Origin of the sequence: Pseudomonas sp. KSR10 (assembly GCF_022355455.1) — a bacterium.
In the GTDB taxonomy this organism is placed as follows: Bacteria; Pseudomonadota; Gammaproteobacteria; order Pseudomonadales; family Pseudomonadaceae; genus Stutzerimonas; species Stutzerimonas stutzeri_E.
In genome coordinates, this window is the sequence record NZ_JAKOEN010000024.1 from 1 (window position 1) to 54,090 (window position 54,090).

Genomic DNA, 54,090 nt, shown 5'->3' on the forward strand with positions numbered 1-54,090 from the left:
CATGGAAGATGGTCTGCGCTTCGCGATTCGCGAAGGTGGCCGTACCGTTGGTGCCGGCGTGGTTGCCAAGATCATCGAATAATCGATTGATCTGATCAATTCGGGCCGGCATAATAGTCGGCCTGACTCTTGTTAGGCCAGTAGCTCAATTGGCAGAGCGGCGGTCTCCAAAACCGCAGGTTGGGGGTTCGATTCCCTCCTGGCCTGCCAATTTCAATATCGAATTTGGCAGTTTTTACAGGGTTCTAGCAGATGAATATCAAAGCAGAAGCCAAAGACACGCGCTTCGATCTGGTGAAGTGGCTTGTTGTGGCTGCTTTGGTTGTTGTGGCGGTGGTTGGTAATCAGTATTACTCCGCAGAGCCGATTCTGTATAGAGTTCTCGCGTTACTCGCTTTCGCTGTAGTCGCTGCTTTTGTAGCGTTGCAGACGTCAAAAGGTCGCTCCTTTTTCGTTTTGTTGAAAGAGGCGCGCGTCGAGATTCGCAAGGTCGTTTGGCCGACTCGTCAAGAAACCACTCAGACCACGCTGATAGTTGTGGCTGTTGTGCTTGTTATGGCGCTGCTGTTGTGGGGGCTCGATTCCCTGCTCGGTTGGCTGGTTTCCATGGTTGTAGGTTAAGGGTGTCCCGTGGCTAAGCGCTGGTATGTGGTTCATGCTTACTCGGGTTACGAGAAGCACGTCATGCGCTCGCTGATTGAGCGTATCAAGCTTGCTGGGATGGAAGATCATTTCGGCGAAATCCTTGTTCCCACTGAAGAAGTGGTCGAGATGCGTAATGGGCAGAAGCGCAAGAGTGAGCGCAAGTTCTTCCCCGGTTACGTGCTCGTCCAGATGGATATGGCTGAAGGTGCCTGGCACTTGGTGAAAGACACGCCTCGTGTGATGGGGTTTATCGGTGGTACCGCAGATAAGCCTGCGCCGATCACTGATAAAGAGGCTGAGGCAATTCTCCGGCGTGTTGCGGATGGTAGTGACAAGCCGAAGCCCAAGACCTTGTTTGAGCCGGGTGAGGTTGTCCGTGTTGCGGATGGGCCTTTTGCTGATTTCAATGGCGTGGTTGAAGAGGTCAACTACGAGAAGAGCCGCATTCAGGTGGCTGTCCTCATATTTGGTCGTTCAACGCCGGTAGAGTTGGAGTTCAGTCAGGTCGAGAAGGTCTAGCTGAAGAAAGCATCCCACACCCCGCAGCTGCTGGCTGCGGGGTTTTGTCGTCACTGGGATATTCAAGTAGATAGGGGAGCCGTAAGGCGTTAGCACCCGGAACGGAGTAGTTATGGCTAAGAAAATTCAAGCTTATATCAAGCTTCAGGTAAAGGCCGGTCAGGCCAACCCGTCGCCGCCCGTAGGTCCCGCGCTGGGCCAGCATGGCGTCAATATCATGGAATTCTGTAAGGCATTCAATGCCCGCACTCAAGGCCAGGAGCCTGGTCTGCCTACGCCGGTGATTATCACCGTTTACAGCGACCGTAGCTTCACCTTCGAGACCAAAAGCACCCCTGCTGCAGTTTTGTTGAAGAAAGCTGCAGGCATCACCAGTGGTTCTGCTCGTCCGAACACCCAGAAGGTCGGCACTGTTACCCGTGCTCAGCTGGAAGAGATCGCAAAGACCAAGAACGCTGATCTTACCGCCGCTGATCTTGAGGCGGCCGTGCGCACTATCGCCGGCTCCGCTCGCAGCATGGGCCTGAACGTGGAGGGTGTGTAATGGCTAAGTTGACCAAGCGCCAGAAGGCTTTCGCCGAGAAAGTCGAAGCTGGCAAGCAGTACTCGTTCGAAGACGCCGCGACCCTGCTGACTCAGCTGTCGGCTGTGAAGTTCACTGAGTCTTTCGACATCGCGATCAATCTGGGAGTGGATCCGCGTAAATCCGACCAAGTCGTGCGCGGCGCTACCGTTCTACCGAACGGCACCGGCAAGACCGTTCGTGTTGCTGTATTTACTCAGGGTCCTGCTGCTGAGGCGGCACTGGCTGCCGGCGCCGACCGTGTCGGCATGGACGAGTTGGCTGCTGAAATGAAAGGCGGCGATCTGAACTATGACGTGGTTATCGCTTCCCCGGATGCTATGCGCGTAGTCGGCCAGCTGGGGCAGATTCTCGGTCCTCGCGGCCTGATGCCGAACCCGAAGGTTGGTACCGTGACGCCGGACGTTGCGACCGCAGTCAAGAATGCCAAGGCTGGTCAGGTGCGCTTCCGTACCGACAAGAACGGCATCATTCATAGCTCTGTGGGCAAGGTCGGTTTCGAAGCTGGTCAGCTCAAGCAGAACGTTGAAGCGCTGCTTTCGGACCTCAAGCGTCTGAAGCCTTCCACTTCCAAAGGTATTTATGTCAAGCGCGTGACCCTGAGCACCACCATGGGGCCGGGACTGATCATCGATCAGGCTTCTCTCGACGCGTAACACTAGCCGCTCCGGTTGCCGGAGCGGTGCAAAATTGGGGTCCCTGCCTGGCGGGGGCTATCCAAGACCGTAGGCGGCGCAAGCCTTAAACCGCTGGAGTTCGCTTCTTCAAGCCTACGCAGAGGTGCTCCCGATTCGTACCGAATCAGACACCAAAACCCGTCCGGTTTCGACCGGATGAACCGGTAACATCCAGGAGTAAAACCCGTGGCAATCAAACTCGAAGACAAGAAAGCCATCGTCGCTGAAGTCAACGAGGCTGCCCAAGCTGCCCTGTCCGCTGTCGTGGCTGATGCCCGTGGCGTGACCGTGGGGGCCATGACCGGACTCCGTAAAGAGGCCCGCGAAGCTGGCGTGTACGTACGTGTCGTACGTAACACTCTGCTGCGCCGCGCCGTTGAAGGCACTCAGTTCGATGTGCTCAACGACGTGTTCAAAGGCCCAACCCTGATCGCTTTCTCCAATGCACATCCGGGCGCTGCTGCCCGTATTTTCAAGGAGTTTGCCAAGGGGCAGGACAAGTTCGAGATCAAGGCCGCTGCGTTCGAGGGTCAGTTCCTCGCAGCCAATCAGATCGACGTGCTGGCAACCTTGCCGACCTATGACGAAGCCATTTCGCAGCTGATGAGCGTGATTCAAGGCGCTACTAGCAAGCTGGCTCGTACTCTGGCGGCCGTTCGTGATCAGAAAGAAGCTGCAGCCGCCTAAGCGCACAGCAACTTTCGAATCTCTTTTGAATTAGACGACCCCAGGTCGTCACCTATATATACAGGAACTAGAGTCATGGCTCTGACCAACGAAGATATCATCAACGCCGTTTCCGAAATGTCCGTGATGCAGGTTGTTGAACTGATCAAGGCAATGGAAGAAAAGTTCGGCGTTACTGCTGCCGCCGCAACTGTTGCGGCCGCTGGCCCGGCCGCTGCCGCTGCTGAAGAGCAGACCGAATTCACTGTCGTGCTGACCGAGGCTGGTGACAAGAAGGTTAACGTCATCAAGGCCGTTCGTGAGCTGACTGGTCTGGGCCTGAAAGAAGCCAAGGCGGTTGTTGACGGCGCCCCGGGCGTGGTCAAGGAAAGCGTTTCCAAGGACGAGGCTGAAGCGGCGAAGAAGGCTCTGGAAGAAGCAGGCGCCAAGGTCGAGCTCAAGTAAGCACGACCTTGCGTCTACAGCCGAAGCGACTCGCGTAAGGCTGATGGCTGGTGGCTTTTGCCACCGGCCTTTTTCCGTTATAGCTGCCTGATGCTCGTTGGCCGCTAGTACGGAAAGAACCGCTCCGGTGGGCGGTGCGAATCAAGGGATTCGCAAGATTTTCTGGCTGCTCCCGTCGGGAGGAGCCAAACAAGCAGGTGACCAAGCTGGGGAACGCTGATGGCTTACTCATACACTGAGAAAAAACGAATCCGCAAGGACTTTAGCAAGTTACCGCACGTTATGGACGTGCCGTATCTTTTGGCCATCCAGCTGGATTCGTACCGCGAATTCCTGCAGGCGGGAGCGACCAAGGATCAGTTCCGCGATATTGGCTTGCATGCAGCCTTCAAATCCGTTTTTCCGATAATCAGCTATTCCGGCAATGCAGCGCTGGAATACGTCGGCTATCGCTTGGGCGACCCGGCTTTCGATGTCAAGGAATGTGTCCTGCGCGGCGTGACCTTCGCGGTTCCGCTGCGGGTAAAAGTTCGCCTGATCATTTTCGATAAGGAATCGTCGAGCAAGGCGATCAAGGACATTAAAGAGCAGGAAGTTTACATGGGGGAAATCCCCCTGATGACGGACAACGGTACCTTCATCATCAACGGTACCGAGCGCGTCATCGTATCTCAGTTGCACCGCTCGCCAGGCGTCTTCTTCGATCACGACCGAGGCAAGACCCATAGCTCGGGCAAGCTCCTGTATTCCGCCCGTATTATTCCGTACCGTGGCTCCTGGCTGGACTTCGAGTTCGATCCGAAGGATGCCGTCTTCGTGCGTATCGACCGTCGCCGCAAGCTGCCTGCCTCGGTGCTTCTGCGCGCCCTGAACTACAGCACTGAAGAAATTCTCGATGCGTTCTACGACACCAACGTATTCCACGTTAAGGGTGATGCGTTGAGCCTTGAGCTTGTGCCGCACCGCCTGCGCGGCGAGATCGCGTCGTTCGACATTAAGGATGAGAACGGCAAAGTCATTGTCGAGCAAGGTCGTCGCATTACCGCGCGCCACATTAATCAGCTCGACAAGTCCGGCATCAAGGCGCTCGATATGCCGATGGACTATGTGCTGGGCCGCACCACGGCCAAGGCCATCGTGCACCCTGCCACTGGGGAGATCATTGCTGAGTGCAATACCGAACTCACCGTTGAGGTTCTGGCCAAGCTGGTCAAGGCCCAGGTTGTGCGTTTCGAGACTTTGTATACTAACGACATCGATTGCGGTCCGTTCATTTCCGACACGCTGAAGATCGATTCGACGACTAACCAGCTCGAAGCACTGGTGGAAATCTACCGCATGATGCGTCCTGGCGAGCCGCCAACCAAGGACGCCGCCGAGACGCTGTTTAACAACCTGTTCTTTGCCTCTGAGCGGTACGACCTGTCCGCTGTGGGTCGGATGAAGTTCAACCGCCGTATCGGTCGTACCGAGATCGAAGGTTCCGGCGTGCTCAGCCGTGAAGACATCGTTGCGGTACTGAAGACTCTGGTCGACATTCGTAACGGCAAAGGCGTCGTCGACGACATCGACCACTTGGGGAACCGTCGCGTACGTTGCGTGGGTGAAATGGCCGAAAACCAGTTCCGTGTAGGTCTGGTTCGTGTTGAGCGCGCGGTCAAGGAACGTCTTTCAATGGCCGAAAGCGAAGGCCTGATGCCGCAGGACCTGATCAACGCCAAGCCGGTCGCGGCGGCGGTGAAGGAGTTCTTCGGTTCAAGCCAGCTCTCGCAGTTCATGGACCAGAACAACCCGCTCTCGGAAATCACCCATAAGCGTCGCGTCTCCGCACTCGGCCCGGGCGGCCTGACTCGTGAACGCGCCGGCTTCGAAGTGCGCGACGTACACCCGACCCACTATGGTCGTGTGTGCCCGATCGAGACTCCTGAAGGTCCTAACATCGGTCTGATCAACTCGCTGGCTGCCTATGCCCGTACCAACCAGTACGGTTTTCTGGAAAGCCCGTACCGCGTTGTGAAGGAAGGCGAAGTTACCGACGAGATCGTGTTCCTCTCGGCAATTGAAGAGGCGGACCATGTCATCGCCCAGGCGAGCGCCAAGCTGGACGGCCGTAAGCTGGTCGACGAGCTGGTCGCCGTACGTCATCAGAACGAATTCACGGTCAAAGCTCCGGAAGACGTGACACTGATGGATGTATCGCCAAAGCAGGTCGTCTCCGTAGCGGCATCGCTGATCCCGTTCCTCGAGCACGACGACGCTAACCGTGCTCTGATGGGCTCGAACATGCAGCGTCAGGCCGTTCCGACCTTGCGCTCGGATAAGCCGCTGGTAGGCACCGGTATGGAACGCAACGTGGCGCGAGACTCCGGCGTCTGCGTCGTTGCCCGTCGTGGTGGCGTAATCGATTCGGTCGATGCCAGTCGTGTCGTTGTGCGTGTGCATGATGCGGAAGTCGAGACCGGTGAGGCCGGCGTCGATATCTACAACCTGACCAAGTACACCCGTTCCAACCAGAACACCTGCATCAACCAGCGTCCGCTGGTCAGCAAAGGTGACGTGGTCGAGCGCGGTGACATCATGGCTGACGGTCCCTCCACCGATATGGGTGAGCTGGCGCTCGGTCAGAACATGCGCGTCGCGTTCATGCCGTGGAACGGCTATAACTTCGAAGACTCCATCCTCCTGTCGGAACGTGTGGTTCAGGAAGATCGTTTCACCACCATCCATATTCAGGAACTGACCTGCGTGTCGCGCGACACCAAGCTTGGCCCAGAAGAGATCACGGCGGACATTCCGAACGTGGGCGAAGCTGCGCTGAACAAGCTGGACGAGGCGGGCATCGTCTACGTTGGTGCCGAAGTCGGCGCGGGCGACATTCTGGTCGGCAAGGTCACGCCGAAGGGCGAAACCCAGCTGACGCCGGAAGAGAAGCTGCTGCGCGCGATCTTCGGTGAAAAGGCATCGGATGTTAAGGACACGTCCCTGCGCGTGCCGACGGGCACCAAGGGCACCGTCATCGACGTTCAGGTGTTCATTCGTGACGGCGTCGAGCGTGACTCCCGTGCGTTGGCCATCGAGAAGATGCAGCTCGACGAGATTCGCAAGGACCTCAACGAAGAGTTCCGCATCGTCGAGGGCGCCACCTTCGAACGCCTGCGTTCCGCTCTGGTCGGGGCGTCCGCCGAGGGCGGTGCCGGCCTGAAGAAGGGTACCGTCATCACCGACGAGATCCTCGACGGGCTCGAGCATGGCCAGTGGTTCAAGCTGCGCATGGCCGAAGATGCGCTGAACGAGCAGTTGGAGAAGGCCCAGGCCTATATCTCCGACCGCCGTCAGCTGCTCGACGACAAGTTCGAGGATAAGAAGCGCAAGCTGCAGCAGGGCGACGACCTGGCGCCGGGCGTGCTGAAGATCGTCAAGGTCTACCTGGCGATCAAGCGTCGCATCCAGCCGGGCGACAAGATGGCCGGTCGTCACGGTAACAAGGGTGTGGTCTCGGTGATCATGCCGGTCGAAGACATGCCGCACGATGCTAATGGCACGCCGGTCGACATCGTCCTGAACCCGCTGGGTGTACCGTCGCGGATGAACGTCGGGCAGATCCTCGAGACCCACCTGGGCCTCGCAGCCAAGGGCCTGGGTGAGAAGATCAACCGCATGCTCGACGAGCAGCGCAAGGTGGCCGAGCTGCGCAAGTTCCTCACCGAGATCTACAACGAGATCGGTGGCCGCCAGGAAAACCTGGACGAGTTCAGCGATCAGGAAGTGCTGGATCTGGCCAAGAACCTGCGTGGCGGCGTACCGATGGCGACGCCGGTCTTCGACGGTGCCAAGGAGCGCGAGATCAAGGCCATGCTGAAGCTGGCGGATCTGCCGGAAAGTGGCCAGATGCAGCTGTTCGATGGCCGCACGGGGAACAAGTTCGAGCGCACGACCACGGTCGGTTACATGTACATGCTCAAGCTCAACCACCTGGTCGACGACAAGATGCATGCGCGTTCCACCGGTTCCTACAGCCTGGTCACCCAGCAGCCGCTGGGTGGTAAGGCGCAGTTCGGTGGCCAGCGTTTCGGGGAGATGGAGGTCTGGGCCCTGGAGGCTTACGGTGCCGCCTACACCCTGCAGGAAATGCTCACGGTCAAGTCGGACGACGTGAACGGGCGGACCAAGATGTACAAGAACATCGTGGACGGCGATCACCGTATGGAGCCCGGCATGCCGGAATCCTTCAACGTGCTGATCAAAGAGATCCGCTCGCTCGGTATCGACATCGATCTGGAAACCGAATAACCACGCACCGCCTAAGCGGCGTCCGGCATCAGCCGGTCGTCGCCGGTCCGTGAGGAGGAAAGGCCTTGAAAGACTTGCTGAATCTGTTGAAAAACCAGGGTCAAATCGAAGAGTTCGATGCCATCAAGATTGCATTGGCTTCGCCCGAGATGATCCGTTCCTGGTCCTTTGGTGAGGTCAAGAAGCCAGAGACCATCAACTACCGTACGTTCAAGCCCGAGCGTGATGGCCTGTTCTGCGCCAAGATCTTTGGCCCGGTCAAGGATTACGAGTGCCTGTGCGGCAAGTACAAGCGCCTCAAGCATCGTGGCGTGATCTGCGAGAAGTGCGGTGTCGAGGTTGCACTGGCCAAGGTCCGTCGCGAGCGCATGGCGCATATCGAGCTGGCGTCGCCAGTCGCCCACATCTGGTTCCTGAAGTCGCTGCCGAGCCGTATCGGCCTGCTGCTGGACATGACCCTGCGTGACATCGAGCGCGTGCTCTACTTCGAGAGCTATGTGGTGATCGATCCAGGCATGACCACGCTCGAGAAGGGTCAGCTGCTCAATGACGAGCAGTACTTCGAGGCGCTGGAAGAGTTCGGTGACGATTTCGACGCTCGCATGGGTGCCGAGGCCGTGCGCGAGCTGCTGCACGAAATCGACCTGGAACACGAGATCGGTCGCCTACGCGAAGAGATTCCGCAGACCAACTCGGAAACCAAGATCAAGAAGCTGTCCAAGCGCCTGAAGCTGATGGAAGCCTTCCATGGCTCGGGCAACTTGCCGGAATGGATGGTGCTGACCGTTCTGCCGGTATTGCCGCCGGATCTGCGTCCGCTGGTTCCGCTGGATGGTGGCCGCTTCGCGACCTCGGATCTCAACGATCTGTATCGCCGGGTGATCAACCGTAACAACCGTCTTAAGCGCCTGCTCGATCTGTCGGCGCCGGACATCATCGTGCGCAACGAAAAGCGCATGCTGCAGGAAGCCGTCGACGCGCTGCTCGACAACGGCCGTCGTGGTCGCGCCATCACCGGTTCGAACAAGCGCCCGCTCAAGTCCCTGGCCGACATGATCAAGGGCAAGCAGGGTCGTTTCCGTCAGAACCTGCTCGGCAAGCGCGTGGACTATTCCGGTCGTTCGGTCATCACCGTCGGCCCGACCCTGCGCCTGCATCAGTGCGGCCTGCCGAAGAAGATGGCTCTCGAGCTGTTCAAACCGTTCATTTTCGGCAAGCTGGAAATGCGTGGCATGGCGACCACCATCAAGGCCGCCAAGAAGATGGTCGAGCGCGAGTTGCCTGAGGTCTGGGACGTCCTGGCCGAGGTCATTCGCGAACATCCCGTGTTGCTCAACCGGGCACCGACGCTGCACCGTCTGGGTATCCAGGCGTTCGAGCCGGTCCTGATCGAAGGCAAGGCGATCCAGCTGCACCCGCTGGTCTGCGCCGCGTACAACGCCGACTTCGACGGTGACCAGATGGCCGTTCACGTGCCGCTGACACTGGAAGCCCAGCTCGAAGCGCGCGCGCTGATGATGTCGACCAATAACATCCTGTCGCCGGCCAACGGCGAGCCGATCATCGTGCCGTCGCAGGACGTGGTCCTGGGTCTGTACTACATGACCCGTGAAGCCATCAATGCCAAGGGCGAAGGCCGCGTGTTCGCTGACCTGCAGGAAGTCGACCGCGTGTTCCGCGCCGGCGAAGCGTCGCTGCACGCCCGCGTCAAAGTGCGCATCAACGAGACCATCAAGGATCGCGACGGCTCGATCACCAAGAACACCCGTATCGTCGACACCACTGTCGGTCGTGCGTTGCTGTTCCAGGTGGTTCCGGCCGGCCTGCCGTTCGACGTGGTCAACCAGCCGATGAAGAAGAAGGCGATCTCCAAGCTGATCAACCTGTGCTACCGCACCGTTGGCCTGAAGGATACCGTCATCTTCGCTGACCAGCTGATGTACACCGGTTTTGCCTACTCGACCATTTCCGGCGTGTCGATCGGTGTGAACGATTTCGTCATCCCGGACGAAAAGGCGCGCATCATCGATGCCGCTACCGAGGAAGTGAAGGAAATCGAGTCGCAGTACGCCTCCGGCCTGGTGACACAGGGTGAGAAGTACAACAAGGTCATCGACCTCTGGTCGAAGGCCAACGACGAAGTATCCAAGGCGATGATGGCCAACCTCTCGAAAGAGAAGGTCATCGACCGCGACGGCAACGAAGCCGAGCAGGATTCGTTCAACTCGATGTACATGATGGCCGACTCCGGGGCGCGGGGTTCCGCTGCCCAGATTCGCCAGCTGGCCGGTATGCGTGGCCTGATGGCCAAGCCGGACGGCTCGATTATCGAGACGCCAATCACCGCCAACTTCCGTGAAGGCCTGAACGTACTGCAGTACTTCATCTCCACCCACGGTGCTCGTAAGGGTCTGGCGGATACCGCGCTGAAAACCGCGAACTCCGGTTACCTGACCCGTCGCCTGGTCGACGTGGCGCAGGATCTGGTGGTAACCGAGATCGATTGCGGCACCGAGCAGGGCCTGCACATGACGCCGCACATCGAAGGCGGCGACGTGGTCGAGCCGCTGGGTGAGCGTGTTCTGGGTCGTGTGATCGCGCGTGACGTACTCAAGCCCGGCACCGACGACGTACTGGTTCCTGCCGGTACCTTGATCGACGAGCAGTGGGTCGACTTCATCGAGCTGAACAGCATCGACGAAGTGATCGTGCGTTCGCCGATCAGCTGCGAAACCCGCTATGGCATCTGTGCCAAGTGCTACGGTCGCGATCTGGCCCGCGGTCACCAGGTGAACATCGGTGAGGCTGTCGGTGTCATCGCCGCGCAGTCCATCGGTGAGCCGGGTACCCAGCTGACCATGCGTACGTTCCACATTGGTGGTGCAGCGAGCCGGACTTCGGCGGTCGACAACGTGATGGTCAAGAACGGCGGTACCATTCGCCTGCATAACCTCAAATACGTCGAGCGTGCTGACGGAGCCCTGGTCGCGGTTTCGCGTTCCGGTGAACTGGCGGTAGCGGACGACTACGGCCGCGAGCGCGAGCGCTACAAGCTGCCGTACGGTGCGGTGATTTCGATCAAGGAAGGCGACAAGGTCGATGCCGGCACCGTCGTTGCGAAATGGGATCCGCACACGCACCCGATCGTGACCGAGATGAAGGGTGTCGTGACCTTCGCGGGCATGGAAGAGAACATCACCATCAAGCGTCAGACCGACGAACTCACCGGTCTGACCAACATTGAGGTGATGGATCCGAAAGATCGTCCGGCGTCCGGCAAGGATATCCGTCCGGCGATCAAGATGGTCGATACCAACGGTAAGGAATTGCTGTTGCCGGGTACCGACGTACCTGCCCAGTACTTCCTGCCGGCGAACGCGCTGGTTGGCGTGGCCGATGGTGCCGAGATCAACGTCGGTGACGTTATCGCGCGTATCCCGCAGGAAACGTCCAAGACCCGCGACATCACTGGTGGTTTGCCGCGCGTTGCCGACCTGTTCGAGGCGCGTCGTCCGAAAGAGCCGTCGATCCTCGCGGAAATCAGCGGCACGATCTCCTTCGGCAAGGAAACCAAGGGCAAGCGCCGTCTGGTCATCACGCCTACCGATGGAACCGATCCTTACGAGGAGCTGATTCCCAAGTGGCGCCACCTCAACGTCTTCGAAGGCGAACAGGTGAACAAGGGCGAAGTGATCTCCGACGGGCCGAGCAACCCGCACGACATCCTGCGCCTGCTGGGTGTCAGTGCGCTGGCCAAGTACATCGTCAATGAGATCCAGGACGTCTACCGCCTGCAGGGCGTGAAGATCAACGACAAGCACATCGAGACCATCCTGCGGCAGATGCTGCGTAAGGTCGAAGTGGCCGAGTCGGGCGATTCCAGCTTCATCAAGGGTGACCAGATGGAGCTGACCCAGGTGCTGGAAGAGAACGAGCGTCTGTCCGTGGACGACAAGTTCGGCTCCAAGTACGTGCGTGTGCTGCTGGGTATCACCAAGGCCTCGTTGTCCACCGAGTCGTTCATTTCGGCGGCGTCGTTCCAGGAAACCACTCGCGTCCTTACCGAGGCGGCGGTTACCGGCAAGCGCGACTACCTGCGCGGCCTGAAGGAGAACGTCGTGGTCGGTCGTCTGATTCCGGCCGGTACCGGTCTGCAGTATCACAGCGAGCGCAAGCGCAAGCGTGATGCCGAAAAACCGGTTCGTGTGAGTGCCGATGAGGTCGAAGCGGCGCTGACCGAGGCGCTGAATTCCAGCGGCAACTGATTGGAGGCAGCCCTGGCTCGAGCCGGGGCGCGCCTTGACGGTGTGCAAGAAGCTCTTTAGACTCTTGTACCCCTAATTTGGCGGGGCTTTGCGCCCTGCCATTTTTCGTTTGTGTCGAAAGACAACAGTGGAGCTAGTAGATGGCAACGATCAACCAGCTGGTACGCCAGCCGCGCAAGCGCGTCGTCGAGAAAAGCGACGTCCCTGCGCTGCAGAACTGCCCGCAACGCCGTGGCGTGTGCACCCGCGTGTACACCACCACGCCAAAGAAACCGAACTCTGCACTGCGTAAAGTATGCCGTGTTCGCCTGACCAACGGTTTTGAAGTCGCCTCCTACATCGGTGGTGAAGGTCACAACCTGCAGGAGCACAGTGTCGTGCTGATCCGTGGCGGTCGTGTAAAAGACCTTCCGGGTGTGCGCTATCACACCGTGCGCGGTTCGCTGGACACCTCCGGTGTCAAGGATCGTAAGCAGGGCCGTTCCAAGTACGGCGCCAAGCGTCCGAAGTAATCGTATTTTTATTTATCTGAGTCGATAAGAGTAAGGTCGGGCGTAACCTCGTCGTTATAGTCCCGAGCTAACCTGAAGACCGTTTGAGGGCTTATCAATGCCAAGACGTCGTGTAGCAGCCAAGCGCGAGATCCTTGACGATCCGAAGTACGGAAGTCTGATCCTTGCCAAGTTCATGAACCACGTGATGGAGAGCGGCAAGAAGGCCGTTGCCGAGCGTATCGTTTATGGTGCTCTGGACAAGGTCAAAGAGCGCAAGAACAGCGATCCCCTGGAAATCTTCGAAAAAGCACTCGACGCCATCGCTCCGCTGGTCGAAGTGAAGTCCCGCCGCGTAGGTGGTGCGACTTACCAGGTTCCGGTCGAAGTTCGTCCTTCCCGTCGTAACGCGCTGGCTATGCGCTGGCTGGTAGATGCTGCGCGCAAGCGTGGCGAGAAATCCATGGCCCTGCGTTTGGCGGGTGAGCTGTCGGATGCATTTGAAGGTAAAGGCGCCGCTGTGAAGAAGCGTGAAGACGTGCATCGCATGGCTGAGGCCAACAAGGCGTTCTCGCACTACCGTTTCTAATTTTGGCTCCATTCAACTTGCGAGGGCTTTATGGCTCGTAACACAGCAATTAACCGCTACCGCAACATTGGTATTTGTGCGCACGTTGACGCGGGCAAGACCACTACGACCGAGCGGATCCTGTTCTACACAGGCCTTAGCCACAAGATGGGTGAGGTGCACGACGGTGCGGCTACTACTGACTGGATGGTGCAGGAGCAGGAGCGTGGTATCACAATTACCTCCGCTGCTGTTACGACCTTTTGGAAGGGCTCCGTAGGTCAGTACGACAACTACCGCGTAAACGTTATCGACACCCCCGGTCACGTTGACTTCACCATTGAAGTAGAGCGTTCGTTGCGCGTGCTGGATGGCGCTGTCGTTGTATTCTGCGGTACTTCCGGTGTTGAGCCGCAGTCCGAGACCGTTTGGCGTCAGGCCAATAAGTACGGCGTTCCACGTGTCGTCTACGTGAACAAGATGGACCGTGCTGGTGCTAACTTCCTGCGCGTCGTTAGTCAGATCAAGAATCGCTTGGGTCATACCCCGGTACCGATTCAGCTCGCTATTGGTTCAGAGGATAACTTTCAGGGTCAGGTTGATCTGATCAAGATGAAGGCTATCTACTGGAACGACGATGACAAAGGCACAACCTATCGCGAGGAAGAGATTCCTGCCGATATGCTGGAGCTGGCTGAAGAATGGCGCTCCAACATGGTCGAGGCTGCCGCTGAGTCCAGTGAAGAACTGATGAACAAGTACTTGGAAGGCGAAGAGCTGACCAACGAAGAGATCAAGGCTGGCCTGCGCGCGCGTACTCTGGCTAACGAGATCGTTCCAGCTGTCTGCGGTTCTTCGTTCAAGAACAAGGGTGTTCCCCTGGTTCTCGACGCCGTTATCGAGTACCTGCCTGCTCCGACTGAAATTCCTGCTATCAAGGGAATTCATCCTGACATCATCGACAAGCCGAAAGAAGAGCTCGTTGATGCTGACTATGATGAGCGTCATGCTGACGACGCCGAACCGTTCTCGGCTCTGGCGTTCAAGATTGCCACCGACCCATTCGTTGGCACCCTGACGTTCGTGCGTGTCTACTCGGGCTTCCTCAGTTCGGGTGACTCGGTGATCAACTCGGTCAAGGGCAAGAAAGAGCGCGTTGGTCGTATGGTGCAGATGCATGCCAACCAGCGTGAAGAGATTAAAGAAGTGCGCGCTGGTGATATCGCTGCTCTGATTGGTATGAAAGACGTCACCACCGGTGACACTCTGTGCGACGCAGACAATCCAATCATTCTTGAGCGTATGGATTTCCCTGAGCCAGTCATCTCGGTAGCGGTAGAGCCTAAGACCAAGGCCGACCAGGAGAAGATGGGTATCGCACTGGGCAAGCTTGCCCAAGAAGATCCGTCATTCCGCGTCAAGACTGACGAGGAAACCGGGCAGACCATCATCTCCGGTATGGGTGAGTTGCACCTGGACATTCTCGTCGATCGTATGCGTCGCGAGTTCAACGTTGAGGCGAACATTGGTAAGCCTCAGGTTTCCTACCGCGAGAAGATCACCAAGAACTGCGAAATTGAAGGCAAGTTCGTTCGTCAGTCCGGTGGTCGTGGTCAGTTCGGTCATTGCTGGATCCGCTTTGCGCCTGCTGATGAAGGTCAGGAAGGTCTGGTGTTCGTGAACGAAGTCGTGGGTGGTGTGGTTCCGAAGGAATACATTCCGGCCATTCAGAAAGGTATTGAAGAGCAGATGAAGAACGGCGTTGTGGCCGGCTATCCGCTCATCGGCCTGAAAGCGACCGTTTTCGATGGCTCCTACCATGACGTCGACTCCAACGAGATGGCGTTCAAGGTGGCCGCTTCCATGGCGACCAAGCAGCTGGCTCAGAAGGGCGGCGGTGTAGTGCTTGAGCCGATCATGAAAGTCGAAGTGGTAACCCCTGAGGACTACATGGGTGACGTGATGGGTGACCTGAACCGTCGTCGTGGTCTGATCCAGGGCATGGAAGACACAGTGTCCGGCAAGGTAATCCGTGCCGAAGTACCGCTGGGTGAAATGTTCGGTTATGCAACCGACGTTCGTTCCATGTCTCAGGGTCGCGCGAGCTACTCTATGGAATTCTCCAAATACTCCGAGGCTCCGTCGAATATCGTCGAAGCACTGGTTAAAAAACAAGGTTGATTCAGCCCTTTAAGTAAGAGGTTTACTGTCGTGGCTAAAGAAAAATTCGAACGTAACAAACCGCACCTGAACGTCGGTACCATTGGTCACGTTGACCATGGCAAAACCACGCTCACCGCTGCGCTGACTAAGGTCTGCGCGGAAACTTGGGGCGGCTCTGCGCGTGACTTCTCGCAGATCGACAACGCGCCGGAAGAGAAGGCTCGTGGTATCACCATCAACACCTCCCACGTTGAGTACGATTCCTCGATTCGTCACTACGCTCACGTCGACTGCCCAGGTCACGCTGACTACGTGAAAAACATGATCACCGGTGCTGCGCAGATGGACGGCGCGATCCTGGTTTGTTCCGCTGCTGACGGCCCGATGCCGCAGACGCGCGAACACATCCTGCTGTCCCGTCAGGTAGGTGTTCCTTACATCGTTGTCTTCCTGAACAAGGCTGACATGGTGGATGATGCCGAGCTGCTGGAACTGGTTGAGATGGAAGTGCGTGACCTGCTGTCGACCTACGACTTCCCGGGTGACGACACGCCAATCATTATCGGCTCCGCGCTGATGGCTCTGAACGGCCAGGACGACAACGAAATGGGTGTGTCGGCCGTGCGCAAGCTGGTCGAGACTCTGGATAGCTACATTCCGGAGCCTGAGCGTGCCATCGACAAGCCGTTCCTGATGCCGATCGAAGACGTGTTCTCGATCTCCGGTCGCGGTACCGTTGTGACCGGTCGTGTTGAGCGCGGCATTGTCAAGGTTCAGGAAGAGATCGAAATCGTTGGTATTCGTGCCACGACCAAGACCACCTGCACCGGCGTTGAAATGTTCCGCAAGCTGCTCGACGAAGGTCGCGCTGGTGAGAACGTGGGCGTGCTGCTGCGTGGTACCAAGCGTGATGACGTAGAGCGTGGTCAGGTTCTGGCCAAGCCGGGCACCATCAAGCCGCACACCAAGTTCGAAGGCGAAGTCTACGTACTGAGCAAAGAAGAAGGCGGTCGTCACACGCCGTTCTTCAAAGGCTACCGTCCGCAGTTCTACTTCCGTACTACTGACGTGACCGGTAACTGCGAGCTGCCGGAAGGCGTAGAAATGGTAATGCCGGGCGACAACATCAAGATGGTTGTCACTCTGATCGCTCCGATCGCCATGGAAGATGGTCTGCGCTTCGCGATTCGCGAAGGTGGCCGTACCGTGGGTGCCGGCGTGGTTGCCAAGATCATCGAATAATCCTTTCGATGTGGGAAAGGGCCCTTCGGGGCCCTTTTTCTATTGTTGATCATTTATTGACACCCCCTGGACGCATCCGTACAATTGCGCCTCCTTTTACCGGGCGTATTGCGTTTGGTAGGGATGGCTAATTGGAGTCTGAGGTCAAAATGCAAAACCAACAAATCCGTATTCGGTTGAAGGCTTTTGACCATCGCCTGATCGATCAATCAACCCAGGAAATCGTGGAAACCGCGAAACGTACTGGTGCTCAGGTGCGTGGTCCGATTCCACTGCCGACCCGCAAAGAGCGGTTCACTGTTCTGGTTTCTCCGCATGTCAACAAGGATGCGCGCGACCAGTATGAGATCCGTACTCATAAGCGTGTGCTGGATATCGTCCAGCCGACCGACAAGACTGTCGATGCGCTGATGAAGCTTGATCTTGCGGCTGGCGTGGAAGTGCAGATCAGCCTCGGCTAGAACCTCGAGTTTTAGTCGTGTAACGCTCTGAAATGGGCGGCCATAGCGGGTGAAAGCCCCGTACACTCAAGAGGTTACAACATGACTATTGGTGTAGTCGGTCGTAAATGCGGCATGACCCGCGTTTTCACCGAAGATGGTGTCTCTATTCCGGTTACGGTCATCGAGATCGAGCCGAATCGCGTCACTCAGTTCAAGAATGAAGAGAGCGATGGCTATCGCGCTGTACAGGTTACTGTCGGCGAGCGTCGCGCGTCCCGTGTTACCAAGGCTCAGGCTGGCCATTTCGCCAAGGCGAACGTTGCTGCCGGTCGTGGTGTCTGGGAATTCCGCCTCGATGGCGAGGAGTTCCAGGTTGGTGACCAGATCAACGCTGAAATCTTCCAGGCTGGACAGATGGTGGATGTCACCGGTCAGTCCAAGGGTAAAGGCTTTGCCGGTACCATCAAGCGCTGGAACTTCCGTGGTCAAGACAATACCCACGGTAACTCCGTATCCCACCGCGTTCCGGGTTCGATTGGCCAGTGCCAGACTCCTGGTCGTGTTTTCAAGGGCAAGAAGATGTCCGGGCACATGGGCGCCGAGCGCGTAACCGTGCAGTCCCTGGAAATCGTGCGTGTCGATGCAGAGCGTAACCTGCTGCTGGTGAAGGGCGCAGTGCCCGGCGCCACGGGTGGTGACGTTGTCGTGCGTCCGGCCGCCAAGGCTCGCGGGTAAGGGGGAGTTCACATGCAATTGAATGTAAATGGCGCACAGGCCATCGAAGTCTCCGAGCAAACCTTTGGTGGTGAGTTCAACGAGACCCTGGTGCACCAGGCTGTCGTCGCCTATATGGCTGGCGGTCGTCAGGGCAGCAAGCAGCAGAAGACTCGCTCCGATGTCTCGGGTGGCGGTAAGCGTCCCTGGCGTCAGAAAGGTACTGGCCGCGCGCGTGCGGGTACCTCGCGTGGTCCGATTTGGCGTGGCGGTGGCGTAACCTTCGCTGCTCGTCCGCAGAACCATGAGCAGAAGCTCAACAAGAAGATGTACCGCGCAGCGCTGCGTTCCATTCTTTCCGAACTGGTTCGTTCCGAGCGTCTGGTCGTCGTTGAAGATTTCGCCGTCGACAGTCCTAAGACCAAGCTGCTTGCCAACAAGCTGACCGGTATGGGCCTGAATGACGTACTGATCGTTTCCGATGCTGTCGATCAGAACCTGTATCTGGCGGCTCGCAACCTGCCGCACGTCGATGTTCGTGACGTTCAGGGTTCCGATCCAGTCAGCCTGATCGCCTATGACAAGGTGTTGATCACCGTGTCGGCTGTGAAGAAATTCGAGGAGCTGCTGGGATGAACCAGGAACGCGTATTCAAAGTCCTGCTTGGTCCGCACGTCTCCGAGAAGGCAACCATGCTGGCTGACAGCAAAAGCCAGTTCGTTTTCAAGGTTGCTACTGATGCAACCAAGCTGGAAATCAAGAAGGCCGTCGAAAGCCTGTTCAACGTGAAGGTAGCCAAAGTCAGCACTCTGAATGTTCAGGGCAAGACCAAGCGCACCGCTCGCGGGCTGGGCAAGCGCAACGACTGGAAGAAGGCGTACATCGCGCTTCAGCCGGGCCAAGATCTCGATTTCTCCGGCAACGCTGAGTAAGGAAGGGGTGCATCATGGCAATCGTTAAATGCAAACCGACTTCCGCGGGCCGCCGTTTTGTGGTCAAAGTGGTCGGTCAGGAGCTGCACAAAGGCGCTCCTTATGCTCCGCTGCTCGAGAAGAAGTCGAAGTCAGGCGGTCGTAACAACAACGGTCGTATCACCACGCGTCATATCGGTGGTGGTCACAAGCAGCATTACCGTCTGGTCGATTTTCGCCGCAACAAGGATGGCATTCCTGCCGTCGTTGAGCGTGTGGAATATGACCCGAACCGCACTGCGCACATTGCGCTGCTGAAGTACGCGGATGGTGAGCGTCGTTACATCATTGCGCCTAAGGGCGTAAGTGCCGGTGACCAGCTGCTTTCCGGCGTCAACGCGCCGATCAAGGCTGGCAACAGCCTGCCGCTGCGCAACATCCCGCTGGGTTCAACCGTTCACGGTGTCGAGCTCAAGCCGGGCAAGGGTGCTCAGATCGCCCGTTCTGCCGGTGCGTCGGCTCAGCTGGTCGCGCGTGAAGGTGCTTACGTAACACTGCGTCTTCGCTCCGGCGAAATGCGCAAAGTGCTGGCCGAGTGCCGAGCGACTCTGGGCGAGGTCTCGAATTCCGAGCACAGCCTGCGTTCGCTGGGTAAAGCGGGTGCCAAGCGCTGGCGCGGTGTTCGCCCGACCGTTCGCGGTGTGGCAATGAACCCGGTCGATCACCCCCACGGTGGTGGTGAGGGTCGTACCTCCGGTGGTCGTCATCCGGTGTCGCCATGGGGCTTCCCGACTAAGGGCGCGAAGACTCGTTCTAACAAGCGCACCGATAACATGATCGTCCGTCGTCGCAAGTAACTAGAGGGATACGACAGTGCCGCGTTCTCTGAAAAAAGGTCCTTTTATCGATCTTCACCTATTGAAGAAGGTCGAAGTGGCGATGGAAAAGAATGATCGCAAACCAGTTAAAACCTGGTCGCGTCGTTCGATGATCCTGCCGCAAATGGTCGGTTTGACCATCGCTGTGCATAACGGTCGTCAACATGTTCCCGTTCTCGTGAACGAAGACATGGTCGGTCACAAACTCGGCGAGTTCGCTGGTACCCGCACCTATCGCGGGCACGTAGCGGACAAGAAAGGCAAGCGCTAAGGGGTAAGGAAAGATGGAAGTAGCCGCTAAGTTGTCGGGCGCTCGCATCTCCGCCCAGAAAGCCCGCCTGGTCGCCGACCAGATCCGCGGGAAGAAGGTGGGCGAAGCGCTCAACCTGCTGGCTTTCAGCAGTAAGAAAGCCGCCGAGATCATGAAGAAAGTGCTGGAGTCGGCCGTGGCCAACGCCGAGCACAACGAAGGCGCTGACGTGGATGACCTCAAGGTTTCCACTGTCTTCGTCAACGAAGGGCGTTCGCTTAAGCGCATCATGCCGCGTGCCAAAGGCCGCGCTGATCGCATCGTCAAGCGGTCTTGCCATATCACTGTCAAGGTTGCGGACAAGTAACGGAGTCGATCAGATGGGTCAGAAAGTACATCCCACTGGCATTCGCCTGGGAATCGTCAAGGAGCACACCTCCGTCTGGTACGCAGACGGACGTACGTACGCCGATTATCTGCTTGCAGATCTGAACGTGCGTGAGTACCTCCAAGACAAATTAAAAAGCGCGTCCGTAAGCCGTATCGATATCCATCGCCCGGCTCAAACCGCACGCATCACTATCCATACCGCTCGTCCCGGCATCGTGATCGGCAAGAAAGGTGAGGATGTTGAGAAGCTGCGTCAGGACCTGACCAAGAAAATGGGTGTGCCTGTGCACATCAACATCGAAGAAATCCGCAAGCCGGAACTCGATGCAATGCTGGTAGCACAGAACGTCGCTCAGCAGCTGGAGCGTCGCGTAATGTTCCGTCGCGCCATGAAGCGCGCCGTACAGAACGCGATCCGCATTGGTGCCAAGGGCATCAAGATCCAGGTGAGCGGTCGTCTGGGTGGGGCTGAAATCGCCCGTACGGAATGGTATCGGGAAGGTCGTGTGCCGCTGCACACCCTGCGTGCCGATATTGACTACAACACCTACGAAGCACACACCACTTACGGTGTGATCGGCGTCAAGGTTTGGATCTTCAAGGGCGAAGTTATTGGTGGTCGCCATGAAGAGCTCAAGCCGCAAGCGCCTGCGCCTCGTAAAAAAGCTGCCAAGTAAGGAGTACGCCAAATGTTGCAACCCAAGCGTACAAAATTCCGTAAGCAGATGACTGGTCACAATCGTGGCCTGGCTCAGCGCGGTAGCAAAGTCAGCTTCGGCGAGTTCGCTCTGAAGTCTGTCGCTCGTGGACGTCTCACTGCACGCCAGATCGAGTCCGCACGTCGTGCGTTGACCCGTCACGTGAAGCGTGGCGGTAAAATCTGGATCCGTGTGTTCCCCGATAAGCCTATCTCCAAAAAGCCTCTGGAAGTCCGGATGGGTAAAGGTAAGGGTAACGTCGAGTACTGGGTGGCCCAGATTCAGCCGGGCAAGGTGCTCTACGAGATCGAGGGTGTTTCCGAAGAGCTGGCGCGTGAGGCATTCGCCCTGGCTGCTGCAAAGCTGCCGCTCGCCACCTCCTTTGTTAAGCGGACGGTGATGTGATGAAAGCGAATGAGCTTCGTGAAAAATCCGCTCAGCAGCTGAACGAGCAACTGCTCGAGCTGCTGCGCGACCAGTTCAATCTGCGTATGCAGAAGGCAACTGGCCAGTTGGGGCAGTCTCACCTGCTCTCGCAAGTCAAGCGCGACATCGCTCGTGTCAAGACTGTGCTCAACCAGCAGGCAGGTAAGTGATCATGGCTGAAGTTGAAAAAACTGTCCGCACGCTGACTGGCCGCGTCGTCAGCGACAAAATGGACAAAAGCATCACCGTTCTGATCGAGCGTCGTGTTAAGCACCCGATCTACGGTAAATACGTGAAGCGTTCGACCAAACTGCACGCCCACGACGAAACCAACCAGTGCCGTATTGGCGACAAGGTCACTATCCGCGAGACTCGTCCGCTGGCGAAGACCAAGTGCTGGATACTGGTTGATGTCGTTGAACGTGCCGTCGAAGTCTAAGGGCTAGGGGTCGGAGAAATTATATGATTCAGACTCAATCAATGCTCGATGTGGCGGATAACAGTGGCGCTCGTCGTGTCATGTGTATCAAGGTTCTCGGCGGTTCGCACCGCCGTTACGCCGGCATCGGCGACATCATCAAGGTAACCGTCAAGGAAGCGATCCCGCGTGGCAAGGTCAAGAAAGGCCAGGTGATGACTGCTGTCGTAGTCCGCACTCGTCACGGTGTTCGTCGTCCGGACGGCTCCATTATTCGCTTCGATGGCAACGCTGCTGTTCTGTTGAACAACAAGCAGGAGCCGATCGGCACCCGTATTTTCGGGCCGGTGACACGTGAGCTTCGTTCCGAGAAGTTCATGAAGATCGTCTCGCTCGCGCCTGAAGTGCTGTAAGGAGAAGCCGCATGCAAAAGATTCGTCGCAACGACGAGATCATCGTCATCGCCGGCAAAGACAAGGGCAAGCGCGGTAAGGTGCTCCGGGTTCTCGCTGACGACCGTCTGGTCGTCGGTGGTATCAACCTCGTGAAGCGTCATACCAAGCCGAACCCGATGTCGGGCGTTCAAGGCGGTATCGTCGAAAAGGAGGCGCCTCTGCACGCCTCTAACGTCGCTATCTTCAACGGCGAAACCAACAAGGCTGACCGTGTTGGTTTCAAAGTAGAAGACGGCAAGAAAATTCGTGTCTTCAAGTCGACCCAAAAGCCGGTTGAAGCTTGAGACTGCTAGGTAGATAACCATGGCACGACTAAAAGAAGTTTATCGGAAGCAAATCGCTCCCAAGCTGAAAGAAGAGCTTCAGCTTGGCAACGTGATGGAAGTTCCGCGCATCACCAAGATCACCCTGAACATGGGTATCGGCGAAGCGATCGGTGACAAAAAAATTATCGACAACGCGGTTGCTGATCTGGAAAAGATCACCGGCCAAAAGGTCGTCGTGACTCACGCACGCAAGTCCATCGCCGGCTTCAAGGTCCGCGAAGGTTGGCCGATCGGTGTCAAGGTGACCCTGCGTAGCGATCGTATGTACGAATTCCTGGATCGTTTGCTGTCGATCTCCCTGCCCCGGGTTCGCGACTTCCGCGGCCTGAATGCCAAGTCCTTCGACGGACGTGGTAACTACAGCATGGGCGTGAAAGAGCAGATCATTTTCCCGGAAATCGATTACGACAAGATCGATGCGCTGCGTGGTCTGGACATCACGCTGACCACTACTGCTCGAACGGATGAAGAGGGTCGCGCACTGTTGCGTGCCTTCAACTTCCCGTTCCGTAACTAATTGGAGTAGGAAATGGCTAAGCAAAGCATGAAGAACCGCGAGCTGAAGCGTCAGCAGACGGTTGCCAAGTACGCCCAGAAGCGTGCTGCGCTGAAAGCTGTCATCGCTAATCCCGAGTCGTCTCCAGAGGCGCGTTGGGAAGCTCAGGTTGCGCTGCAGAAGCAGCCTCGTGATGCCAGTGCTTCGCGTCTGCGTAATCGTTGCCGTCTGACTGGCCGCCCGCATGGTGTGTACCGCAAGTTTGGTCTTGCGCGTAACATGCTGCGTCAGGCTGCGATGCGCGGTGATGTGCCGGGTCTGGTGAAAGCCAGCTGGTAATAACGCTCCGGCAGTTGTTGTCGGAACTGCAGTTGTCGAATCAAGCCCCTTATGGGGCTTGATTCGTTTCTGAACTGTCTCTAGAATGTCCGGCTCGCCCGAGCCATGCCTGTTAGGCGTTCGCTCATTTAGTAGCAGGCGACACGAGCCCTAGCGGGCTTATTTTTTTGAATTAGGAGCCAAGAGCCCATGAGTATGCAGGACCCGTTAGCGGACATGCTAACTCGTATCCGTAATGCCCAGATGGCCGAAAAGTCCGTCGTAAGCATGCCGTCTTCCACTTTGAAGGTGGCTGTAGCCAACGTTCTTCAGGGTGAGGGCTATATCGCAGGATACAACGTCAGCAGCGACGCCAAACCGCAGCTGTCTATCGAGCTCAAGTACTTCGAAGGCCGTCCGGTTATCGAAGAGCTGAAGCGCGTAAGCCGTCCTGGCCTTCGCCAGTACAAATCCGTTGATCAGTTGCCGAAAGTTCGCGGCGGTCTGGGTGTTTCGATCGTATCCACCAATAAAGGTGTGATGACGGATCGGGCTGCTCGCGCTGCTGGCGTTGGCGGCGAAGTGCTCTGCACAGTGTTCTAAGGGGGGATAAGCATGTCTCGCGTTGCTAAGAACCCCGTCAAGCTGCCCGCTGGTGTTGAATTCAACATGGCCGGCCAGCAGCTTTCGGTGAAGGGTGCCAAGGGTACTCTCGAACTGAACGTGCACTCGTCTGTGGAAGTGATCCACGAGGCCGGTGAGCTCCGTTTTGCTGCGCGTAATGGCGATCAGCAGAACCGTGCCATGGCCGGTACCACCCGTGCGCTGGTTAACAATATGGTGATCGGCGTCAGCCAAGGCTTCGAGCGCAAGCTTCAGCTGGTTGGTGTTGGTTACAAGGCGCAAGCCAAAGGTCAAGTGCTGTCCCTGGCTCTCGGCTTCTCGCACCCGGTGGAGTATGAACTGCCGCAAGGCGTTACCGCTGAGACCCCCAGCCAGACCGATATCCTGATCAAGGGTGTCGATAAGCAACTGGTCGGTCAGGTGGCTGCTGAAATCCGTGATTTCCGCCGTCCTGAGCCCTACAAGGGCAAAGGCGTGCGTTACTCGGACGAAGTGGTCCGTCGTAAAGAAGCTAAGAAGAAGTAGGGCATAGCAAATGAGCGTAAAGAAAGTTACTCGTCTGCGTCGCGCTCGCAAGGCACGCCTGAAGATGCGCGAGCTGGAAACCGTACGCCTTTGTGTGTACCGCTCTTCCCAGCACATCTACGCCCAGGTCCTTTCGGCCGACGGCGGCAAGGTCCTGGCCAGTGCCTCGACTCTCGACAAAGAACTGCGCGACGGAGCCACCGGCAACGTCGACGCTGCCAAGAAAGTTGGTCAGCTGGTCGCTGAGCGTGCTAAGGCCGCAGGTGTCACCCAGGTGGCGTTCGACCGTTCTGGCTTCAAGTACCACGGTCGTGTCAAGGCACTGGCTGATGCTGCTCGTGAAGGCGGGCTGGAGTTCTAAGTTATGGCATATAACGAGCAAAAGCGCGACGAAGGCTACATTGAGAAGCTGGTTCAAGTTAACCGCGTCGCCAAGACAGTAAAAGGTGGTCGTATCTTCACATTCACTGCGTTGACCGTGGTGGGTGATGGTAAGGGTCGTGTAGGTTTCGGTCGTGGCAAGTCGCGCGAAGTGCCGGCTGCCATTCAGAAGGCTATGGAAGCGGCTCGCCGCAACATGATCCAGGTCGATCTGAACGGCACGACTCTGCAGTACGCGACCAAGGCAGCGCATGGCGCTTCCAAGGTGTACATGCAGCCTGCTTCGGAAGGTACCGGTGTTATTGCCGGTGGTGCGATGCGTGCCATTCTTGAAGTGGCTGGCGTGCAGAACGTCCTGGCCAAGTGCTACGGCTCTACCAATCCAGTGAACGTGGTCCATGCCACTTTCAAGGGATTGAAGGCCATGCAGTCGCCTGAGTCGATCGCTGCTAAGCGTGGCAAGAGCGTTGAGGAGATTTCCTGATCATGGCTAACACCGTCAAGGTCACGCTGATCAAAAGCGTCAGCGGTCGTATCCCCAATCACAAGCTTTGCGTCAAAGGCCTCGGTCTGCGTCGCATTGGTCACACCGTCGAAGTCCAGGATACTCCTGAAAATCGCGGCATGATCAACAAGGCTTACTACATGCTCCGTGTGGAGGGCTAAGCCATGCAACTGAACGATCTGCGTTCTGCGCCAGGCGCCCGTCGCGAAAAGCTGCGTCCGGGCCGTGGTATCGGTAGCGGCCTCGGCAAGACCGGTGGTCGTGGTCACAAGGGTCAGACTTCCCGCTCTGGCGGCAAGATCGCTCCCGGTTTCGAAGGCGGCCAACAGCCTTTGCATCGCCGTCTGCCTAAGTTTGGCTTCGTCTCCTTGAAGGCTATGGATCGTGCTGAAGTACGTACCTCCGAGCTGGCAAAGGTTCAGGGCGACGTCGTAACTCTGCAGAGCCTTAAGGATGCCGACATCATCAATCAGAACGTACAGCGAGTGAAAGTCATGCTGTCGGGTGAGGTTGGTCGTGCGGTAACTCTGAAAGGCATCGCCGCCACCAAGGGTGCGCGTGCGGCTATCGAAGCAGCTGGCGGCAAGTTCGAGGAATAAATGGCTAAGCAAGGTGCTCTCTCCGCGCTGAATAGTGGCGGGCTTTCTGAACTTTGGGCTCGTCTGCGTTTTCTGCTGATGGCGATCATCGTCTATCGTGTTGGCGCACACATCCCGGTTCCGGGAATCAATCCCGACAGGTTGGCCGAGCTGTTCCGTCAGAACGAAGGGACCATCCTTAGCTTGTTCAACATGTTTTCCGGTGGTGCGCTGGAGCGCATGAGCATCTTTGCCTTGGGGATCATGCCGTATATCTCGGCATCGATCATCATGCAGCTCATGACGGCTGTCAGTCCCCAGTTGGAGCAGTTGAAGAAAGAGGGCGAGTCCGGTCGTCGCAAGATTAGTCAATACACGCGCTACGGTGCTTTGGTGTTGGCTATCGTGCAGGCCATCGGTATGTCGGTCGGTCTCGCCGGCCAGGGTGTCGCCTTCAGCACTGACTTCGGCTTCTACTTCGTAGCTGTCACTACCTTTGTGGCGGGGGCGATGTTCATGATGTGGCTGGGGGAGCAGATCACCGAGCGGGGTGTCGGTAACGGCATTTCGATGTTGATCTTCGCTGGTATCGTTGCCGGTCTCCCTGGCGCCCTGGGGCAGTCGTTCGAATCTGCGCGGCAGGGCGATGTCAACATCATCGCACTGCTGGCTGTTGGTTTGCTGGCGATCGCCATCATCGGGTTCGTTGTGTTCATCGAGCGTGGTCAGCGGCGAATCGCCGTGCATTACGCCAAGCGTCAGCAGGGCCGCAAGGTCTTCGCTGCGCAGACGAGTCACCTTCCGCTGAAGGTGAACATGGCGGGTGTCATCCCTGCCATTTTTGCCAGCAGCATTCTGCTGTTCCCTGCTTCCTTGGGACAGTGGTTCGGACAGTCGGAGAACATGGGATGGCTGGCTGATATTTCTCAGTCGATCGCCCCTGGTCAGCCGTTGAATATCCTATTGTTCAGCGCCGGCATCATCTTCTTCTGCTTCTTCTATACGGCATTGATGTTCAATCCGAAGGATGTTGCAGAAAACCTGAAGAAGTCCGGTGCATTTATCCCGGGGATTCGGCCTGGTGAGCAGTCGGCACGCTATATCGATGGTGTGTTGACTCGTTTGACCATGTTCGGCGCCCTATACATGACGGCTGTATGCTTGCTACCGCAGTTTCTTGTGGTGGCAGCAAACGTGCCGTTCTACCTTGGCGGGACGTCGTTGCTGATTGTGGTTGTGGTTGTAATGGACTTCATGTCCCAGGTTCAATCTCACCTCATGTCTCACCAGTACGATTCCCTGATGAAAAAAGCCAACCTGAAGGGCTATGGCAGCGGAATGCTCCGCTGAGGTCAGCCCGTAAGGTTCCAGGAGTTGGTCATGAAAGTTCGTGCATCGGTCAAAAAGCTGTGCCGCAACTGCAAAATCGTTCGTCGCGAAGGCGTCGTTCGAGTGATCTGCAGCGCAGAACCGCGTCACAAGCAGCGCCAAGGCTGATTGTGAGCTAAGGCTCGAGCCCGGCAGCTAGTGCGCTGCCGGGTTGATTATTTGTTATTACAGCGTTAGTATCTCGCGCCCTTTTCTTGGCTTCCGGGGCGTTGGGTAGCTGTCAATTGGAGTTTCACTGAATGGCCCGTATTGCAGGCGTAAACATTCCGGATAACAAGCACACTGTTATCTCGCTGACCTACATCTATGGTGTCGGTCGCACTCGTGCGCAGACTATCTGTGCTGCTACCGGTGTAAATCCGGCAGCGAAAATCAAGGATCTTTCCGACGAGCAGGTCGAACTGCTGCGTGGTGAAGTGGCCAAGTTCATCGTTGAAGGTGACCTGCGTCGCGAAGTCAACATGAAGATCAAGCGCTTGATGGACCTGGGTTGCTATCGCGGCCTGCGTCATCGTCGTGGTCTGCCGGTACGCGGTCAGCGCACCAAGACCAACGCTCGTACCCGTAAGGGTCCGCGTAAGCCGATCCGCAAGTAATCGCGTTAGCGCATCGACAGGAATCTAATCATGGCAAAACCTGCTGCTCGTCCTCGTAAGAAAGTAAAAAAGACGGTGGTTGATGGCATCGCCCATATCCACGCATCTTTTAACAACACCATCATCACTATCACCGATCGCCAAGGCAATGCATTGTCCTGGGCTACGTCCGGTGGTTCCGGTTTCCGCGGCTCCCGTAAGAGCACTCCGTTCGCTGCCCAGGTGGCTGCCGAGCGTGCTGGTCAAGCGGCACTGGAATATGGCCTCAAGAACCTCGACGTCAACGTCAAGGGTCCTGGTCCGGGCCGTGAATCTGCCGTTCGTGCATTGAACGGCTGTGGTTATAAAATCGCCAGCATCACCGACGTGACGCCAATCCCGCACAACGGGTGCCGTCCGCCGAAGAAGCGCCGCGTGTAATCAGGAGACAGTGAGAAATGGCTCGTTATATTGGTCCCAAGTGCAAACTGTCTCGTCGTGAAGGCACCGATCTCTTCTTGAAGAGTGGTGCGCGCGCGCTCGAATCGAAGTGCAACATCGAAACCCCACCGGGTGTTCATGGTCAGCGTCGTGGTCGTCTGTCTGACTACGGCACGCAGCTGCGTGAAAAGCAGAAAGTTCGTCGTATCTACGGCGTACTTGAGCGTCAGTTCAGCGGCTACTACAAAGAAGCTGCCAGCCGTAAGGGCGCTACCGGCGAAAACCTGCTGCAACTGCTGGAATGCCGTCTGGATAACGTGGTTTACCGCATGGGCTTCGGCTCTACTCGTGCCGAGTCGCGTCAGCTTGTTTCCCACAAGGCTATCAGCGTTAACGGCAAAACCGTGAACGTTCCGTCCTTTCAGGTGAAGGCCGGTGACGTGGTTGCCGTTCGTGAGAAGTGCCGTAACCAGCTGCGCATCGCCCAAGCCCTGGAACTGTGCGTACAGCGCGGTCGCGTTGAGTGGGTCGAAGTAGACGCCGACAAGAAATCTGGTGTTTTCAAGAGTGTTCCGGCTCGCAGTGATCTGTCCGCCGACATCAACGAAAACCTGATTGTCGAGCTCTACTCCAAGTAAGGGCTAGAAAATAGGTGTATCCATGCAGATTTCGGTAAATGAGTTCCTGACCCCCCGCCATATCGATGTGCAGGTGGTCAGTCCGACCCGTGCCAAGATTACGCTCGAGCCTCTCGAGCGTGGTTTCGGCCATACCCTGGGCAACGCGCTGCGTCGTATCCTGTTGTCCTCCATGCCCGGCTGCGCTGTGGTCGAGGCTGAGATCGACGGTGTGCTCCACGAGTACAGTGCTATCGAGGGCGTGCAGGAAGATGTCATCGAAATCCTGCTGAACCTCAAAGGTATCGCCATCAAGCTGCACGGCCGTGATGAAGTGACCTTGAGCCTGGTGAAGAAGGGCGCGGGCGCTGTTACCGCTGCCGATATCCAGCTGGATCACGATGTCGAAATCGTCAATGGCGATCACCTGATCGCCAACCTGGCGGCCAATGGCTCGATCAACATGAAGCTCAAGGTCGCACGCGGCCGTGGCTACGAGCCGGCTGATGCACGTCAGAGTGACGAAGACGAGAGCCGCAGCATTGGCCGTCTTCAGCTCGACGCGACATTCAGCCCGGTTCGTCGCGTAGCGTATGTTGTCGAAAACGCTCGTGTTGAGCAGCGCACCAACTTGGACAAGCTGGTCATCGACCTGGAAACCAATGGAACCCTGGATCCCGAAGAGGCGATCCGTCGTGCCGCGACCATCCTGCAGCAGCAGTTGGCCGCGTTCGTCGACCTCAAGGGTGACAGCGAGCCGGTCGTAGTCGAGCAGGAAGACGAGATCGATCCGATCCTGTTGCGTCCGGTTGACGATTTGGAACTGACCGTACGTTCGGCAAACTGCCTCAAGGCAGAAAACATCTACTACATCGGTGACCTGATCCAGCGCACCGAAGTCGAGCTGTTGAAAACGCCGAACCTGGGCAAGAAATCTCTGACCGAAATCAAAGATGTTCTGGCTTCTCGTGGTCTGTCCCTCGGCATGCGCCTCGACAATTGGCCGCCGGCCAGTCTCAAGAAGGACGATAAGGCTACGGCCTGATCGACCATAGTCACCGAACTGATCGTTTGGTAAGGAATTTCAATCATGCGTCATCGTAAAAGTGGCCGTCATCTCAGCCGCACAAGCGCTCACCGCAAGGCCATGTTTCAGAACATGGCGGTGTCGCTGTTCGAGCACGAACTGATCAAAACAACCCTGCCCAAGGCCAAGGAGCTGCGTCGTGTTGCTGAGCCGCTGATCACCCTGGCCAAGGAAGACAGCGTCGCCAACCGCCGTTTGGCTTTCGACCGTACTCGCTCGAAGGCTATCGTCGGCAAGCTGTTCAACGATCTGGGTCCGCGTTACGCCACCCGTCAGGGCGGTTATCTGCGTATTCTCAAGTGCGGTTTCCGCGCTGGAGACAATGCTCCGATGGCTTACGTTGAACTGGTTGACCGTCCGGTTACCGGTGAAGTGGAAGCTGCAGAGTAAGCATTCGCTTGCTTGAAAAAACCGGGCGATCGCCCGGTTTTTTTTTCATTTTTTAGGCTGGATCTATCGCGAAGGCCCGTTCAATGAACGGTGTGCTGCGGCCGTCTGGTTAGATTCGATCCTCAGCCTGCGAGACCAAAGATAAGCGAGCGCCTTTGTTCTTGCACTTATCAGCGGCGGGGCGATCAAGGCTCAGCTTGATATTGAACATCCGCTCAGATATCGGCGCCATGAAGCCAGTGATATTCAGCCCGTCAGCCTGGATATTTCTTCCAGGCCAACCAGGTGCATGGTGTTGGTATCGTGGAGGGGTTGGAATTCGATCCTGATGAGGCTAGCTAAGAGCAGAAAAATAAAGCCGGGCGCAAGGCCCGGCTTTTTCTTACCTGTGGGTCAGGCTTTGTCGCGGTCGAGCAGAGGCTTGAGGAAATGGCCAGTATGAGATTGGGGCATCGCGGCAACCTGTTCCGGAGTGCCTGTCGCGATGATCTGGCCTCCTTTCGAGCCGCCTTCGGGGCCGAGGTCCACCAGCCAGTCGGCCGTCTTGATGACATCGAGATTGTGTTCGATGACCACTACCGTATTGCCGTGATCACGCAGCCGGTGCAGCACATCCAACAATTGCTGTATGTCCGCGAAGTGCAGGCCGGTAGTGGGCTCGTCGAGGATATACAGTGTTTTGCCAGTGTCACGTTTGGACAGTTCGCGTGACAACTTGACCCGCTGCGCCTCGCCGCCTGAAAGCGTGGTCGCGCTCTGGCCCAGCTTGATATAGGACAGCCCCACATCCATCAAGGTCTGAAGTTTGCGCGCCACGGCTGGTACCGGATCGAAAAACTCCCGAGCCTCCTCGATGGTCATGTCCAGCACTTCGGTAATGCTCTTGCCCTTGTATTTCACTTCCAGCGTTTCACGGTTATAGCGCTTGCCCTTACAGACGTCGCAGGGCACATAGATATCCGGCAGGAAGTGCATTTCTACCTTGATCACCCCATCGCCCTGGCAAGCCTCGCAGCGGCCACCCTTGACGTTGAAAGAGAAACGTCCAGGGCCGTAGCCACGCGAGCGGGCCTCTGGTACGCCTGCGAAGAGTTCCCGGATTGGCGTAAACAGTCCGGTATAGGTAGCCGGGTTGGAGCGCGGCGTACGGCCGATCGGGCTCTGATCGATATCGACGACCTTGTCCAGATGCTGCAGGCCATCGAACGAATCATGGGGCGCCACTTCCAGCGTGGTCGCGCCGTTCAAGGCGGTGGCGGTGATGGGGAAAAGTGTGTTGTTGATCAGCGTCGATTTGCCGGAGCCGGAAACCCCGGTGATGCAGGTGAGCAGCCCGACAGGAATCTCAAGGTCGACGTTGCGCAAATTGTTGCCGCGCGCGCCTTTGAGCTTGAGCAGCTTGCTGGCGTCGCGGGGCGTGCGTTTCTCTGGATAGAGGATCTTCACCCGACCAGAAAGGTATCCCCCGGTTAGCGAGGCGGGGTTGTTCATGACCTCGTCCGGTGTGCCTTCGGCGACGATCTGCCCGCCGTGCACGCCCGCCCCGGGGCCGATGTCGACTACATAATCGGCAAGGCGTATGGCGTCTTCGTCGTGTTCAACGACAATCACTGTATTGCCGATGTCGCGCAGGTGACGCAGGGTGCCCAGCAGGCGCTCGTTGTCGCGTTGGTGAAGGCCAATAGAAGGTTCGTCGAGGATATACATCACCCCGACCAGGCCTGCACCAATCTGGCTGGCCAGGCGAATTCGCTGCGCCTCTCCCCCGGACAGGGTATCGGCACTGCGGTCGAGCGTCAGGTAGTCGAGTCCTACGTTGACTAGAAATTGCAGGCGCTCGCAAATCTCCTTGAGGATCTTGTCGGCAATCTCTCCTCGCCGGCCGGACAGCGAAAGCCCACCGAAATACTCGGTGGCATCGCCAATCGGCAGCCCGGTCACCGCCGGCAGCGTCTTGTCACCTACCCAGACATGGCGGGCTTCGCGACGCAGACGGGTACCGCGGCATTCCGGGCAGGGCTGAGTACTCAGGTACTTGGCCAGCTCTTCGCGCACCGCGTTGGATTCGGTTTCCCGGTAACGGCGTTCGAGGTTGGGGATGATTCCCTCGAAAGGATGGGAGCGTTTGACGATGTCGCCGCGGTCGTTCAGGTAGCGGAAGTCAACGTTTTCCTTGCCACTGCCGCGCAGAACCACCTTCTGCTGCTCTGCCGGGAGGGAATCGAATGGTTTATCGAGACTGAAACCGTAGTGCGAAGCGAGTGAGCCGAGCATCTGGAAATAATAGACGTTGCGCCGGTCCCAGCCGCGGATGGCGCCCTCGGCCAAGGTCAGCTCGCCATTGACCAGGCGCTTGGCATCGAAGAACTGTTTCACACCAAGGCCGTCGCAGGTCGGGCAGGCGCCGGCCGGGTTATTGAATGAAAACAGTTTGGGCTCAAGTTCGCTGATGGAATGCCCGCAGATCGGGCAGGCGAAGCGGGCGGAGAAGATCATCTCCTCACTGTCGTCGCCTTCCTCCATCGAGGCGACCAGCGCGATGCCATCGGCGAGCTTCAACGCGGTTTCGAAGGACTCGGCGAGACGCTGCTGCAAATCGCCGCGCACCTTGAAGCGATCCACCACGACGTCGATCGAATGCTTCTTCTGTTTATCGAGTTTTGGCAGTTCGTCGAGCTCGTAAAGCCGTCCATTGACCCGAGCGCGCACGAAGCCTTGAGCGCGCAGCTCGTCGAACACCGCCAGATGCTCCCCTTTTCGCTCGCGGATGACCGGGGCGAGAAGCATCAGCTTACGGCCCTCCGGCAGTGCCAGTACCTGATCGACCATCTGGCTGACCGTCTGGGCTTCGAGCGGCGCATCGTGGTCAGGGCACCGCGGTGTGCCTACGCGTGCATAGAGCAGGCGCAGGTAGTCGTAGATTTCGGTGATGGTGCCGACAGTCGATCGCGGGTTATGCGATGTCGATTTCTGCTCGATGGAAATGGCGGGGGAGAGCCCTTCGATGGTATCGACGTCAGGCTTTTCCATCATCGAGAGGAATTGCCGCGCGTAGGCCGAAAGAGATTCAACATAGCGGCGTTGCCCTTCGGCATAAAGCGTGTCGAAGGCCAGCGAGGATTTGCCGGAGCCGGACAAGCCGGTAATCACGATCAACTTGTCGCGCGGCAGAGTGAGGTCGATGTTCTTCAAGTTGTGGGTGCGAGCCCCACGAATCAGAATCTTGTCCAAAGCAGCCTCGCGTGGCGGGCGAAAACCCGAAAGTATACGACCAGGGGCGACATCGCGGCAAAGTTGCGAGCCTGTGCCGAGCCGGGGATGGCTGCTAGAATCGCCGCCGGTTCATTCAAGCGAGTCCCGCAATGCACGATCCCTACAGCGAGCGCATGAGCGTCAGAGAAACCCGCGCCGCATCCGGGCTGGCCCTGGTTTTCGCGTTTCGTATGCTCGGCATGTTCATGGTGCTGCCAGTCCTGGCGACGTACGGCATGGATCTGCGGGGAGCGACACCGGCACTGATTGGCCTCGCTATCGGTGCCTATGGTTTGACCCAGGCTGTGCTACAAATTCCGTTCGGCATGCTCTCAGATCGAATCGGTCGGCTGCCAGTGATCTATTTCGGTCTGCTGATCTTCGCTGCTGGAGCCGTGCTGGCGGCGTCGGCCGACTCCATTTGGGGCGTCATCGCCGGTCGTATCCTGCAGGGGGCGGGGGCCATTTCGGCGGCGGTGATGGCTCTGCTATCGGATCTCACTCGCGAGCAGCATCGCACCAAAGCGATGGCGATGATCGGCATGAGTATCGGTATTTCATTCGCTGTTGCCATGGTCGTCGGCCCGCTGTTGACCCGCGCATACGGATTATCCGGCCTGTTCTGGATAACGGCTGGAATGGCGCTGCTGGGCGCGCTCATTGTTGCGACGCTACCACGGGCTCATCGGCATTTGCGCCATCGCGAATCCGGCGTGGCGAAGCAGGCGCTCGGCGTTACCGTGCGTGATCCCGATTTGCTGCGGCTCGATTTCAGTATCTTCGTGCTGCACGCCATTCTGATGGCGAGCTTTGTTGCCCTGCCCCTGGCTCTGGTCAATAACGCAGGCCTTCCCAAGGATGAGCATTGGTGGGTCTATCTCACGGCGCTGGTGGTTGGCTTCTTCGGTATGGTGCCTTTCATCATCTACGGTGAGAAGAAGCGTCAAATGAAGCGCGTCGTGCTGGGCGCCGTGGGTGCACTGGTCCTGACCGAGCTGTTCTTCTGGTTGTTCGGTGACCGCCTTTGGTCGCTGGTTGCTGGCATGATCGCGTTCTTCATCGCGTTCAATCTGCTGGAGGCTTCTCTGCCTTCATTGATCAGCAAGGTGGCACCCGCTGGCGGCAAGGGCACGGCGATGGGGATTTATTCCACGAGTCAGTTTCTCGGTTCCGGCTTGGGTGGCGTTCTTGGTGGCTGGCTTTATCAACTCGGCGGTTTAGGGCTGGTCTTTGCCGGTTGTGCGGTGTTGTGCACGCTGTGGCTGCTGGTTGCCTGGGGCATGCGGGAGCCGCCTTATGTAACCGGGCTGCGCCTGCCGCTCTCGATCGATGCAGCGCGTAATCCGGCGCTCGCCGAACAGATGCTGGCGGTTCCAGGGGTCTCGGATGCCGTGGTGATCACCGAGGAGTCGGCCGCCTACGTCAAGGTCGACATGCAAGCGCTGGATCGGGCTGCGCTCGATCGGCTAGTCGCCTGACTGGCTTCTGGGATTGCTGCCCGCGTCGGGATGCTTAGTGTCCCAACGCCCAAGCTCGCGCCGGTTGGCCGACTTGGGGTGGTAAGGTAAGATTCACGGTCATTGGTTTTCCCGGTCACGGGGATTCTCTCCAATGAGCCAACCCAATTCACGTTCAAACTAAGGAGTTACCTCATGGCCAGAGGGGTGAATAAAGTCATCTTGATCGGTAATGTCGGCGGCGACCCGGAAACCCGCTACATGCCCAATGGCAATGCGGTGACCAACATCACGCTGGCCACCACTGACAGCTGGAAGGACAAGCAGACCGGCCAGCAGCAGGAGCGCACCGAGTGGCACCGCGTCGTGCTGTTCGGCAAGGTTGCCGAGATTGCCGGCGAGTACCTGCGCAAGGGCTCGCAGTGCTATATCGAAGGCCGCCTGCAGACCCGTGAATGGGAAAAGGATGGCGTCAAGCGCTACACCACCGAGGTGGTAGTGGACATGGGCGGCACCATGCAGCTGCTCGGCGGCCGCGGTGGCAGCTCCGACGATGCACCGCGTCAGTCGCAGCCGCGTCCTCAGCGTGAGTCGCAACCTCAGCAGCAGTCGCGCCCGCAGTCTCAGCCGCAGCCCGCGCAGCAACCCGCTCCGGACTACGACAGCTTCGACGACGATATCCCGTTCTAGAGTCCACCTCCATGCGAATGCGCCTGATGCTGTTGGGCGGCGGCAATGCCCTGGGTCAGGCGCTGATCCGCCTGGGTGCGGAGGAAGACATTGGCTTCCTCGCGCCACGCCCGCCCGATCAGGGGTGGGATGCGCCTAGTCTGACCAATCTGCTCGACGACAATCGTCCGGACGTCGTGATCAACCTCGCCTACTACTTCGACTGGTTTCAGAGTGGTTATGTCGAGGGCAACGTGCTGGCCAGTCAGGAGCGGGCGGTAGAGCGGTTGGCCGAACTGTGCCAGCACCACCAGTTCGTCCTGATGCAGCCCTCCAGCTACCGCGTATTCGATGGCGCTCGTACCAGCGCTTACAGCGAGAAGGACGAAGTCGCGCCGCTGGACTCGCGCGGCCAGGCGCTCTGGCGTATCGAGCAGAGCGTTCGCGCGCTCTGCCCGCGCCATGTTCTGCTGCGGTTCGGCTGGTTGCTCGATGACAGTTCGGACGGTTTGCTGGGACGATTTCTTCAGCGGCTCGAACAGAGCGATGAACTTTGCCTCGCCGATGATCGTCGTGGTAATCCGACACCGGTCGAAGACGCGGCGCGGGTCATCTTGGCCGTGCTGAAACAGTTGGACTGCCAAGCGCCGCTGTGGGGGACTTACCACTATGGCGGACACGAGGCCTCGACTCCGCTGGTGGTCGGTCAAGCGCTACTTGCCGAAGCGGCTCACCATCGGCAGCTGAAAGTCAGTAGCTTGACGCCCGTCGCACACGCGGCGTGCCCGGACGCAGCAGACGAGCCGCAGCATGGCGTATTGGCCTGCAAGAAAATCTTCAACACCTTCGGTATCAAGCCGCGTGCCTGGCGCACCGGGCTGCCGAGCCTGCTGGAGCGTTACTACCGTCATGGCTGACTCACCGATTCTGGTTACCGGGGGTGCCGGCTTCATCGGCTCCAACCTGGTCGATGCGCTTGTTGCTCACGGTTATGCGGTGCGGGTGCTGGATAATTTATCAACCGGCAAGCGCAGCAACCTGCCGGATAGCGCCAATGTGGAGCTGATCGAAGGCGACGTGGCTGATGCGCAGCTCGTTCGGCGCGCGGTTCAGGGATGCCGGGCCGTGGTGCATCTCGCTGCGGTGGCTTCGGTGCAGGCTTCGGTCGATGATCCGGTCGGCACGCACCAGAGCAATCTGGTGGGCACCCTGAACCTGTGCGAGGCGCTGCGCGAGTTTGGCGTGCGCCGAGTCCTCTTCGCCTCGAGTGCGGCGATCTATGGCAATAATGGCGAAGGGCAGTCCATCGACGAAGAAACACCGAAGGCTCCGCTGACCCCTTATGCCGCAGACAAGTTGGCCAGCGAGCACTACCTGGATTTCTACCGACGCCAGCATGGTCTGGAGCCTGTGGTGTTCCGCTTCTTCAATATCTATGGGCCGCGCCAGGATCCTTCTTCGCCCTATTCGGGAGTGATCAGCATCTTCACCGAGCGCGCGCAACAGGGATTGCCGATCACCGTGTTTGGCGATGGCGAGCAAACTCGCGACTTTCTCTATGTGGGCGACCTGGTCGAAATCCTGTTGCAGGCATTGGAGAGTCCGACTGTTGAAGTTGGAGCGGTCAACGTCGGGCTGAATCGCGCCACCAGTCTGAACCAGTTGCTGGCAGCGATCGGTGATGTATTGGGGCCGTTGCCGCCCGTCAGCTATCAAGCGGCTCGTGGTGGAGATATCCGCCATTCACGGGCTGATAATACGCGCTTGCTGCAGCGATATCGTCTGCCGGAGCCGGCGACCGATATGCGTACAGGACTGGCGAAGTTGCTGGAGCGCTAGCGAAAGTTAAAAAACAAAGGCGCCGTGGGCGCCTTTGTCGTCTCTACGGTCCGGTAATGTACCGGATTCGTCAGAACTTATAACCGAGGCCGACCATATAGACCATCGGGTCGACGTCCACGTCGACCTTTACTTTGGCTCCGCCAAAGCTGGTGGTGCCGGTGGTATCGATGTCGATATAGCGAACCTGGGCGTTGACCATCAAACTGTCGGTCAGCATGTAGTCCATGCCCACTTGCGCCGCCAGGCCCCACGAGTCCTTCATGTCCAGGCCGCTAAAGCCCTTGCCCTCGGCTTCGCTGCTGAGTTTGTCATCGAAAAACCAGGTGTAGTTGATGCCGGCGCCGACATAGGGCTGGAACGCCGACTTGCTGTCGAGCGGGTAGTACACGACGCTGAGGGTCGGTGGCAGGTGCTTGAGTTCGCCCAGCTTGCCATTCAGTGATGCAAAACCGCCGGGCATGCCAGCCACGCCTACGTCATGGGTAAAAGGGCTCGCTGCGAGCAGCTCAATGCCGATCTTGTCGGTAACCATGTAGGCGAAGTTCAGTCCTAGCTGGGTATCGCTATCAAGCGTGGCCTTGGTCCCCGCAACGCTCGTGGAGAGCGCACCTACATAAATGTCACCGCTTTCTTCTCGCGGATCAACGGTGATCGCACCGGCGCGAACGACTACATCACCAGCCTGATGGGCCTGGGCGAAGGGGACGGCCAGGGCTACGGCCAGCACGGACGCGGTAAACAGGGTCTTGCACATAATGGACTCCATCGAGACATGGTGTGTTGCGTTGGCGCCCATGTTAGAGCTCTCCCTTGGGTCCATTTTGATCTAGCTCAACAAAGCCTCCGCCTATGTTTCGCCTGTTTGATCTGGTTGCTTTGTGCTCTGCTTGCGGATGATAATGTTTCTCTTTCTGAACCGCAGTGGTCTCAGGTAGGTATCGCAGGTGAGGGAATAGTCTGCGAGACTATCGTCAAGTGTTATAACATAACGCTTTTGAAGCCGCCGTGAACCGAGGATCCGCTCCGCATGAATCAGTACCCGACTCGCTTGCTCGCAGGCGTGCTGTTGTCGTTATGCCTGCCGCTTAATGCGGCTCCGCTGGACGCTGCACTGGAAGAAAGCCAGCAACTGGCTGCTGAGGCCCAGGCGTCCCAAGCGCGCATCGAGCAGCTCGATGACACCGCTCGGAAAATGCTCACCGAATACCGCAATGCCGTCCAGCAAGCGGAGGCTTTGAAGGCATACAACGAGCAATTGGTCGAACTGACCGCTGCGCAGCGCAAGGAGCTGGACGGGTTTCAGCGTCAGTTAGACAGCATCGAGCGTACCCAGGAAGCCGTTGCACCGCAGATGGGGCGGATGATCGAAGTGCTTGAAGAGTTCATCGCGGCAGACCTTCCGTTCCTTCCAGACGAGCGCGCCGATCGCCTGGCCAGCTTGCAGGACATGCAGGCGCGCGCCGACGTCAGTCTCGCTGAGAAATATCGCCGCATCCTTGAGGCCTATCAGATCGAGAGCGACTACGGCCGCACCTTGGAAGCCTGGCGCGGAGAGCTACCGGTCGAAGGTGGCAGCCGCAGCGTAGAGTTCCTCCGACTGGGGCGTACGATGCTTTATTACCAGACGTTGGATGCCCATGAGAGTGGTTGGTGGAACCCCAGGACTCGCGCGTGGGAAGCGCTGGACGGCAGCGCCCGTCGACCAATCACTAAGGCGATTGCGATTGCTCGTCAGCAGCAGGCACCGACCTGGCTGGAACTGCCTGTGAAGACTTTGGCCAAGGAGGCTGCGCAATGAGCCGCTTGTTGACGTTGTTACTCATCGGCCTGTTGCCGACAATGGTTCAGGCAGCCGAGCCCTTGAGCCCTGATCAGTTGCTGCAGCGCATTCGCAGCGAGCGCGCTGCGGAAGTCGATGCCATGCAAGCACGCGAGCAGGCGTTCATCCAGAATCGCGGCGAACAAGCGCAGCTGCTGGCGCGAGCCAATGCCGCGCTTGAAAAGCAAAAAGCCGAAGCCGAGCGCCTGAAAGCTGAATTCGATCGCCAGGAAGCCGAGCTGGCCGAACAGGAAAAACTGCTGGCGCAGCGGGTTGGCCACCTTGGCGAATTGTTCGGAGTAGTGCGGCAGAGCGCTGGCGATATCGCCGGCCAATGGCAGGACAGCCTGCTCAATGCGCAGTATCCAGAGCGACTCAAGCGGCTCAAAGCGCTGGCTGAAAGCCGCACGTTGCCCTCGGCCGAGGATCTGGACAGCTTCTGGATGACCCTGCTTGAGGACCTCACAGCCAGCGGTCAGATCGAGCGCGTCGAACTGCCGGTAGTAGGTGTCGACGGGCAACGCAGCGAGCAATCGGTCCTGCGTGTCGGCAACTTCTCGGCTTTCACTCAGGACAATTTCCTGCGCTACGACAGTGACGCTCGCGAGCTGCTGACGCCCAGCCGTCAGCCGGCCGGCATCGGGCAGGTGAGTGACTACCTGAGCAGCAGTGACGCGCTGGCGACGCTGCCGATCGACCCGAGCCGCGGCTCGCTGCTGGCTCAGTTGCAGCGCCAGCCACAGCTGTGGGATCGCCTTCAGCAAGGCGGGCTGGTGGGTTGGGTCATTTTGGTCCTGGGCGCCATCGGGCTTGTCCTTGCGGTCTGGCGCATGATCTATCTAGCGGGCGTTGGCCGTGCGGTAAGCCGTCAGACCCGGGAGCTTCATCAGCCGCGCGATGACAATCCGCTAGGCCGCATCATCGGGGTGCTGGGACCCAAGCCACAGCTGTCGGACCTCGAAACTCTGGAGCTCAAGCTCGACGAGGCGATCCTCCAAGAAACACCGCCTCTCGAGCGCGGCCAGCCACTGCTCAAGCTGCTCAGTGCGGTCGCGCCGTTGCTCGGTCTGCTGGGCACGGTGACCGGTATGATCGTGACGTTCCAGGCGATCACCCAGAGCGGCGGTGGCGATTCGCGGCTAATGGCCGACGGCATCTCTCAGGCGCTGGTCACCACAGTGCTCGGCCTGGTCGTGGCGATTCCGCTGCTGTTCCTGCACAGCCTGCTGGCCAGCCGCAGCAAGGCGCTGATCCAGCTGCTCGAGCAGCAGAGCGCCGGGTTGATCGCGCTGCACTTGTCGGGAACACAGCGCCGTGACTGACCTGCACGGCCAATGGCTACGTCTGGTCGACAGCGCTTACTCGCTGCTCGACTTCATGGCGGCGGGCGGCGCGGTGATGTGGGCGCTGGCGGCGCTGTGCGTGCTCTATTGGACGCTGGTGTTCGAGCGTCTGTGGTTCATGCGCCGCGTGTTTCCACGCTGGGTCGAAAGCCGGCGCCAGGCCTGGTCGCAGCTGGGCAACGAATCCGGCAGCTGGCAGCGCGCGGTGCGCAGCGCCTGGCTGGCCCAGGCCCAGCAGCAGCTCGCAGGTCCCTTGCGCATGAGCAAGACTCTGGTGGCCATGTATCCGTTGCTGGGCCTGCTCGGTACCGTCAGCGGCATGATTGCTGTATTCGATGTGCTGGCGCTCAACGGCACCGGCAACCCTCGCGGCATGGCCGCGGGCGTCTGGCAGGCGACCCTGCCGACCATGGCTGGCATGGTGCTCGCCATCACTGGACTGTTCAGCCTGGCGCGTCTCGAACGTATTTCGCGCCAGGCTCTCGACCGGCTGGCCGACCAGCTGCGTCACGATTGAGGATTAACGGATGCGTATGCGTCGTCACCATTACCAGCAGGAAGAAGACACCGGCATCGATCTGACGCCGATGCTCGACGTGGTCTTCATCATGCTGATCTTTTTCATCGTCACCAGCTCGTTCATCAAAGAGTCCGGCGTCGAGGTTCAGCGGCCTCAGGCCGACACCGCCAGTGCGCAGGATAAGGGCAACATTCTCATCGCGGTCACGGCAGATGGTCAGGTCTGGATCGACAAGCAGGCCGTGGATGTACGCAGCGTGCGTGCCCATGTCGAACGCATGCGCGTCGACCAGCCGGAGGGCGCCGTGGTGGTCCAGGCCGACCAGGATGCACGTACCGGTCTTGTCGTCCAGGTTATGGACCAGGCGCGTCTGGCCGGGGTCCAGGACGTGGCGCTTGCCGCTACGTCGGGAGCGCCGTGATGGTTCGTGGGTTGACCCGCGTCGGGGTGTCCTTCGTCGCTGCCTGCGTGGTGGCGCTGCTGTTGTTTGCGCTGATGCTGAGCATGGTCAACCCGCCGCGTAACGAGGTGACGGACGATCCAGTAGCCATCGCCAATTTCGTGCGTATGGACAATCGAGACGAAAGTGCGGCGACGCGCTCGCGGCAGCAGGCACCACAACCGCCGCAGCCGAAGACGCCGCCGACGCCCACGCCGCCGACACCGAGTATGGCCAGTCCCAGTGCCAATCTGCCCAAGCTCGATCTGCCGCTGCCGAACATCGATACTGGCGTCTCGGTTGCCAGCGCGCCGGCACCGAGCCTTGCCGGGCTGACGGCCGCGTCCGCCCCAGCAGCACCTCCAGCGCCGGCGGCCCCTTCGGCCGACGAGACGGCAGGCCAGTCCGGCCCCGAGCAGGAGGTCATGCCGCTCAACGATGTGCGTCCCGAGTACCCTTATCGGGCACGTCAACGCGGCATCGAAGGCCACATCAAGCTCGCCTTCACCATCACGGCAGCGGGCAAGGTCGAAAACATCCGGGTACTGGACGCCTCGCCGCCGAATGTCTTCGACCGCGAAGCACGTCGTGCCGCCGCTCGCTGGCGCTTTACGCCGCGTACCGAGAACGGCTCCGCGGTATCGCGCGAAGCCGTCAAAACCCTGCATTTCCGCCTGCAAGGAGAACGCTGACATGCCCCGTTTGCTGTTACTGATCTCGTTGTTGTTCGCTCTATCGGCTCAAGCCGCCCAGAGCATCGATCCTGGCGTATTCAAGGCATTGGAACGCGCGCAAAGCGCCCAGGAGAGAGGGGATTTCGGCGCCGCGCGAAGGGCGCTCGAGCAAGCCGAAGCCAAGCCAGGTAGCGCCGAAGAGGCACTGCTATGGCGCAGCCGCGCTTATCTGGCTTGGGCGCAAGGCAACAACCGGCAGGCCCTCGAATTACTCGAGAAAGCGATAACCAGCGGCAAGCTGGACGAGTCGATACTGACGAACGAGCGGCTCAACCTGGCGAAGCTCAATCTGATCGAGCATCGCTACGACAAGGTGATCAGCCTGCTGGGCTCGCCTGACCAGGCGAACGAAGAAGTCCTGCAGATGCTGGTCCAGGCCTATCAGGGGCTTGGGCAGCACGCCAAGGCACTGCCGTTGGCAGAGCGCTATGTCCAGGCCAACCCCAACGCGGCCGATACCTGGTTGCAGTTCCTGGTGGCCGGCAACGCCGAGTTGAAGCGCTACGAAACCGCCGAACGCTGGCAGAGCCGACTGCTTGTGCGTCACCCTGATCAGGTCAAAAGCTGGCGTCAGTTGGCGAGCTTGCAGCAGATGGCAGGTGACGAGGACAAGGCGCTCGCGACCCTGCGTGCCGCCCATGTCAAAGGGCTGCGTTTCAGCGAGGCGGAGCTGGACAATCTGGTGCTGTTGGCCGGGGCCGCTGGCCAACCCTGGCAGGGCGCGAAACTGCTCAAGGGCATGCTCGAGTCGCGTCTGCTGCCCAGCGATGCCACGCGGCGTGAACGTCTGGGCATGCTCTGGTGGCAAGCGCGTGAGCGCTCGGAAGCGGTGCAGATTTACCGCGAGCTGGCGACACAGTCCGGCAACGCCAAGCTCTGGCTGAATGTCGCGCAGCTGGAGCTGGAGCAAGCTCGCTGGCAGGCCGGCCTCGATGCGCTGAAACAGGCCGAGCGCGCCGGCGCCGAACGCCGCAAGGTGCGGGCCTGGCGGGACTGGGCCGAGGGTGAGCTGAGTTTTGAACGGCAGCGCCAGATTGCAAGTGTTCGCTAAGTCCAGTGCATGGAGTCGCCCGGCCGGGTGACTCCGCGCTTCCTGATGCTGCTCCGGCCTCGGTAGCTCGATCTATCGAGGACTCGGGGCCGGCGGCGACCCTTACTCCAGCTCGTAGAGATAGATCTTCTGGGCTTCCATGCGATAGCCCGCCTCAGCCAGTTCGCTACTGGCGTGCTCGACTTTCAACGGGCCCTCGATCCAGAACGGCTGATACAGCTCATCAACCTTGACGCCCAGTTCGCTGGTTGCATGGACGATCTGGTTCGACGGCGGCGGTGGTACGTGGATGCAGGCGCCGAAATAGGGTACCAGTAGAAACTCGATTACCCGCCCATCCTCGCCGACCTCCAGCGGCACGATATATCCCGGCAGTTTGACCTGCACGCCATCGAGTTCTTTGACCACTGGCTCGGCAGGCGATTGCTGAGCCGCTGCCGGGCCCGCTTCGGCTGCCAGCGCATCGGCCAGCTGGGACATGTCATGCATCGCTATGGGGGGCGGCGGCGGAGGCGCATCCGCCGGAATCAGGTCCGACCACTGCAGTTCGCGGACATCGGCAGCGGCGAAGGGGGCCGCAAGGGCGAGCAGGGCGGCGAACAGCAGGCGAGACATGGAGTTCCTCATAGTCTGATCGACAGGCCGTCGGCCAAGGACTGCCGGTAGGCGCGCCAGGCCGGCACGCCACCCATCAGCAGCCCGGCCAGCAGTATGCCGGCAAGCAACGACCACTCATAGGCGCTGGGCAACGCCAATGGCAGGTAGAGTCCATAGTGACTCTGCAGCGGACCTTGGGCGGCCGCAATCGCGGCGTACAACAACAGCAGGCCGAACAACACGCCTGCCAACGCCAGGCTGAACGCCTCAAGTATCAGCAGTCCGGCGATATGCCAGGGACGTGCCCCGACCGAGCGCAAAATCGCCATTTCCCGACGTCGCTCGTTGAGGCTGGTCAGGATCGCCGTAAGCATGCCGATCAATCCGGTCAGTACGACGAACAGCGATACCACGAACAGGGCCTTTTCCGCGGTGCCCATCAGGCCCCAGAGCTCTTGCAGGGCAACACCCGGGAGAATCGCCAGCAGCGGCTCGCCGCGATACTGGTTGATTTCGCGCTGCAGGCTGAAGGTGGCGATCTTGCTGTTGAGGCCGAGCATGAAGGCGGTGATCTGCTTGGGCTGCAAATCCATATGACGCGCCTGTGCGGCGTCGATGCGCGCCGCGCCGCGCGCCGGCATGCCGTTCTGCCAGTCGATGTGCAGCGCTTCCATGCCGGCCAGATTGATATGCAGTGTGCGATCCACCGGAGTACCGGTGCGCCGTAGAATGCCGACTACGTGAAACGGCTTGTCGTCATGCTTGACCAGGCTGACCGTGGCGACGCCATGCGCCAGCACCAGCTGGTCGTCCAGCTTGTATTTCAGCGCTTCGGCCACTTCGGCGCCTAATACCACTTCGAACGGGTCTTCGGCGAACGGCCGACCTTGCGCGAGTTGCAGCGGTTGCTTACGCCCGTAGCGGTAGTGTTCGAAATAGGCGCTGCTGGTGCCCATGACGCGATAGCCGCGATGGGAATCACCCAGCGAGATGGGAATGGCCCAGCTGACCTGCGGGTGTCGGGCAAAGTGTTCGAAGCTGTCCCAGCGAATGTTGTTGGTCGCGTTACCGATGCGGAACACCGAGTACAGCAACAGATTCACCGAGCCGGAACGGGCGCCGACGATCAGGTCGGTGCCGCTGATGGTGCTGGCGAAACTGGCTCGGGCTTCGGTGCGCACGCGCTCGACGGCCAACAACAGGCATACCGAGAGGGCAATGGCGAAGACGGTGAGCAGGGCGGTGAAACGGCGGTTGTTCAGGCTCGCCAACGCCAGGCGCAACAGGTACATGGCCTATATCTCCGGGGTGCGAGCGGCGCGGTTGAGGTCCGCCAATGACAGGCTGCGGTCGAATAGCGGCGCCAGACTCTGGTCGTGGCTGACGAACAGCAGGCTCGATCCGGCCTCCCGGCATTCGGCGAAGAGCAGTTGTAGGAAGGCTTCCCGACTGTCTGCGTCGAGTGCCGAAGTGGGCTCGTCGGCGATCACCAGCTCTGGCTGGCCAATCAGTGCGCGTGCGGCAGCGACGCGCTGTTGCTGGCCGATCGACAATGCTTCGGCACGTCGCTCGAGCAGGCTCTTGGATAGTCCGAGATGCTGGAGCAGGCTTGCCGTTGCTTGCGCAACGCTGCCATGCCGCTGACGGGCGCGCTCGGCGCGAGCCTTGGAGAAGTGACAGGGCAGGCCTACATTCTCGGCCACCGAGAGAAACGGCAGCAGGTTGAACTGCTGAAAGATATAGCCGGTGTGGTCGACGCGAAAACGGTCCCGTGCGCCGGCCGAGAGCGCCGCGAGATCGCTGCCAAGCAGGCGAACCGTCCCGCGCTGCGCTTTATGCACGCCGCCAATCAGTCCGAGCAAGGTGGTCTTGCCGCTGCCGGACGGGCCCTTGAGGAACAGGCTCTGGTTGCGTTCCAGCTTGAAGCTGGGGATGTCGAGCAGTTCTGCCTGGCCGGGCCAGGCAAAACCCAGTTGGTGGAGATCGAGCAAGGGTGCGGTCATCGAGATGATCCGTTTCAGGCGAGCCGGTGAGTTTACTGCGTCGGGCCGGGCGGCGGCAGGCCACGGGGGTCAGAAGGTCGCGCGCGGCTGGCTGGCGTCAAGTTGTGCGCCGCGTTGCCCATTCGGGCCGATCAGCTGGGCCTGGATTTTCTTAGTGCCGGGAAAAGCCTTGAACAGTTCCTGCAGGTCGAGTGCTTGAATCGTTTGGGGTGTGGCGCAATCAAAGTGGTAGTGCGCGTGGATCTCGCTGTGCTGACCTTCCTGATCATCGTCGTGCTCGTGCTCATCGCCATGATCATGGTCATGAGCTGCGCCTTCGAACAGTGGGCTTTCCAGCCCGGTTTCGACCAGTTTGCAGTTTGCCGCGGCTGGCAGCCCAAACAGCGTATCCGGTTGTTCCAGCCACTTGCGGGCGTCGGCGATCTTGCGCTTGTCCGCGTCGCTGCTCGGCGCGTGTTCGAAGCCCACTAGGTTCATCGCCGGGCTACGCAGTTCGATTTCCAGCGTCGAGCCTTCCAGCGCGGCGTCCAGCTCGGCGGCGCCGTGCTCATGGGCGCCGAGGCTGTCATGGTGATCGTGGTCATGATCGTGATGTTCGGCGGCCAGAGCGAAACCGGGCAGCAGGGCGAAGGGCAGGGCAAGCAGCAAGCGGCGCATAACGAACTCCAGTTGAATTGTTGGTTACGTTATAACAAAAAATGACGCTGGCTAGCCAGCCTGCTCGGAGCGTGGGAGCATGCCATCCGGAACGTTCAGGAGAGTGGGGATGATTCGAATTCGTGGGTATGTAGGCGAATGGCCGGTTGACCTCAGCATCGAGATGGATGAGCACGACTGGACACAGCTGGCATCCCAGCTGCGTACGTCAGAGGTTGCTCCGGCTCAGGCGCAGGCCGATCCGCACTGGCTGAATGCGCAGCAGCTGCTGCGCGATGCAGGGCGAATGGATGGACCACAGTTGCTGGCGGAGCTGGAAGCGCTGACGGGCAGTGCGCAGGCGGGCAAGCGCTTGCTGGTGCGCCTGCGCCACAGCGCTCAGGTGAAGATTGACAGCGGAGGCGACGCACCGGTGTACCGCTGGGTCGGCTGACGACGCTGACCACGACCGGATTAGAGCCGTTGCGCCTGGAACGTATCGCAGCGTGCCGGCTCGCCGCTGTCGAAGCCGGTGCGGAACCATTTCACCCGCTGTGCCGAGGTGCCATGGGTGAAGGCATCCGGCACCACGCGACCCTGACTCTGCTTTTGCAGACGATCATCGCCGATGGCGTTGGCGGCGTTCAGTGCCTCCTCCAGATCGCCTTCCTCGAGCCAGTCATGGCGCTGTTGGGCATGGAAAGCCCAGACACCGGCGAAGCAGTCGGCCTGCAGCTCTTGGCGAACCAGCAAGCCGTTATCCCCTTCCATGCGTGCCCCGCGTTGACGTGCCGCCTGCATCTGCTGCGAGACACCTAACAGAGTTTGGACGTGATGACCGACCTCGTGTGCGATGACGTAGGCCTGGGCGAAATCTCCGGCGACGGAGAAGCGCGAGGCCATTTCGTCGAAGAACTGCAGATCGAGGTACACCTGCCGGTCGCCCGGGCAATAGAAGGGGCCGACCGCCGATCTGGCGAAGCCGCACGCTGAATTGACTCCGCCGCGAAAGAGCACCAGCGTTGGGTCGCGGTATTGCTCGCCGGACTGCTGGAACAGTGCGCGCCAGGTGTCCTCGGTGTCACCTAGAATGGCCTGGACGAATGCCACTTGCGGGTCGTCGCCGCGGGCTGGCGTGGTGCTCTGCTGAGTGGGGCCGGAGCCGGTCTGATTGGCCAGCTGACCGAGGATCTGCATGGGGTCCTGACCGGACAGCAAGCCGATCACTACCACGACAGCCACCCCGGCCAGACTCAGGCGCCCGCCACCAATGCCGCCGCTGCGCCCCCGGGCATCTACTACGTTGTCGCTGCGACGTGCTTTCTTCCAACGCATATACGAATCCCTTTTACAGGTGTCTGCCGCTGGTAGACCCGATATGCCGCCCGCTAATTCAGCAAGCGCTTGGCGTTTCGTCTATTTCTCGATCAGTTCGCCGGGTAGTCGGCCAGCACCGATTCCTTGCCCTGGTTGCTCAGCCCGATCACCTTGAAGGCATCCTTGCGGTCGCCCATCTCCATGCCCGGCGAGCCCATGGGCATACCGGGCACTGCCGCGCCGATCAGCTCCGGTTGAGCACGACGTTTGAGGATGTCGCGGGCCGGGACATGCCCTTCGACGAACTTGCCGTCGATCACGCCGGTGTGGCAAGAACCCAGCCGCTGCGGCACGCCGAGGCGGGTCTTGACCGCGATCATGTCGGCCTCGACGTGGTCGTTGACCTGAAAACCGTTGTCTTCGAGATGCTGGATCCATGCGCGGCAGCAGCCGCAGCTGGCGTCGCGGTGAACGTCGATGGCGATGGGTTCGGCTGCCTGAGCCAGGCTGGCGAAGAGGGTAGTGACGAGTAGCAGATGGCGCATGGTGTTTTACTCCGGCGAACTCACTGCAGAATACCGCCAACCGGGCACGTGGCCAAAGTGCCCTCCCATGTGCGATCACCGCACCACTACCGCGGTCCTGCGGGCGAACCAACGCCCGCCGCTTCGGTCGGATGTCTACCGTGGTACGGAGCCGCTATCAGGAGAGTTTTCGATGCGTTTTGCCCGTTTCGTTCTGGTTGCCCAGGCCGTGATCATGATCGGTTTCAGCCTCGCCTACTGGCTGCGCCCTTATGAGATGGCCAATCTGAACGGGATGCTGTTGATGGAGACCGCCTCGGTCAGCCATATGCGTGTCTATTACGGCGGATTGCAGCTGGGTATGGCGTTGTTCCTGATCTGGGCGATGCGCGAGCCGGAGCGCGCCAGGGCGGCGCTGGTCATGCTGGTTATCACCATGCTGGCATTGGCCGCTGGACGGCTGGGATCATTGTGGCTCGATGGCGGTGAGCTGATCGGCTTCGATCTAGCCTCGTTGATTTACCGGGTATGCGCTGCACTGCTTGCCGCGGTTGCGCTGCTGTTCATGCGCGAGCGAGCAACACCTGAAACACCGGCGGAGCGGGTCGGGCCGCCGACCCGTCGGCTGGTGGACGAAGCGCCGCAGCCGTTCCGTCTGGGCGATGCCCGGCCGGAGCCGGAGCCGGAACCGGAACCGGAACCGGAACCGCCGACCGAGCCGATGCCGTTTCGCCGTGATGATGCAGCGCCCTGATGCTGGCTGGATCACGTCCCGGCTGGCCAGTTACCTAATGTCCGTAGCCATTACTTCCATTCAACGATCTGATGCTGACATTCACGTCACCGCGTAGCACCCAGGATGACGGGGCACTCGAGCCGATCATCGCGTGCCCCTGCGTTCTGCTTCTTCGCATGCTGTTCCGCCAGGGTTGCCGGAACGCCTCCCGCGGCTTCGAACACGGAGCAAGGTAGCGACTATTAGCGGGCTGCCGCGACCCTTGGCCGCAACCCGCAGCAGGTCGCTGCGCAAACGGCTAGGGTAGGTGGAAACACCCCGACGGGGTGCCCCCGGTCCCGCGCAGGTTCGGCCTGCCGCTATTTTCCTCGGAGCTTGGAGCCATGGCTCACCTACCCCAGAACGAATTCCAGCCGCCCCTGAGCGCCTGCGGTTGCGACATCAGTGGTCTTAAACCTGTGGACGAGGCGATCGATGAGTTGCTCGCCCGCGTCCCGCCGTTACCGGCGGTGGAGCGTGTGGCGTTACCCGATGCTCTCGGTCGGGTGCTGGCGGAGTCGCTGAACGCGCCATTTTCGATACCGGCGTGGGACAACAGTGCAATGGACGGCTACGCGCTGCGCGCCGCCGACCTGCCTGCCGAAGGCGGCTGGCTGCCGCTGCTCGGGCGCATCGCCGCCGGCGACTCGGCCGATCAGCACCTGCCGGTGGGGCATGCGGTACGCATCTTCACCGGCGCACCGCTGCCGCCGGGCGCCGACACCGTGGTGGCCCAGGAGGACTGCCAGATCGAGGTTGACCGCGTGCGGCTTCCGGCGGTCAACCTGGGCATGCATGTGCGCCGCCGGGGTGAGGAGCTGGTGACCGGTGCGCCGGTGCTGCAGGCCGGCAAGCGCTTGCGACCGCAGGAGCTGGGACTGCTGGCGAGCCTGGGCGTGGCCCGGGTTGCGGTCTATCGACGGCTGCGCGTCGGCCTGCTCTCCAGCGGCAACGAACTGCGCGAGCCGGGCGAGCCGCTAGCGCCCGGGCAGATCTACAACGCCAACCGCTACGCGCTGCTCGGGGTGTTGCGCAGCCTCGGGCTGGAGGTGCACGACTACGAAATCCTCGTCGACGAGCTGGCCGCCAGCCGCGACGCTCTGGCGCTGGCTGCCTCTGAGTGGGACGTTCTCATTACCTCCGGTGGCGTCTCGGTTGGCGAGGAAGATCATCTCAAACAAGCGATTCGGGAGCTGGGCGAGTTGCACCTCTGGCGCCTGGCGATCCAGCCGGGCAAACCGCTGGCGTTCGGTGAGGTCAACGGCAAGCCGTGGATCGGCCTACCGGGCAACCCGGCGGCGGCGCTGATCACTTCGCTGGTGGTGGCTCGGCCGTTCCTGCTCAGTGCCCAGGGTTGCACCGAGGTGCTGCCCAAGCCGCTGCACCTGACCGCCGGCTTCGTCTGGCGCAAGCCGAACAGCCGTCGCCAGTACCTGCGCGCGCGGCTGGAACAGATCGAGGGCGAGCTGCGCGTGTGCCTGCACCCGCGCCAGGGGTCGGCGATGCTGACCTCCGCCAGCTGGGCGGAGGGCTTAGCGATCGTCGAGCCTAACCGCACGCTGGAAGCGGGTGAGACGGTGGGGTATCTGCCGTTCAGCGAACTGCTCGGCTGAGACATGAAAACGCCCGGTCGATGATGAGTCGACCGGGCGTTTTGCGTCTGCGCTTCAGGCCTGGTGGCGCTGCGGCAGCATGCGCAGCAGGGTGCCGTCGCGGCGCACGTAGTGATGGAACAAGGCTGCCGCCGCATGCAGGCCGATCAGCCAGTAGCCGGCCACCGCCAGCGTTTCATGCAGCTCCTTGAACTCACCGGCCAGCTCCTTGTTGGCGCCGATCAGCGCCGGAAGTTCGAGGCCGAAGAAGGGAATCGGCTTGTCCGCCGCGCTCAGGGTCAGCCAGCCGAGCAGCGGCAGGCCAATCATCAGGCCGTACAGCGCCAGGTGCACCAGCTTGGCCAGCGCGCGTTCCCAGCCCGCCCCGGCGACTGCCTTCGGTGCCGGACGCAGCCATCGGGTAAGCAGGCGCAGCCAGACCAGTGCAAACACCGTCAGACCCAGCATGAAGTGCCATTGCTTGAGCACTTCGCGCGGTTCACTGCCCTTGGCGAAATTGCCTTTGAGTTCGATGGTCGCGTAGACCGCAGCGATAAACAGCACCATCAGCCAGTGCAAGGCGATGGACAGCCGCCCGTAGCGTGCCAGTGGGTTCAAAACAGTCATTTCACACACTCCGAGTAGGGGATTTCGCCAGTCTAGGGTGACAGGGTTAAGCAAACCATTGGCGAATGGCCGTTTCGCCTGCGGCGGACGGTCGCGGTGTTGCACGAGTCGATCACTGCGGCGGCCAAAGCCTTGCTGTTGCCCACCAGATAGGAGATCTGCGCCAGGCCGTCGGTATAGATCGGCTCGAAAAACCAGCATGTCCCCACCTCCGTAACGGCTCAATGGTTACGAATGTGGAAAGCCAGCGGGTTACCGGACGTTCACTCGGCGATCACCTGCGAACCAGCAGCACGCCTGACTCCATGTGGTGCGTGTAGGGGAACTGATCAAACAGCGCGCAGCGCTCGATGCGGTGGGTGTCGTGCAGCTGGGCAATATTCGCCGCGAGGGTTTCCGGGTTACAGGAAATATAGAGGATGCGCTCGAAGCGGCGGGTCAGTTCGCAGGTGTCCGGATCCATGCCGGCGCGCGGCGGGTCGACGAAGACGCTGCCGAAGTTGTAGCTCTTCAGTTGGATGCCGGCCAGGCGGCGGAACGGGCGCACTTCGTTCAGCGCTTGGGTCAGCTCTTCAGCGGACAGGCGTACCAGGCTCACGTTGTCGACGCCGTTGTCGTCGAGGTTGGCCAGGGCAGCATTAACCGAGGATTTGCTGATCTCGGTTGCGAGTACCTTGGGCACACGCGTTGCCAACGGCAGCGTGAAGTTACCGTTACCGCAATAGAGCTCGAGTAGGTCGTCGTCTCGTTCGCCAAGCACGTCGTAGGCCCAGTTCAGCATCTTCTGGCACACGTCGCCGTTGGGCTGGGTAAAGGCGCCTTCGGGTTGCCGGTAGCTGAAGGTGCGGCCGGCAACGGTCAGCTGCTCGGTGACATAGTCGCGGCCGATGACGATGCGCTTGCCCTTGGAGCGGCCGACGATGCTGGTGCCCAGGGCAGCGGCCAGCTGCTCGGCTTCGGCCTGCCAGGCGTCGTCCAACGGCCTATGGTAGGCGAGGGTGATCAGCGCATCGCCGGAAAGCGTGGTGAGGAACTCGACCTGGAACAGCTTGAAGCTCAGGGTCTCGCTGGCTTTCCAGGCGGCTTTGAGCTGCGGCATCAGTTCATTGATGCGACGGCTGGCGATGGGGAACTCGTCGATCAGAATGGGCGTGTGCTTGTCGCCCTGCTCGAACATTGCGTAGTGACGCTGGCCGTCCTCACGCCATAGGCGAAATTCGGTGCGCAGCCGATAGTGTTCACGTGGCGAGTCGAAGACTTCCGGGGCGGGTGCGTCGAAGGGCGCCAGCAGCTCAACCAGCCGTGCGGCTTTCTCGGCGAGTTGGGCATCGTAGGTGGCGGGGTCGAATTGCGGAGCGCTCATGAAGACTCTTGGGAAAATTGAATGAATCGTAGGGTGGATCGGGGCGCGCAGCTGACGCTTTACCCATTCACCGTTACCGCACGGCAGGTGAATGATGAAAGCATCATCGTGCCCATGGCGCTATCAGCCGGCAAACCAGCCCAGCTTGATCACGAACAGGATCGAGAGGATCCACATCGCCGGGCTCAGCTCACGCCAGCGGCCGGCGAGCAGCTTGATCGCAGTCCAGGCAATGAAGCCGAAGGCGATGCCGTTGGCGATGGAGAAGGTCAGCGGCATGGCCAGCGCGGCGATGGCCACCGGGGCGGCGACGGTAAGGTCTTCCCAATCGATGTTGGCGAGGCTGCTCATCATCAGCACGGCGACGAACAGCAGCGCCGGTGCTGTGGCGTAGGCGGGCACGGCACCAGCCAGCGGGGCGAAGAACAGGCTGAGCAAGAACAGCAGGGCGACCACGCAGGCGGTCAGCCCGGTGCGGCCACCAGCGCTGATGCCAGCGGCCGATTCGATGTAGCTGGTGGTGGTCGAGGTGCCGAGCGCGGCGCCTGCCATCGTCGCGGTGCTGTCGGCCAGCAACGCACGGCCGAGGCGCGGCATGCGACCGTCCTTGTCCAACAGGTTGGCTTTCTGCGCCACCCCGATGAGGGTGCCGGAGGTGTCGAATAGGTCGACGAAAAGGAAGGCGAAGATGACGCTGAGCAGGCCGATGTCCAGCGCGCCCGCGATATCCAGCTGCAGCAGGGTCGGCATCAGCGATGGCGGCATTGAGACAACGCCGTTGAGTTCGGAGAGGCCAAGGACGATCGACAGGGCGGTGACTGCCAGAATGCCGATCATCACAGCGCCGGTCACCTTGCGGTAAGCCAGCGCGGCGATGAGGAAGAAGCCCAGGCAGGCCAGCAACGGGCCGCCGGCGGTCAGGTCGCCGAGGCCCACGAGCGTGGCCGGGTTATCGACGACAATTCCGGCATTCTTCAGCGCGATGATCGCCAGGAACAGGCCGATACCGGCCGCGATACCGGAACGCAACGCCAGCGGGATGCTGTGGATGATCCATTCGCGGATCTTGAAGATCGACAGCAGGAAGAAGATCGCACCCGAGAGGAACACCGCGCCCAGCG

At 59.6% G+C, this 54,090-nt stretch carries 64 protein-coding genes, 1 tRNA gene and 1 pseudogene (1 of these 66 only partly in view); 55 read left to right on the forward strand and 11 right to left on the reverse strand.

All coding sequences use genetic code 11. From position 1 onward, the window contains the following. From MCB86_RS21590 to rplQ, 42 genes and pseudogenes are all read left to right on the forward strand, one after another. Positions 1–82: pseudogene (locus MCB86_RS21590) on the forward strand (elongation factor Tu); the annotation flags it as partial. A 52-nt stretch (positions 83–134) separates the two neighbouring features. Then, positions 135–210 (forward strand) — tRNA-Trp (locus tag MCB86_RS21595). 42 nt (positions 211–252) lie between these two features. After that, positions 253–621 carry a preprotein translocase subunit SecE gene (gene secE, locus MCB86_RS21600; RefSeq protein WP_021209389.1) on the forward strand — a complete coding sequence of 123 codons (369 nt, stop codon included), beginning with the start codon at positions 253–255 and terminating at the stop codon, positions 619–621. A gap of 9 nt (positions 622–630) precedes the next feature. Continuing rightward, positions 631–1,164: a transcription termination/antitermination protein NusG gene (nusG, locus tag MCB86_RS21605; protein WP_019342058.1), complete on the forward strand. Its 534-nt coding sequence runs from the start codon at positions 631–633 to the stop codon at positions 1,162–1,164. Positions 1,165–1,276: 112 nt separating this feature from the next. Next, positions 1,277–1,708, forward strand: a complete 432-nt coding sequence (rplK, locus tag MCB86_RS21610; protein ID WP_041110223.1) for a 50S ribosomal protein L11 — start codon at positions 1,277–1,279, stop codon at positions 1,706–1,708. After that, entirely contained in the window at positions 1,708–2,403 is a 696-nt protein-coding gene (gene rplA, locus MCB86_RS21615) for a 50S ribosomal protein L1 (RefSeq protein ID WP_045160588.1), read from the forward strand. Before rplK ends, rplA begins: the two co-directional genes overlap by 1 nt. Positions 2,404–2,610: 207 nt before the next feature. Continuing rightward, on the forward strand, positions 2,611–3,111 hold the full coding sequence (gene rplJ, locus MCB86_RS21620; protein ID WP_045160589.1) for a 50S ribosomal protein L10: 501 nt from the start codon (positions 2,611–2,613) through the stop codon (positions 3,109–3,111). Between the two features lie 75 nt (positions 3,112–3,186). Further along, the gene (gene rplL / locus MCB86_RS21625) at positions 3,187–3,555 is read left to right on the forward strand and encodes a 50S ribosomal protein L7/L12 (RefSeq protein WP_045160590.1); all 369 of its coding nucleotides are present in this window, start codon (positions 3,187–3,189) and stop codon (positions 3,553–3,555) included. A gap of 219 nt (positions 3,556–3,774) precedes the next feature. Continuing rightward, on the forward strand, positions 3,775–7,845 hold the full coding sequence (gene rpoB / locus MCB86_RS21630) for a DNA-directed RNA polymerase subunit beta (protein ID WP_045160591.1): 4,071 nt from the start codon (positions 3,775–3,777) through the stop codon (positions 7,843–7,845). A gap of 65 nt (positions 7,846–7,910) precedes the next feature. Then, complete coding sequence (gene rpoC, locus MCB86_RS21635) at positions 7,911–12,110, forward strand: DNA-directed RNA polymerase subunit beta' (RefSeq protein ID WP_045160592.1); 4,200 nt, start codon at positions 7,911–7,913, stop codon at positions 12,108–12,110. Between the two features lie 140 nt (positions 12,111–12,250). Continuing rightward, positions 12,251–12,622: a 30S ribosomal protein S12 gene (gene rpsL / locus MCB86_RS21640; RefSeq protein ID WP_003291416.1), complete on the forward strand. Its 372-nt coding sequence runs from the start codon at positions 12,251–12,253 to the stop codon at positions 12,620–12,622. 97 nt (positions 12,623–12,719) lie between these two features. Next, entirely contained in the window at positions 12,720–13,190 is a 471-nt protein-coding gene (rpsG, locus tag MCB86_RS21645; protein ID WP_045160593.1) for a 30S ribosomal protein S7, read from the forward strand. A 30-nt stretch (positions 13,191–13,220) separates the two neighbouring features. Continuing rightward, a complete protein-coding gene (gene fusA / locus MCB86_RS21650; protein WP_045160594.1) occupies positions 13,221–15,350 on the forward strand; it encodes an elongation factor G in 2,130 nt (709 codons plus the stop codon). Positions 15,351–15,380: 30 nt separating this feature from the next. After that, on the forward strand, positions 15,381–16,574 hold the full coding sequence (gene tuf, locus MCB86_RS21655) for an elongation factor Tu (RefSeq protein WP_025240334.1): 1,194 nt from the start codon (positions 15,381–15,383) through the stop codon (positions 16,572–16,574). Between the two features lie 149 nt (positions 16,575–16,723). Beyond that, a complete protein-coding gene (gene rpsJ / locus MCB86_RS21660; protein ID WP_003186070.1) occupies positions 16,724–17,035 on the forward strand; it encodes a 30S ribosomal protein S10 in 312 nt (103 codons plus the stop codon). Positions 17,036–17,116: 81 nt separating this feature from the next. Then, entirely contained in the window at positions 17,117–17,752 is a 636-nt protein-coding gene (gene rplC, locus MCB86_RS21665; RefSeq protein ID WP_045160596.1) for a 50S ribosomal protein L3, read from the forward strand. 12 nt (positions 17,753–17,764) lie between these two features. Beyond that, the gene (gene rplD, locus MCB86_RS21670) at positions 17,765–18,367 is read left to right on the forward strand and encodes a 50S ribosomal protein L4 (protein WP_019339977.1); all 603 of its coding nucleotides are present in this window, start codon (positions 17,765–17,767) and stop codon (positions 18,365–18,367) included. Then, entirely contained in the window at positions 18,364–18,663 is a 300-nt protein-coding gene (gene rplW, locus MCB86_RS21675; protein WP_021209378.1) for a 50S ribosomal protein L23, read from the forward strand. The genes rplD and rplW overlap by 4 nt, the downstream gene beginning before the upstream one ends. Before the next feature lie 14 nt (positions 18,664–18,677). Further along, the gene (gene rplB / locus MCB86_RS21680; RefSeq protein WP_019339975.1) at positions 18,678–19,499 is read left to right on the forward strand and encodes a 50S ribosomal protein L2; all 822 of its coding nucleotides are present in this window, start codon (positions 18,678–18,680) and stop codon (positions 19,497–19,499) included. A 16-nt stretch (positions 19,500–19,515) separates the two neighbouring features. Further along, positions 19,516–19,791, forward strand: coding sequence for a 30S ribosomal protein S19 (gene rpsS / locus MCB86_RS21685; protein ID WP_019339974.1), 276 nt, complete (start codon positions 19,516–19,518; stop codon positions 19,789–19,791). Positions 19,792–19,804: 13 nt separating this feature from the next. Further along, entirely contained in the window at positions 19,805–20,137 is a 333-nt protein-coding gene (gene rplV / locus MCB86_RS21690) for a 50S ribosomal protein L22 (protein ID WP_003103908.1), read from the forward strand. A gap of 13 nt (positions 20,138–20,150) precedes the next feature. After that, the gene (gene rpsC, locus MCB86_RS21695; protein ID WP_021209375.1) at positions 20,151–20,837 is read left to right on the forward strand and encodes a 30S ribosomal protein S3; all 687 of its coding nucleotides are present in this window, start codon (positions 20,151–20,153) and stop codon (positions 20,835–20,837) included. 12 nt (positions 20,838–20,849) lie between these two features. Then, positions 20,850–21,263, forward strand: coding sequence for a 50S ribosomal protein L16 (gene rplP, locus MCB86_RS21700; protein WP_003176421.1), 414 nt, complete (start codon positions 20,850–20,852; stop codon positions 21,261–21,263). Next, entirely contained in the window at positions 21,263–21,454 is a 192-nt protein-coding gene (rpmC, locus tag MCB86_RS21705) for a 50S ribosomal protein L29 (RefSeq protein WP_003289209.1), read from the forward strand. Before rplP ends, rpmC begins: the two co-directional genes overlap by 1 nt. 2 nt (positions 21,455–21,456) lie before the next feature. Continuing rightward, positions 21,457–21,723 (forward strand): 30S ribosomal protein S17, encoded by a 267-nt coding sequence (rpsQ, locus tag MCB86_RS21710; protein ID WP_239612134.1) that lies wholly within the window; start codon positions 21,457–21,459, stop codon positions 21,721–21,723. Between the two features lie 23 nt (positions 21,724–21,746). Beyond that, positions 21,747–22,115, forward strand: a complete 369-nt coding sequence (rplN, locus tag MCB86_RS21715; RefSeq protein WP_003289207.1) for a 50S ribosomal protein L14 — start codon at positions 21,747–21,749, stop codon at positions 22,113–22,115. A gap of 11 nt (positions 22,116–22,126) precedes the next feature. Further along, a complete protein-coding gene (gene rplX, locus MCB86_RS21720; RefSeq protein ID WP_019339971.1) occupies positions 22,127–22,441 on the forward strand; it encodes a 50S ribosomal protein L24 in 315 nt (104 codons plus the stop codon). Positions 22,442–22,460: 19 nt separating this feature from the next. Further along, on the forward strand, positions 22,461–23,000 hold the full coding sequence (rplE, locus tag MCB86_RS21725) for a 50S ribosomal protein L5 (protein ID WP_019339970.1): 540 nt from the start codon (positions 22,461–22,463) through the stop codon (positions 22,998–23,000). Between the two features lie 12 nt (positions 23,001–23,012). Beyond that, on the forward strand, positions 23,013–23,318 hold the full coding sequence (rpsN, locus tag MCB86_RS21730) for a 30S ribosomal protein S14 (RefSeq protein WP_025240349.1): 306 nt from the start codon (positions 23,013–23,015) through the stop codon (positions 23,316–23,318). Between the two features lie 189 nt (positions 23,319–23,507). Continuing rightward, positions 23,508–23,900, forward strand: coding sequence for a 30S ribosomal protein S8 (rpsH, locus tag MCB86_RS21735; protein ID WP_003281824.1), 393 nt, complete (start codon positions 23,508–23,510; stop codon positions 23,898–23,900). A gap of 12 nt (positions 23,901–23,912) precedes the next feature. Continuing rightward, positions 23,913–24,446 (forward strand): 50S ribosomal protein L6, encoded by a 534-nt coding sequence (gene rplF / locus MCB86_RS21740; protein ID WP_025240350.1) that lies wholly within the window; start codon positions 23,913–23,915, stop codon positions 24,444–24,446. Positions 24,447–24,456: 10 nt separating this feature from the next. Beyond that, positions 24,457–24,807: a 50S ribosomal protein L18 gene (gene rplR / locus MCB86_RS21745; RefSeq protein ID WP_025240351.1), complete on the forward strand. Its 351-nt coding sequence runs from the start codon at positions 24,457–24,459 to the stop codon at positions 24,805–24,807. 3 nt (positions 24,808–24,810) lie between these two features. Beyond that, complete coding sequence (rpsE, locus tag MCB86_RS21750) at positions 24,811–25,311, forward strand: 30S ribosomal protein S5 (protein ID WP_019339966.1); 501 nt, start codon at positions 24,811–24,813, stop codon at positions 25,309–25,311. Positions 25,312–25,313: 2 nt separating this feature from the next. Continuing rightward, on the forward strand, positions 25,314–25,493 hold the full coding sequence (gene rpmD / locus MCB86_RS21755; RefSeq protein ID WP_003281818.1) for a 50S ribosomal protein L30: 180 nt from the start codon (positions 25,314–25,316) through the stop codon (positions 25,491–25,493). Positions 25,494–25,496: 3 nt separating this feature from the next. Further along, on the forward strand, positions 25,497–25,931 hold the full coding sequence (rplO, locus tag MCB86_RS21760) for a 50S ribosomal protein L15 (protein WP_045160597.1): 435 nt from the start codon (positions 25,497–25,499) through the stop codon (positions 25,929–25,931). Next, positions 25,932–27,260: a preprotein translocase subunit SecY gene (secY, locus tag MCB86_RS21765; RefSeq protein ID WP_045160598.1), complete on the forward strand. Its 1,329-nt coding sequence runs from the start codon at positions 25,932–25,934 to the stop codon at positions 27,258–27,260. 30 nt (positions 27,261–27,290) lie between these two features. Continuing rightward, on the forward strand, positions 27,291–27,407 hold the full coding sequence (rpmJ, locus tag MCB86_RS21770) for a 50S ribosomal protein L36 (RefSeq protein ID WP_014854209.1): 117 nt from the start codon (positions 27,291–27,293) through the stop codon (positions 27,405–27,407). A gap of 131 nt (positions 27,408–27,538) precedes the next feature. Beyond that, positions 27,539–27,895: a 30S ribosomal protein S13 gene (gene rpsM / locus MCB86_RS21775; RefSeq protein ID WP_014854208.1), complete on the forward strand. Its 357-nt coding sequence runs from the start codon at positions 27,539–27,541 to the stop codon at positions 27,893–27,895. A 30-nt stretch (positions 27,896–27,925) separates the two neighbouring features. Next, positions 27,926–28,315: a 30S ribosomal protein S11 gene (gene rpsK / locus MCB86_RS21780; protein ID WP_014854207.1), complete on the forward strand. Its 390-nt coding sequence runs from the start codon at positions 27,926–27,928 to the stop codon at positions 28,313–28,315. A 17-nt stretch (positions 28,316–28,332) separates the two neighbouring features. Next, entirely contained in the window at positions 28,333–28,953 is a 621-nt protein-coding gene (gene rpsD / locus MCB86_RS21785) for a 30S ribosomal protein S4 (RefSeq protein WP_025240354.1), read from the forward strand. A 22-nt stretch (positions 28,954–28,975) separates the two neighbouring features. After that, the gene (gene rpoA / locus MCB86_RS21790; protein WP_019339960.1) at positions 28,976–29,977 is read left to right on the forward strand and encodes a DNA-directed RNA polymerase subunit alpha; all 1,002 of its coding nucleotides are present in this window, start codon (positions 28,976–28,978) and stop codon (positions 29,975–29,977) included. Positions 29,978–30,022: 45 nt separating this feature from the next. Next, a complete protein-coding gene (gene rplQ, locus MCB86_RS21795) occupies positions 30,023–30,409 on the forward strand; it encodes a 50S ribosomal protein L17 (protein WP_019339959.1) in 387 nt (128 codons plus the stop codon). Positions 30,410–30,802: 393 nt separating this feature from the next. Here the strand turns inward: rplQ and uvrA are convergent, their stop codons facing one another. After that, positions 30,803–33,640, reverse strand: a complete 2,838-nt coding sequence (gene uvrA / locus MCB86_RS21800; RefSeq protein WP_045160599.1) for an excinuclease ABC subunit UvrA — start codon at positions 33,638–33,640, stop codon at positions 30,803–30,805. Positions 33,641–33,771: 131 nt separating this feature from the next. Between uvrA and MCB86_RS21805 the strand changes: the two genes are divergently transcribed. The 4 genes from MCB86_RS21805 (at position 33,772) to MCB86_RS21820 (ending at position 37,626) form a co-directional block, all read left to right on the forward strand. Further along, positions 33,772–35,139 (forward strand): MFS transporter, encoded by a 1,368-nt coding sequence (locus tag MCB86_RS21805; RefSeq protein ID WP_239612135.1) that lies wholly within the window; start codon positions 33,772–33,774, stop codon positions 35,137–35,139. 174 nt (positions 35,140–35,313) lie between these two features. After that, positions 35,314–35,808 carry a single-stranded DNA-binding protein gene (locus tag MCB86_RS21810; RefSeq protein ID WP_019339955.1) on the forward strand — a complete coding sequence of 165 codons (495 nt, stop codon included), beginning with the start codon at positions 35,314–35,316 and terminating at the stop codon, positions 35,806–35,808. 11 nt (positions 35,809–35,819) lie between these two features. Beyond that, positions 35,820–36,704: a sugar nucleotide-binding protein gene (locus MCB86_RS21815; RefSeq protein WP_045160601.1), complete on the forward strand. Its 885-nt coding sequence runs from the start codon at positions 35,820–35,822 to the stop codon at positions 36,702–36,704. Further along, the gene (locus MCB86_RS21820) at positions 36,697–37,626 is read left to right on the forward strand and encodes an NAD-dependent epimerase/dehydratase family protein (RefSeq protein ID WP_239612136.1); all 930 of its coding nucleotides are present in this window, start codon (positions 36,697–36,699) and stop codon (positions 37,624–37,626) included. The genes MCB86_RS21815 and MCB86_RS21820 overlap by 8 nt, the downstream gene beginning before the upstream one ends. 70 nt (positions 37,627–37,696) lie before the next feature. Here MCB86_RS21820 and MCB86_RS21825 read toward each other — a convergent pair whose 3' ends face one another. After that, positions 37,697–38,383 (reverse strand): OmpW family outer membrane protein, encoded by a 687-nt coding sequence (locus MCB86_RS21825; protein WP_045160603.1) that lies wholly within the window; start codon positions 38,381–38,383, stop codon positions 37,697–37,699. A 273-nt stretch (positions 38,384–38,656) separates the two neighbouring features. On the opposite strand from MCB86_RS21825, the gene MCB86_RS21830 reads away from it, so the two are divergent. Genes MCB86_RS21830 through MCB86_RS21855 form a run of 6 tightly spaced genes read left to right on the forward strand, consistent with a single transcriptional unit; the run spans position 38,657 to position 43,535 of the window. Then, positions 38,657–39,427: a DUF3450 domain-containing protein gene (locus tag MCB86_RS21830; protein ID WP_045160604.1), complete on the forward strand. Its 771-nt coding sequence runs from the start codon at positions 38,657–38,659 to the stop codon at positions 39,425–39,427. Continuing rightward, positions 39,424–40,770 carry a MotA/TolQ/ExbB proton channel family protein gene (locus MCB86_RS21835; RefSeq protein WP_045160605.1) on the forward strand — a complete coding sequence of 449 codons (1,347 nt, stop codon included), beginning with the start codon at positions 39,424–39,426 and terminating at the stop codon, positions 40,768–40,770. The genes MCB86_RS21830 and MCB86_RS21835 overlap by 4 nt, the downstream gene beginning before the upstream one ends. After that, positions 40,763–41,308 (forward strand): MotA/TolQ/ExbB proton channel family protein, encoded by a 546-nt coding sequence (locus MCB86_RS21840; protein ID WP_045160606.1) that lies wholly within the window; start codon positions 40,763–40,765, stop codon positions 41,306–41,308. The genes MCB86_RS21835 and MCB86_RS21840 overlap by 8 nt, the downstream gene beginning before the upstream one ends. Positions 41,309–41,318: 10 nt before the next feature. After that, positions 41,319–41,732, forward strand: a complete 414-nt coding sequence (locus MCB86_RS21845; protein WP_021210047.1) for a biopolymer transporter ExbD — start codon at positions 41,319–41,321, stop codon at positions 41,730–41,732. Continuing rightward, positions 41,732–42,442 (forward strand): energy transducer TonB, encoded by a 711-nt coding sequence (locus tag MCB86_RS21850; RefSeq protein WP_045160607.1) that lies wholly within the window; start codon positions 41,732–41,734, stop codon positions 42,440–42,442. The genes MCB86_RS21845 and MCB86_RS21850 overlap by 1 nt, the downstream gene beginning before the upstream one ends. Position 42,443: 1 nt before the next feature. Further along, positions 42,444–43,535: a tetratricopeptide repeat protein gene (locus tag MCB86_RS21855; protein WP_239612137.1), complete on the forward strand. Its 1,092-nt coding sequence runs from the start codon at positions 42,444–42,446 to the stop codon at positions 43,533–43,535. A 102-nt stretch (positions 43,536–43,637) separates the two neighbouring features. Here MCB86_RS21855 and MCB86_RS21860 read toward each other — a convergent pair whose 3' ends face one another. From MCB86_RS21860 to MCB86_RS21875, 4 genes are all read right to left on the reverse strand, one after another. Further along, positions 43,638–44,150, reverse strand: a complete 513-nt coding sequence (locus MCB86_RS21860; protein WP_045160609.1) for a DUF3299 domain-containing protein — start codon at positions 44,148–44,150, stop codon at positions 43,638–43,640. 8 nt (positions 44,151–44,158) lie between these two features. Next, positions 44,159–45,424: an ABC transporter permease gene (locus MCB86_RS21865; protein ID WP_239612138.1), complete on the reverse strand. Its 1,266-nt coding sequence runs from the start codon at positions 45,422–45,424 to the stop codon at positions 44,159–44,161. A 3-nt stretch (positions 45,425–45,427) separates the two neighbouring features. Continuing rightward, positions 45,428–46,135 (reverse strand): ABC transporter ATP-binding protein, encoded by a 708-nt coding sequence (locus tag MCB86_RS21870; RefSeq protein ID WP_045160611.1) that lies wholly within the window; start codon positions 46,133–46,135, stop codon positions 45,428–45,430. Between the two features lie 69 nt (positions 46,136–46,204). Further along, a complete protein-coding gene (locus MCB86_RS21875; RefSeq protein ID WP_239612139.1) occupies positions 46,205–46,792 on the reverse strand; it encodes a DUF2796 domain-containing protein in 588 nt (195 codons plus the stop codon). A gap of 109 nt (positions 46,793–46,901) precedes the next feature. On the opposite strand from MCB86_RS21875, the gene MCB86_RS21880 reads away from it, so the two are divergent. Beyond that, the gene (locus MCB86_RS21880) at positions 46,902–47,225 is read left to right on the forward strand and encodes a hypothetical protein (protein WP_045160614.1); all 324 of its coding nucleotides are present in this window, start codon (positions 46,902–46,904) and stop codon (positions 47,223–47,225) included. Positions 47,226–47,245: 20 nt separating this feature from the next. Here MCB86_RS21880 and MCB86_RS21885 read toward each other — a convergent pair whose 3' ends face one another. Further along, the gene (locus tag MCB86_RS21885; RefSeq protein WP_239612140.1) at positions 47,246–48,106 is read right to left on the reverse strand and encodes a neutral zinc metallopeptidase; all 861 of its coding nucleotides are present in this window, start codon (positions 48,104–48,106) and stop codon (positions 47,246–47,248) included. Positions 48,107–48,198: 92 nt separating this feature from the next. Beyond that, positions 48,199–48,633 (reverse strand): DUF411 domain-containing protein, encoded by a 435-nt coding sequence (locus tag MCB86_RS21890; protein ID WP_239612141.1) that lies wholly within the window; start codon positions 48,631–48,633, stop codon positions 48,199–48,201. Between the two features lie 172 nt (positions 48,634–48,805). Between MCB86_RS21890 and MCB86_RS21895 the strand changes: the two genes are divergently transcribed. Together MCB86_RS21895 and glp are read left to right on the forward strand one after the other, a co-directional pair. Beyond that, the gene (locus MCB86_RS21895; protein WP_239612142.1) at positions 48,806–49,366 is read left to right on the forward strand and encodes a DUF4345 domain-containing protein; all 561 of its coding nucleotides are present in this window, start codon (positions 48,806–48,808) and stop codon (positions 49,364–49,366) included. 401 nt (positions 49,367–49,767) lie between these two features. After that, positions 49,768–51,000 carry a gephyrin-like molybdotransferase Glp gene (gene glp / locus MCB86_RS21900; protein WP_239612149.1) on the forward strand — a complete coding sequence of 411 codons (1,233 nt, stop codon included), beginning with the start codon at positions 49,768–49,770 and terminating at the stop codon, positions 50,998–51,000. Positions 51,001–51,054: 54 nt separating this feature from the next. On the opposite strand, the gene MCB86_RS21905 is transcribed toward glp, so the two are convergent. The 3 genes from MCB86_RS21905 to MCB86_RS21915 form a co-directional block, all read right to left on the reverse strand. Then, positions 51,055–51,606, reverse strand: coding sequence for a cytochrome b (locus tag MCB86_RS21905; protein ID WP_045160618.1), 552 nt, complete (start codon positions 51,604–51,606; stop codon positions 51,055–51,057). 274 nt (positions 51,607–51,880) lie between these two features. Continuing rightward, a complete protein-coding gene (trmA, locus tag MCB86_RS21910; protein WP_045160619.1) occupies positions 51,881–52,969 on the reverse strand; it encodes a tRNA (uridine(54)-C5)-methyltransferase TrmA in 1,089 nt (362 codons plus the stop codon). Positions 52,970–53,092: 123 nt separating this feature from the next. Beyond that, positions 53,093–54,090, reverse strand: partial view of an NCS2 family permease gene (locus tag MCB86_RS21915; RefSeq protein WP_045160620.1) — the 3' portion only. 298 nt of this gene lie beyond the right edge of the window; 998 of the gene's 1,296 nt are visible here — the last part of the coding sequence; the start codon falls outside the window, past its right edge; its stop codon occupies positions 53,093–53,095.

Excerpts from the sequence above, each read along its gene's own strand:
- secE (WP_021209389.1), top strand. The coding sequence starts at position 253 with ATGAATATCAAAGCAGAAGCCAAAGACACGCGCTTCGATCTGGTGAAG.
- rplK (WP_041110223.1), top strand. The coding sequence starts at position 1,277 with ATGGCTAAGAAAATTCAAGCTTATATCAAGCTTCAGGTAAAGGCCGGT.
- rplA (WP_045160588.1), top strand. The coding sequence starts at position 1,708 with ATGGCTAAGTTGACCAAGCGCCAGAAGGCTTTCGCCGAGAAAGTCGAA.
- rplL (WP_045160590.1), top strand. The coding sequence starts at position 3,187 with ATGGCTCTGACCAACGAAGATATCATCAACGCCGTTTCCGAAATGTCC.
- rpoB (WP_045160591.1), top strand. The coding sequence starts at position 3,775 with ATGGCTTACTCATACACTGAGAAAAAACGAATCCGCAAGGACTTTAGC.
- rpsL (WP_003291416.1), top strand. The coding sequence starts at position 12,251 with ATGGCAACGATCAACCAGCTGGTACGCCAGCCGCGCAAGCGCGTCGTC.
- rpsG (WP_045160593.1), top strand. The coding sequence starts at position 12,720 with ATGCCAAGACGTCGTGTAGCAGCCAAGCGCGAGATCCTTGACGATCCG.
- fusA (WP_045160594.1), top strand. The coding sequence starts at position 13,221 with ATGGCTCGTAACACAGCAATTAACCGCTACCGCAACATTGGTATTTGT.
- rpsJ (WP_003186070.1), top strand. The coding sequence starts at position 16,724 with ATGCAAAACCAACAAATCCGTATTCGGTTGAAGGCTTTTGACCATCGC.
- rplC (WP_045160596.1), top strand. The coding sequence starts at position 17,117 with ATGACTATTGGTGTAGTCGGTCGTAAATGCGGCATGACCCGCGTTTTC.
- rplD (WP_019339977.1), top strand. The coding sequence starts at position 17,765 with ATGCAATTGAATGTAAATGGCGCACAGGCCATCGAAGTCTCCGAGCAA.
- rplW (WP_021209378.1), top strand. The coding sequence starts at position 18,364 with ATGAACCAGGAACGCGTATTCAAAGTCCTGCTTGGTCCGCACGTCTCC.
- rplB (WP_019339975.1), top strand. The coding sequence starts at position 18,678 with ATGGCAATCGTTAAATGCAAACCGACTTCCGCGGGCCGCCGTTTTGTG.
- rplV (WP_003103908.1), top strand. The coding sequence starts at position 19,805 with ATGGAAGTAGCCGCTAAGTTGTCGGGCGCTCGCATCTCCGCCCAGAAA.
- rpsC (WP_021209375.1), top strand. The coding sequence starts at position 20,151 with ATGGGTCAGAAAGTACATCCCACTGGCATTCGCCTGGGAATCGTCAAG.
- rplP (WP_003176421.1), top strand. The coding sequence starts at position 20,850 with ATGTTGCAACCCAAGCGTACAAAATTCCGTAAGCAGATGACTGGTCAC.
- rpmC (WP_003289209.1), top strand. The coding sequence starts at position 21,263 with ATGAAAGCGAATGAGCTTCGTGAAAAATCCGCTCAGCAGCTGAACGAG.
- rpsQ (WP_239612134.1), top strand. The coding sequence starts at position 21,457 with ATGGCTGAAGTTGAAAAAACTGTCCGCACGCTGACTGGCCGCGTCGTC.
- rplN (WP_003289207.1), top strand. The coding sequence starts at position 21,747 with ATGATTCAGACTCAATCAATGCTCGATGTGGCGGATAACAGTGGCGCT.
- rplX (WP_019339971.1), top strand. The coding sequence starts at position 22,127 with ATGCAAAAGATTCGTCGCAACGACGAGATCATCGTCATCGCCGGCAAA.
- rplE (WP_019339970.1), top strand. The coding sequence starts at position 22,461 with ATGGCACGACTAAAAGAAGTTTATCGGAAGCAAATCGCTCCCAAGCTG.
- rpsN (WP_025240349.1), top strand. The coding sequence starts at position 23,013 with ATGGCTAAGCAAAGCATGAAGAACCGCGAGCTGAAGCGTCAGCAGACG.
- rpsH (WP_003281824.1), top strand. The coding sequence starts at position 23,508 with ATGAGTATGCAGGACCCGTTAGCGGACATGCTAACTCGTATCCGTAAT.
- rplF (WP_025240350.1), top strand. The coding sequence starts at position 23,913 with ATGTCTCGCGTTGCTAAGAACCCCGTCAAGCTGCCCGCTGGTGTTGAA.
- rplR (WP_025240351.1), top strand. The coding sequence starts at position 24,457 with ATGAGCGTAAAGAAAGTTACTCGTCTGCGTCGCGCTCGCAAGGCACGC.
- rpsE (WP_019339966.1), top strand. The coding sequence starts at position 24,811 with ATGGCATATAACGAGCAAAAGCGCGACGAAGGCTACATTGAGAAGCTG.
- rpmD (WP_003281818.1), top strand. The coding sequence starts at position 25,314 with ATGGCTAACACCGTCAAGGTCACGCTGATCAAAAGCGTCAGCGGTCGT.
- rplO (WP_045160597.1), top strand. The coding sequence starts at position 25,497 with ATGCAACTGAACGATCTGCGTTCTGCGCCAGGCGCCCGTCGCGAAAAG.
- secY (WP_045160598.1), top strand. The coding sequence starts at position 25,932 with ATGGCTAAGCAAGGTGCTCTCTCCGCGCTGAATAGTGGCGGGCTTTCT.
- rpmJ (WP_014854209.1), top strand. The coding sequence starts at position 27,291 with ATGAAAGTTCGTGCATCGGTCAAAAAGCTGTGCCGCAACTGCAAAATC.
- rpsM (WP_014854208.1), top strand. The coding sequence starts at position 27,539 with ATGGCCCGTATTGCAGGCGTAAACATTCCGGATAACAAGCACACTGTT.
- rpsK (WP_014854207.1), top strand. The coding sequence starts at position 27,926 with ATGGCAAAACCTGCTGCTCGTCCTCGTAAGAAAGTAAAAAAGACGGTG.
- rpsD (WP_025240354.1), top strand. The coding sequence starts at position 28,333 with ATGGCTCGTTATATTGGTCCCAAGTGCAAACTGTCTCGTCGTGAAGGC.
- rpoA (WP_019339960.1), top strand. The coding sequence starts at position 28,976 with ATGCAGATTTCGGTAAATGAGTTCCTGACCCCCCGCCATATCGATGTG.
- rplQ (WP_019339959.1), top strand. The coding sequence starts at position 30,023 with ATGCGTCATCGTAAAAGTGGCCGTCATCTCAGCCGCACAAGCGCTCAC.
- MCB86_RS21805 (WP_239612135.1), top strand. The coding sequence starts at position 33,772 with ATGCACGATCCCTACAGCGAGCGCATGAGCGTCAGAGAAACCCGCGCC.
- MCB86_RS21810 (WP_019339955.1), top strand. The coding sequence starts at position 35,314 with ATGGCCAGAGGGGTGAATAAAGTCATCTTGATCGGTAATGTCGGCGGC.
- MCB86_RS21815 (WP_045160601.1), top strand. The coding sequence starts at position 35,820 with ATGCGAATGCGCCTGATGCTGTTGGGCGGCGGCAATGCCCTGGGTCAG.
- MCB86_RS21820 (WP_239612136.1), top strand. The coding sequence starts at position 36,697 with ATGGCTGACTCACCGATTCTGGTTACCGGGGGTGCCGGCTTCATCGGC.
- MCB86_RS21825 (WP_045160603.1), bottom strand. The coding sequence starts at position 38,383 with ATGTGCAAGACCCTGTTTACCGCGTCCGTGCTGGCCGTAGCCCTGGCC.
- MCB86_RS21830 (WP_045160604.1), top strand. The coding sequence starts at position 38,657 with ATGAATCAGTACCCGACTCGCTTGCTCGCAGGCGTGCTGTTGTCGTTA.
- MCB86_RS21835 (WP_045160605.1), top strand. The coding sequence starts at position 39,424 with ATGAGCCGCTTGTTGACGTTGTTACTCATCGGCCTGTTGCCGACAATG.
- MCB86_RS21845 (WP_021210047.1), top strand. The coding sequence starts at position 41,319 with ATGCGTATGCGTCGTCACCATTACCAGCAGGAAGAAGACACCGGCATC.
- MCB86_RS21850 (WP_045160607.1), top strand. The coding sequence starts at position 41,732 with ATGGTTCGTGGGTTGACCCGCGTCGGGGTGTCCTTCGTCGCTGCCTGC.
- MCB86_RS21855 (WP_239612137.1), top strand. The coding sequence starts at position 42,444 with ATGCCCCGTTTGCTGTTACTGATCTCGTTGTTGTTCGCTCTATCGGCT.
- MCB86_RS21860 (WP_045160609.1), bottom strand. The coding sequence starts at position 44,150 with ATGTCTCGCCTGCTGTTCGCCGCCCTGCTCGCCCTTGCGGCCCCCTTC.
- MCB86_RS21865 (WP_239612138.1), bottom strand. The coding sequence starts at position 45,424 with ATGTACCTGTTGCGCCTGGCGTTGGCGAGCCTGAACAACCGCCGTTTC.
- MCB86_RS21870 (WP_045160611.1), bottom strand. The coding sequence starts at position 46,135 with ATGACCGCACCCTTGCTCGATCTCCACCAACTGGGTTTTGCCTGGCCC.
- MCB86_RS21875 (WP_239612139.1), bottom strand. The coding sequence starts at position 46,792 with ATGCGCCGCTTGCTGCTTGCCCTGCCCTTCGCCCTGCTGCCCGGTTTC.
- MCB86_RS21880 (WP_045160614.1), top strand. The coding sequence starts at position 46,902 with ATGATTCGAATTCGTGGGTATGTAGGCGAATGGCCGGTTGACCTCAGC.
- MCB86_RS21885 (WP_239612140.1), bottom strand. The coding sequence starts at position 48,106 with ATGCGTTGGAAGAAAGCACGTCGCAGCGACAACGTAGTAGATGCCCGG.
- MCB86_RS21890 (WP_239612141.1), bottom strand. The coding sequence starts at position 48,633 with ATGCGCCATCTGCTACTCGTCACTACCCTCTTCGCCAGCCTGGCTCAG.
- MCB86_RS21895 (WP_239612142.1), top strand. The coding sequence starts at position 48,806 with ATGCGTTTTGCCCGTTTCGTTCTGGTTGCCCAGGCCGTGATCATGATC.
- MCB86_RS21905 (WP_045160618.1), bottom strand. The coding sequence starts at position 51,606 with ATGACTGTTTTGAACCCACTGGCACGCTACGGGCGGCTGTCCATCGCC.
- trmA (WP_045160619.1), bottom strand. The coding sequence starts at position 52,969 with ATGAGCGCTCCGCAATTCGACCCCGCCACCTACGATGCCCAACTCGCC.